General features: G+C 72.4%; 37 protein-coding genes. 23 read left to right on the forward strand and 14 right to left on the reverse strand.

All coding sequences use genetic code 11. From position 1 onward, the window contains the following. The first annotated feature begins 656 nt into the window (after positions 1 to 656). Positions 657 to 1301 carry an MFS transporter gene (locus tag ABZ793_RS30020; protein ID WP_357463274.1) on the forward strand — a complete coding sequence of 215 codons (645 nt, stop codon included), beginning with the start codon at positions 657 to 659 and terminating at the stop codon, positions 1299 to 1301. A 260-nt stretch (positions 1302 to 1561) separates the two neighbouring features. Then, complete coding sequence (locus ABZ793_RS30025) at positions 1562 to 2704, forward strand: hypothetical protein (RefSeq protein ID WP_357463174.1); 1143 nt, start codon at positions 1562 to 1564, stop codon at positions 2702 to 2704. Between the two features lie 7 nt (positions 2705 to 2711). On the opposite strand, the gene ABZ793_RS30030 is transcribed toward ABZ793_RS30025, so the two are convergent. Further along, positions 2712 to 3068 (reverse strand): hypothetical protein, encoded by a 357-nt coding sequence (locus ABZ793_RS30030; RefSeq protein WP_357463177.1) that lies wholly within the window; start codon positions 3066 to 3068, stop codon positions 2712 to 2714. A gap of 59 nt (positions 3069 to 3127) precedes the next feature. On the opposite strand from ABZ793_RS30030, the gene ABZ793_RS30035 reads away from it, so the two are divergent. The 4 genes from ABZ793_RS30035 (at position 3128) to ABZ793_RS30050 (ending at position 5823) form a co-directional block, all read left to right on the forward strand. Continuing rightward, a complete protein-coding gene (locus ABZ793_RS30035) occupies positions 3128 to 3628 on the forward strand; it encodes a hypothetical protein (RefSeq protein ID WP_357463180.1) in 501 nt (166 codons plus the stop codon). Beyond that, complete coding sequence (locus tag ABZ793_RS30040; protein ID WP_357463183.1) at positions 3625 to 3858, forward strand: hypothetical protein; 234 nt, start codon at positions 3625 to 3627, stop codon at positions 3856 to 3858. The genes ABZ793_RS30035 and ABZ793_RS30040 overlap by 4 nt, the downstream gene beginning before the upstream one ends. Before the next feature lie 153 nt (positions 3859 to 4011). After that, positions 4012 to 4482: a UPF0158 family protein gene (locus ABZ793_RS30045; RefSeq protein ID WP_357463186.1), complete on the forward strand. Its 471-nt coding sequence runs from the start codon at positions 4012 to 4014 to the stop codon at positions 4480 to 4482. Between the two features lie 264 nt (positions 4483 to 4746). After that, positions 4747 to 5823 carry a prenyltransferase gene (locus ABZ793_RS30050; RefSeq protein ID WP_357463189.1) on the forward strand — a complete coding sequence of 359 codons (1077 nt, stop codon included), beginning with the start codon at positions 4747 to 4749 and terminating at the stop codon, positions 5821 to 5823. Here ABZ793_RS30050 and ABZ793_RS30055 read toward each other — a convergent pair. Further along, the gene (locus ABZ793_RS30055) at positions 5811 to 7208 is read right to left on the reverse strand and encodes a cation:proton antiporter (protein WP_357463192.1); all 1398 of its coding nucleotides are present in this window, start codon (positions 7206 to 7208) and stop codon (positions 5811 to 5813) included. The two genes, ABZ793_RS30050 and ABZ793_RS30055, sit on opposite strands and share 13 nt — an antisense overlap. 1381 nt (positions 7209 to 8589) lie before the next feature. Here ABZ793_RS30055 and ABZ793_RS30060 point away from each other — a divergent pair. Next, complete coding sequence (locus ABZ793_RS30060) at positions 8590 to 9135, forward strand: sigma-70 family RNA polymerase sigma factor (RefSeq protein WP_357463195.1); 546 nt, start codon at positions 8590 to 8592, stop codon at positions 9133 to 9135. Further along, on the forward strand, positions 9128 to 10399 hold the full coding sequence (locus ABZ793_RS30065; RefSeq protein WP_357463198.1) for a sialidase family protein: 1272 nt from the start codon (positions 9128 to 9130) through the stop codon (positions 10397 to 10399). The genes ABZ793_RS30060 and ABZ793_RS30065 overlap by 8 nt, the downstream gene beginning before the upstream one ends. A 283-nt stretch (positions 10400 to 10682) precedes the next feature. Here the strand turns inward: ABZ793_RS30065 and ABZ793_RS30070 are convergent, their stop codons facing one another. Beyond that, positions 10683 to 11306: a TetR family transcriptional regulator gene (locus ABZ793_RS30070; protein WP_357463201.1), complete on the reverse strand. Its 624-nt coding sequence runs from the start codon at positions 11304 to 11306 to the stop codon at positions 10683 to 10685. A 97-nt stretch (positions 11307 to 11403) separates the two neighbouring features. Between ABZ793_RS30070 and ABZ793_RS30075 the strand changes: the two genes are divergently transcribed. Further along, a complete protein-coding gene (locus tag ABZ793_RS30075; RefSeq protein ID WP_357463204.1) occupies positions 11404 to 11883 on the forward strand; it encodes a MarR family transcriptional regulator in 480 nt (159 codons plus the stop codon). Then, complete coding sequence (locus tag ABZ793_RS30080; protein WP_357463207.1) at positions 11880 to 13517, forward strand: MDR family MFS transporter; 1638 nt, start codon at positions 11880 to 11882, stop codon at positions 13515 to 13517. Before ABZ793_RS30075 ends, ABZ793_RS30080 begins: the two co-directional genes overlap by 4 nt. 214 nt (positions 13518 to 13731) lie before the next feature. On the opposite strand, the gene ABZ793_RS30085 is transcribed toward ABZ793_RS30080, so the two are convergent. After that, positions 13732 to 14583: a hypothetical protein gene (locus tag ABZ793_RS30085; protein ID WP_357463210.1), complete on the reverse strand. Its 852-nt coding sequence runs from the start codon at positions 14581 to 14583 to the stop codon at positions 13732 to 13734. A gap of 645 nt (positions 14584 to 15228) precedes the next feature. Between ABZ793_RS30085 and ABZ793_RS30090 the strand changes: the two genes are divergently transcribed. Beyond that, entirely contained in the window at positions 15229 to 16467 is a 1239-nt protein-coding gene (locus ABZ793_RS30090; protein WP_357463213.1) for a S8 family peptidase, read from the forward strand. 176 nt (positions 16468 to 16643) lie between these two features. Then, the gene (locus ABZ793_RS30095; RefSeq protein WP_357463216.1) at positions 16644 to 17444 is read left to right on the forward strand and encodes an ABC transporter permease; all 801 of its coding nucleotides are present in this window, start codon (positions 16644 to 16646) and stop codon (positions 17442 to 17444) included. Positions 17445 to 17473: 29 nt separating this feature from the next. Here the strand turns inward: ABZ793_RS30095 and ABZ793_RS30100 are convergent, their stop codons facing one another. Then, complete coding sequence (locus ABZ793_RS30100; RefSeq protein ID WP_357463218.1) at positions 17474 to 18034, reverse strand: GNAT family N-acetyltransferase; 561 nt, start codon at positions 18032 to 18034, stop codon at positions 17474 to 17476. Then, positions 18031 to 20097, reverse strand: a complete 2067-nt coding sequence (locus ABZ793_RS30105) for a penicillin acylase family protein (protein ID WP_357463221.1) — start codon at positions 20095 to 20097, stop codon at positions 18031 to 18033. Before ABZ793_RS30105 ends, ABZ793_RS30100 begins: the two co-directional genes overlap by 4 nt. Positions 20098 to 20195: 98 nt before the next feature. Between ABZ793_RS30105 and ABZ793_RS30110 the strand changes: the two genes are divergently transcribed. The 7 genes from ABZ793_RS30110 to ABZ793_RS30140 all read left to right on the forward strand — a co-directional run bounded on the left by ABZ793_RS30110 (position 20196) and on the right by ABZ793_RS30140 (position 29087). Next, positions 20196 to 20906: a siderophore-interacting protein gene (locus ABZ793_RS30110; protein WP_357463224.1), complete on the forward strand. Its 711-nt coding sequence runs from the start codon at positions 20196 to 20198 to the stop codon at positions 20904 to 20906. Beyond that, positions 20903 to 22141, forward strand: coding sequence for an MFS transporter (locus tag ABZ793_RS30115; protein WP_357463227.1), 1239 nt, complete (start codon positions 20903 to 20905; stop codon positions 22139 to 22141). The genes ABZ793_RS30110 and ABZ793_RS30115 overlap by 4 nt, the downstream gene beginning before the upstream one ends. 143 nt (positions 22142 to 22284) lie before the next feature. Continuing rightward, complete coding sequence (locus tag ABZ793_RS30120; protein ID WP_357463230.1) at positions 22285 to 23841, forward strand: aspartate aminotransferase family protein; 1557 nt, start codon at positions 22285 to 22287, stop codon at positions 23839 to 23841. Between the two features lie 26 nt (positions 23842 to 23867). Next, entirely contained in the window at positions 23868 to 25166 is a 1299-nt protein-coding gene (locus tag ABZ793_RS30125; protein ID WP_357463232.1) for a lysine N(6)-hydroxylase/L-ornithine N(5)-oxygenase family protein, read from the forward strand. After that, a complete protein-coding gene (locus tag ABZ793_RS30130; protein ID WP_357463235.1) occupies positions 25163 to 25774 on the forward strand; it encodes a GNAT family N-acetyltransferase in 612 nt (203 codons plus the stop codon). The genes ABZ793_RS30125 and ABZ793_RS30130 overlap by 4 nt, the downstream gene beginning before the upstream one ends. Beyond that, positions 25771 to 27582, forward strand: a complete 1812-nt coding sequence (locus ABZ793_RS30135; RefSeq protein ID WP_357463238.1) for an IucA/IucC family siderophore biosynthesis protein — start codon at positions 25771 to 25773, stop codon at positions 27580 to 27582. The genes ABZ793_RS30130 and ABZ793_RS30135 overlap by 4 nt, the downstream gene beginning before the upstream one ends. Next, complete coding sequence (locus tag ABZ793_RS30140; RefSeq protein WP_357463241.1) at positions 27579 to 29087, forward strand: MFS transporter; 1509 nt, start codon at positions 27579 to 27581, stop codon at positions 29085 to 29087. The genes ABZ793_RS30135 and ABZ793_RS30140 overlap by 4 nt, the downstream gene beginning before the upstream one ends. A 170-nt stretch (positions 29088 to 29257) precedes the next feature. On the opposite strand, the gene ABZ793_RS30145 is transcribed toward ABZ793_RS30140, so the two are convergent. The 4 genes from ABZ793_RS30145 to ABZ793_RS30160 form a co-directional block, all read right to left on the reverse strand. After that, a complete protein-coding gene (locus tag ABZ793_RS30145; RefSeq protein WP_357463244.1) occupies positions 29258 to 29818 on the reverse strand; it encodes an NAD(P)H-dependent oxidoreductase in 561 nt (186 codons plus the stop codon). A 12-nt stretch (positions 29819 to 29830) separates the two neighbouring features. Beyond that, on the reverse strand, positions 29831 to 30766 hold the full coding sequence (locus ABZ793_RS30150; protein WP_357463277.1) for an ROK family protein: 936 nt from the start codon (positions 30764 to 30766) through the stop codon (positions 29831 to 29833). A gap of 60 nt (positions 30767 to 30826) precedes the next feature. Beyond that, the gene (locus ABZ793_RS30155; protein ID WP_357463247.1) at positions 30827 to 31180 is read right to left on the reverse strand and encodes a DoxX family protein; all 354 of its coding nucleotides are present in this window, start codon (positions 31178 to 31180) and stop codon (positions 30827 to 30829) included. Positions 31181 to 31271: 91 nt separating this feature from the next. Next, on the reverse strand, positions 31272 to 31703 hold the full coding sequence (locus tag ABZ793_RS30160; RefSeq protein ID WP_357463250.1) for a type II 3-dehydroquinate dehydratase: 432 nt from the start codon (positions 31701 to 31703) through the stop codon (positions 31272 to 31274). A 336-nt stretch (positions 31704 to 32039) separates the two neighbouring features. Between ABZ793_RS30160 and ABZ793_RS30165 the strand changes: the two genes are divergently transcribed. Genes ABZ793_RS30165 through ABZ793_RS30175 form a run of 3 tightly spaced genes read left to right on the forward strand, consistent with a single transcriptional unit; the run spans position 32040 to position 35108 of the window. Then, positions 32040 to 33203: a DegT/DnrJ/EryC1/StrS family aminotransferase gene (locus tag ABZ793_RS30165; RefSeq protein ID WP_357463253.1), complete on the forward strand. Its 1164-nt coding sequence runs from the start codon at positions 32040 to 32042 to the stop codon at positions 33201 to 33203. After that, complete coding sequence (locus ABZ793_RS30170) at positions 33200 to 34333, forward strand: Gfo/Idh/MocA family oxidoreductase (RefSeq protein ID WP_357463256.1); 1134 nt, start codon at positions 33200 to 33202, stop codon at positions 34331 to 34333. Before ABZ793_RS30165 ends, ABZ793_RS30170 begins: the two co-directional genes overlap by 4 nt. A gap of 37 nt (positions 34334 to 34370) precedes the next feature. Beyond that, positions 34371 to 35108 (forward strand): HAD-IA family hydrolase, encoded by a 738-nt coding sequence (locus ABZ793_RS30175; protein ID WP_357463259.1) that lies wholly within the window; start codon positions 34371 to 34373, stop codon positions 35106 to 35108. Positions 35109 to 35297: 189 nt separating this feature from the next. On the opposite strand, the gene ABZ793_RS30180 is transcribed toward ABZ793_RS30175, so the two are convergent. Further along, positions 35298 to 36503 (reverse strand): MFS transporter, encoded by a 1206-nt coding sequence (locus tag ABZ793_RS30180; protein WP_357463262.1) that lies wholly within the window; start codon positions 36501 to 36503, stop codon positions 35298 to 35300. Positions 36504 to 36557: 54 nt separating this feature from the next. Here ABZ793_RS30180 and ABZ793_RS30185 point away from each other — a divergent pair, with 54 nt between their 5' ends. Beyond that, the gene (locus ABZ793_RS30185; protein WP_357463265.1) at positions 36558 to 37301 is read left to right on the forward strand and encodes a helix-turn-helix transcriptional regulator; all 744 of its coding nucleotides are present in this window, start codon (positions 36558 to 36560) and stop codon (positions 37299 to 37301) included. 119 nt (positions 37302 to 37420) lie between these two features. Here the strand turns inward: ABZ793_RS30185 and ABZ793_RS30190 are convergent, their stop codons facing one another. The 3 genes from ABZ793_RS30190 to ABZ793_RS30200 all read right to left on the reverse strand — a co-directional run. Further along, a complete protein-coding gene (locus ABZ793_RS30190; RefSeq protein ID WP_357463268.1) occupies positions 37421 to 38401 on the reverse strand; it encodes a helix-turn-helix domain-containing protein in 981 nt (326 codons plus the stop codon). A 137-nt stretch (positions 38402 to 38538) separates the two neighbouring features. Further along, complete coding sequence (locus ABZ793_RS30195) at positions 38539 to 42300, reverse strand: S8 family peptidase (RefSeq protein ID WP_357463280.1); 3762 nt, start codon at positions 42298 to 42300, stop codon at positions 38539 to 38541. Between the two features lie 238 nt (positions 42301 to 42538). Continuing rightward, the coding region (locus ABZ793_RS30200; RefSeq protein WP_357463271.1) for a condensation domain-containing protein at positions 42539 to 43471 on the reverse strand (933 nt) is incomplete at its 5' end.

Below are 43471 nucleotides of genomic sequence, written 5' to 3' on the forward strand. Positions count from 1 at the left end.
ATCCGCCGCTACATCATCTGGCGGAACAAGAACGCCACCGACAAGCGCCTACGTCAGGTAGTCAACAGGGCGAACGTTGCCTGACGCGGCACTAGCGGCTCTTAGTTCCGCTTCAGCGTCTGACCCCTATCCACGGTCACCCTTCTTGGGCCAGGTGGCCAACGCCGCTAGAGCGGCGCACGGAGCCAGACAACCCAGCAGACCGCAGAGCGACATGGCGACTGTCCAGAACAACCCCTCCACCACAAGGCTGGATGGTAGCCGTTGCTCGGAGCGGCCCGGAGTCGCTGAGTGACAAACTGGGTGACGACCACGGCGGGCACTCATTGGACGGGCCGGGACGCTGCCGGATCGGTTCAGTAGCTCAGCCGTCGCTTCAGGCCAGCTCTGAGGGCCGTGTCGGTTGCCTGGGGGTCAATGGAGTCGTCGGTTCGAATCCGGCCGTCCCGACTGGTATTTACCAATGGGCGCCGCCGCCAGCACAAGCGGCAGGTTTCCCAACCAGGCCGCCCGCTGAAGGGGGAGCAGGAGGCGCGTGCCGCCTACGGCGGAGCGGACCCCCGCCGGGTTCTGGGCGAGGTATTGGCGACCGAGGGTCAGGTCCATACACTCACCGCGTGAGCCCGCCCGGATACCCCGCACAGGCCCGACCATCGATGGTTCGCCCGCTCTGGTCGCTTGCTGGCCCAGCGCTTAGTGCGTTCCTGGCGGCCGGACTCCTCACCGCGCCCATCGGGCCGCTGGTCAGCGCGATCACGCGCGACCTCGGACTGTCCACTGCGGGCATGACAGCGACCGTGGTCGCACAGTACACGGTGGCAACGGTGGCCCTGGTCGCGCCCGGCTACCTGCTCGGCCGGCGGTGGCCCACCGCAATCGCGTTGCCTGCGCTGGCACTCCTGATCATCGGCAGCGTCGTGAGCGCGTTCACGCCGGGGGCGGCACTGTTGGCGGTCGGGCGGGTGCTCGTCGGGCTGGGTGCTGGAACCGTGGCCGGCGCCGCCCTCGCCCTGTCCAGTCAACTGGTCCGCTGGCGCTCCCGGGCCCGGCTGGCGCTCGGCCTCGCGCTCGGCGCCGCTCTCCTGATCGGACCCGTCGCGAGCGGCATGCTGGCGCAGGCGCTGAGTTGGCGGACGGTGTTCCTGGCCGACGTGATGGTGGCCACGGTCGCGCTGCTCAGCACCATAGCAAGCGGCATCGCCATGTGGGTCCTGCGTCCGTCCCGGCCTAGCCCGCCGGCTACCCCTGCTGCCACAACGCCGCGCCCCGGCGCAACCTGGATCGGTGGCCCAGGGCGCTGACAATCCGCGGCGCTGGAGAACACCGGCAGTACGTGGCGGCCTCGCGATCGATGTCGGCGGAGGAACACCTCTTCGCGGCGTACGGCCCGGACGAACATGTGATCCCCGAGCCCCGAGCCCCGAGGGTTCGCGGTGCGGGCCCGGTGGCTCGGCAATCCTTCGTCTCTCGTCAGGGCGTCGGCTGGCGCCGCATCGTGGTCTCGGTGAGCTGATGGGTCGGGTTGGATCTCGCGACTGCCGCGTCGTGGTAGGAACAGGGCGTGACGATCGCCGTTGATGATGAGCTGTTCGACCGTGCGGGTGAGCTGAAGCAGCAGCTGGTGGCGTTCTCGCAGCAGCGGCGTTATGACCGGGCGTTCGATGACGTGCTGGCGGACCAGCGCGACGGGCGCGTACCACTCGACGAGCACGCTCTGATGGTCCTGTGGGACTACTTCGTCCTGGAACATCGGCTACGTAACGGTCGGACGGTGGTGGAGCAGTTCGTCGCCGCGCATCCGGAGTTGCCCGAGCCGGAGCGGCGGATGCTGCTCGGGTGGCGGGACGTGGTGCAGGGGCCGTTCGAGGTGCAGGGTCGCGACGGTGCGGCGCTGGTGGTGGTCAACCTCGTGGATGAGTTGACCTACCGGGTGCGTTCCAACATGGGTCCCTCCGTGTTCCGGCGTACGCCGCGTCGGTCGTTTCTGATCGCTCGGCTGGTGGCGGTGGGCGAGGAGTGGATGATCAGCGGCCCGATGAGTGTGTGGCGGGCGCAGGAGTGTGACGTCGCGTACGAGATGGCGTTGGAGATGTCGCTGCGTGCGCCGGAGGCGGTGTACCGGAACCCGGAGAAGCTGGCCCAGGCGTGGGAGCTGCAACGTCAGGACCGGGATCGGTTCGTACGGTTCTTCGGCAGCGACCTGGTGGTGGTGGCCGGCGACCAGGTGGTCGACCGGATTTCCGAATACCGCGCGTTCTGCCTTGCGGAGGTGACTGGCACGTCGTCGGTCGTGGCCGGTGACGAGCCCACGCGGTTCGAGTTGCCACCGGATGTCGTGGAGGCGGAGACGGTGGCGATGATCTACGACGAGGTCGACGGGTTGGGTTTCTACGCCGAGTTCGCTCTGGTGGAGGCGGCGTTCGCGGATCCGGACCTGCTGCGGCGCCGCCGTTACCGGGAACACACGCTGGCGTACCTGAACGATGACAGCGTCGGCCCGCTGGTGCTGCGTCGGCTGGCCGCCCGTGACCCCGAGCGGGCCACTGTGGTGTTCCGCCGGCTGTTGAGGAAGCCGCGTTTCGACTGGGCCCGCGATGGCGAGGAACTTCTCCGCGCGTACAAGCCGGAGCACTTCCGACGAGTGCCGCGACCGCGGGTCAGCCCGGTCAGCGAGCGGCTGGCCGCGTACGCCCGCCGTCGCTGAGGCGCCGTCAGGTGCTGGGCCAGGTCCACTCGGGCCTGGGCCGGGCCGGGAACGGCGTGAGGCCGAGATAACGCCGGTAGGCGGCGTGGATCCAGGCGGTGACCGTGGGCGGCGGGAACGCCAGGTCGGCGAGAGTGACCTCGCCCGCGCCATCCGGGCCTTGGCAGGTGGCGACGATGCCGCGTGCCTCGTTCGTGTAGTCGATCGAGGTGACGGTGACCGGGTTGCCCAGCAGGGTGGCCGCGGTGGGCAGGATTGTTTCGTCCTCGATCACGGCGAGGAACGCGTTGTGTTGCTCGTCGGCACCGTAGGCGTCGACGATGATCGTCTCGATCGCGTTGTCCAGATCCTGGTCGTTCGGCACGCCCCACACGATAGGGCGGCGCGTCCCGAGGGCCGGTCGCGGTCTGCTGAGCTGGACAGATGACCGGTGGCGAGCTGACGGTGCTGGTGGACCGGCTGCGTTGGGATCGCCGGCGGGACCCCTACCGGGGTCGACGTGAGTACTCGCAGACTGCCCGCCAGGTGGCCGAGGAGTGTGATCGGTTGGTCGCCGAGGGCCGGGCGGATCTCGCGGTGCCGGTGTTGCGCGAGGCCGTCGGCCGCATCACCCGGGCCCTGATGTACCTGGATGACTCTTCCGGAATCATCGGAGACGACCTGCAGGAGTTCGTACGGCATCCCACCGCTGTCGGGTATCGATCCCTGATCGACACCGTGGAAGCGGCCGGCGGCGACGGCCCGACGGCGTGGGCTCTGGGGGTGCTGCGCGGCCGGATCACCCAGCAACCGGCGTACGCCTCCGCGCTGGTCGACGTGCTGCTGGCGGTGGGCCGTGACGACCAGGCCTGGCAGGAGGCCCTGCACCACGGCGGTGGCTCGGCGGGCCGCAGTGGCAGACCCTGCTGTAGGGGCGGGCGGTGACGCATCCGGAGGAGGTGATCCAGCCGTACCGGGACCTCGTCGAGCAGGCGATTCTCGACTCGGCCGACAAGTGGCGCTACCGGCGGGCCGTCGCGTTGCTCCCGGCCCTGCGGGCGGCGTACGAGGCGGTAGGAGAACCCGGGGCGTTCGGGCAGTACCTCGCGGAGCTGCGCATCGCGCACAAGCGCCGGCCGACGTTCCTCAAGACGCTCGACGCCGCTGGGCTGTAGCCGACCGGTCTTACGACTTCAGGTTGCCGAAGCAGTCGTCACCTCACGGCCTCGGTCCCCGCGTTGATGATCGGTCGGGCCGGCAGTCTCGCGGCCGAGAGGGAAGCGGACCTACCGTGGTTGCCGACGACCACGGCAATGGGGGTGGACACCATGCTCGACGTACGCCACCTCGATCTCGAAGGGATCGCCACTGCGCTGCAGGACCAGGGCACGTACGAGTACCGCTGGCTCATCGATCCGGCCAGCGGGGAGGTCATGATGTGGACGGCCGACGGCGGTATCGACGGGAAGACGTCGGTGGACCTCGACGAACTCGACCTGGTCCCGATCGAGGCGCTAGCGCCCTCCGTCTGGCACCGCGACATGGCCGACTTCGCCGAGCGCGTCAGCGACGAGCAGGCGGGACGCAGGCTCCAGCGAGCCATCCAGGGCAGGGGCGCCTTCCGCCGGTTCAAGGACGAACTGCACGAGGAGTATCCGCACCTACTGACAGCCTGGCACGCCTTCCAGCATGCCCGGGCAACCCGCCGCGCCATCGACTGGCTTCTCGACAACTCCCTCATCGACGACGCCGCCGCAAGCCGCTGTCGGGCCGAGCATCCCGACCCGGACGTGTCGTGAGACGACCCGCCCGGTGGACGGAGGCCTCAGGGCAGCCCGGCCATCTGCCCACACGGCACGCCGGTCGCCTGCCACCACAGCGAATGAGCCGGTCGGACGTCGTGCCGCAGTGGCGATGGACGCTTACCCGACAGATCGTGGCGATTGTCGTTTGCGGAGACGAAGGTTGTGGTCGCGGTCTGAGCACGGGGGAGGCGCTACACGATGGACGCGTCGTCGGGATCTCGGTCGTTGGCAGGACCTCGCCGGCCTGCCGTCGGGCCGGTGGACGGGCGGGGCGAAGCTCCGTGGCGGGGTCTCGTCCGACTGGCCCGGCTCCGCTTCCTGCTGTACAACCTCCTGCCGGTGGGTCTCGCCGTGGCGGTGTCGGTACACCAGGGCTATCCGCTCGATCCCACGTGGTACGCCGTCGCGCAACTCTTCGCGTGGACGGTCCACGTCATGACGCACTACTGCAACGAGTATTTCGACCTGGCGGCCGACCGGGCGAACGTCTACTTCACGCCGTGGACGGGCGGCAGCCGGGCCCTCGTCGACGGGGTGGTCGCACCCGTGGTGTCGCTCCGCGCCGGAGTCGTCCTGTTCGGCGTGTCGGCGTTGATGGTGGCTGTCATGCCGTCCTGGCAGGCACGCGCGCTCGCCGCCGCGGCCGTGGTGCTGGCCTGGTTCTACACGGCGCCACCGTTGCGGCTGAACTACCTGGGCGCGGGGGAGATGACGGTCGCCGCGATACTCAACGGCCTGTGGCCGGCCGTCGCGGTGGTGCTCCAGACCGGCACCGTACCGATGCTGCTGTTGGCCGTGCTGGCGCCCACCGCGGTGCTGCAGGTCGCGCGGATGATGGTGATGAACCTGGGCGACCGCCGATCGGACGCGATGGTCGGCAAGCGCACGCTGCCCGTCATCATCGGGTACCGGCCGGCGGTGCGGGTGATCGTCGGGGCGCAGCTGGTCGGGTACGCGACGCTCACCGTCTTCGCGTTGCTCGGCTGGGTGCCGTGGCTGGTCTGGGCGGCGATGGCCGCCACCGCGCCGCTGTCGGCCTGGCTCGTCCGGCAGCTCCGGGACGGCGCGATGCGCGACCTCGACCCCCGGCGCATGACACCCGTGGTGTTCTGGGCCTCGAACCACGTGTCCCTGATCGTCGCGGCGGCGATGCTGGGCGTGATCCTGGACGCGGTGCGCCGCTCCGCGGACGGTGGTGCGCTGGCCGTGCTGGGCGCGGTTCTCGCCGGCTACGGGATGCTGTTCGCCCACCGTCTGTGGTTGGCGCGCCGACACTCCGAGCGCGGGCAGGATCTCGCCCAGCGTGCGCGTCCTGAGCCGGCTCAACGAGGTTGAGCGGACGGCTCCCGCGGCGTCCCGGTCGCGTGACCGACTTCCGTCTCCGCCACGACGTCGCCGGCGGAGACCGGTGGGGCCGGTGATCCCGACCGGCGTTGGATGAAGTGGTACAGCGGTGTGGCCGCCAGCGTGGTGATGACGGTCATCAGGGCCAGGACGGTGTACAGCGCCGGCGTCACCAGTCCCTTCTCCAGGCCGATGTTCAGCAGGACGAGTTCCATCAGTCCGCGCGCGTTCATCAGGGCGCCGACCGAGGCCGCGGAGCCCCACGGCAGGCCGGCCGTGCGGGCACCGATGGTGCACGCCACGCCCTTGCTCAGGAAAGCCACCAGGACCACGATCACCAGGACCAGCAGCACACCGGGATCCGTCAACACGCTGAACTGCGTGGCCAGTCCGGAGTAGACGAAGAACGTCGGTAGCAGCAGCCGGACCGTGACGGGCTCGATGCACGTCCGCAGGGCCTCGGTGAAGCGGCCACGGGGTATGGCGACGCCGAACAGGAAGGCCCCCACCACCGCGTAGATCCCGACCGCCTCGGTGTACGCGGCACAGAGCAGCAGAATGATCATCGTGGTGATGAGCCCGGCGGGACGCAGCCCGTCGTCGTCCATGGCCCAGCGGGCGAGCCTGGCGGACAGGGTGCGGCCCAGGGTCAGGACCACGAGGACGTAGACCAGGCCACCGCCGAGGGCCAGCAGCGCGACCGACGCGTCGCCCTGGGCCGAGGAGACCACCACGGCCAGCAGGACCCAGGCGACGGTGTCGTCGACGGCGGCGCACGCCAGGGCCACCGTCCCGGTGGGGCTGCCGCCGAGATTGTTCTCGTGGATGATGCGCGCCAGCATCGGAAAGGCGGTGATCGCCATCGCCGTGCCGACGAAGAGGGCCGCCTGCCATGCGGCCACCTTCTCGTCGAAGAACGTCTGGTTGCTGGCCAGCACCCAGCCCAGCACCGCGCCGGTGGCGATCGGTGCGATGACGCCGGCGACGGACGACCCGAGCGCCGAACGGAGATGTCCCGTGAGGACGTCGGTGCGGAACGACATCCCGACGACGAACATGTACAGGACCAGGCCGAGCTGGCCGGCCACGTAGAGCACGATCAGCGAAGGGTGGGCGATGCGGCTACCGGCGTCGCCGGCGTCCAGATGCAGCGTGGTCGGGAACAGCCAGCCTTGCAGGGCGGGCAGCAGGAGACCGAGCAGCGTCGGCCCCAGCAGGAAACCCGCGACCATGTCGGCGACGACCTGTGGCTGACCCAGTCGGCGGAGGAGGAGTCCGACCGACCAGCAGGTGAACAGCACCACCGCGAGTTGGAGGAAGAAGTGCAGGGACAGGGCGAGATTCGACGGCATCATCACCTCGGCGGTCGCAGGCATTCTGGTGCGGGCAGGAAGAACTGACACATGCCGTACCGCGGTGGCCGACGCCGGCACCGGCGGGGAGCCGCGCAGTTCGCCGATGACCACGAGGTGATCGCCGGCCGGGAGGGTGGGGCACCACATCGAGGTCCGCGGTGGCGCGCGCGCCGTCGGTCGGCCAGGACAGCCGCCGCACGGCGAGGTTCGCGACCGTACGCGCGAGAACTGGTGCTGCCATGATGTGGGCGCGCGCGTCGCGCCGTCGCGCGGCAGGTCGGGCGAGGAATTCGCGTAGCCGGGCGCGGCTCCGGACGTCGTGTCGGCCGTTCGCGCGGGGCCGAGAAGTGGCGGCGGCAGGCATGCATTTCCACTGACGAGCAGGTCGTTGTCCGTGGCCGACCAGCGCGATCCGCCGGGGCGAGAATGGCAACCCCGGGAGAGTTTACGCATCAGGTCGCGGAAGTCCTCTGGCTTCATCTGTCGTCCTTTCGGGGCGACGGTTCGCCGACGACGCGACTGCGTCAGATAATCGTGTTGCGCAAGCGGGTACGTCAATGATTTATCGCCTGGTTCAGCAATCGTGGAGAGTGTCTGGCCGCTGGCGACGTGGACCGTGGGTCGGAGACGGGCGAGGCGCGGCGGGGCTGGCCGGTGTGCCGAGAGCCGTGTAGTTCCTGGTGGCTGCCACTGGTCGGGTGGCTGCGGATCGGCCTCGAAGCGCTGGTGGGTTCTCAACCGGCCAGCCGGTGCGGCGCCGGCTCGCGTTGGTGCGTGCTGCCGGACGAGTTTCCCGTGGGCGTTCGGCGGGGCGTGTGACGAAGATGCGGTAATGAGATTTGGGTCCGGAGGAAATCCCACGTCTCGGGTGGCCCGTCGGGGTATCGGCTTCGCAGGAATTGATCACCGCTGGGTCGGAGCCGAGATCACGGAAGTGCCTGTGTGGGTTGGCGTGTGCGGCATGGCGACCCTTGACCCGATTATCTTCCCTGTGCCACTCTCGGTCGTCGGGATTCTTCCCCCCGTATTCAGGGTCTGACTCTGTCCTCCGATTGTTGTGCGGCCAAATTTTCCCGACCCGTCTATTGCTGCTGACGTCGGTTCAGCGCCAGGAGCGGCATCATGCCGCATATCCCTTGGCCCGCCCACCCTCGGCGAATGGTCGGCGGCACCGACGATCCTCCTGCCCTGTCGGACACGGCCGGAGAGCATCAGCACCGCTGGCGCGGCGGGCAGGGCCACTGCCCCGACTTCCGTGATCCAGACTCCTGGACGGTGACCCGTCGCTGCCCCGCGACGCTTCGCCGGTCGTGAGCGAGCGGCGATTCGCCGAGCGGAGGTGTCACCGGGGCGGCTGCTGGTTGGTCTCAAGGGGTGCAGAGGCTGAGCAGGAGGAGACGATGTGTCGGACATCCAGGAGCAGATCCGGGAGTTGTACGCCGCCGCGGCGTCGCGTCTGGTGTCGCAGTTGTTCGCGATCACCGGTGACTACGCGGAGGCTCAGGACGTAGTACAGGACGCCTTCGTGCGGGCGCTGGCCCGGCCGGGTCGGTTCGGCCAGGTGGAGCATCCGGAGGCGTGGCTGCGTACGGTGGCCCTCAACATCGCCCGGAGCCGGCACCGGCGCCGGATGGTCTTCGCCCGGCTGGCGCGCTCCGGCCAACTCGACGGTGGGCAGCGGGGGGCCGCGGGCATGTCGCCCGACCACGTCGCCCTCGTCACCGCACTCCAGCGGTTGCCGCGCCCGGCCCGTGAGGCCGTCGTGCTGTACCACATCGCGGACATGACGGTGGCCGACGTGGCGGAGACCTTGGGCTGCTCCGTGGAGGCGGTCAAGACCCGCCTCGTCCGGGCCCGTCGTGCCCTCGCCGTCGGCCTCGACGACACCGCTGACATCACCACCGTTCGACCAGGGATTGTGAACAAGAGAGGTTCTCTCCATGCCTGACCTGGACTTTGCCGGGCTCGACCGGGCCGCCCAGGCGGCCTTCAGACCGGACTTCACCGAGGTGCGGCGCCGGGCGGCACGCCGTCGACGGCAGACCCGCGTGGCCGCGGCCTCGCTGACCACGCTCGCGCTGGTCGCTGTCGCCGGGGTCGCCTCCGCCAGTCTGCACCGCGCGGACCCCCAGGTGTCCGTTCCCGGCCTCGGCGGGACCACGACGCCCGGCTTCATCCCGACGCCAGCGCCTTCCACCAGCCCTGTCCCGGGTGAGGCCCGGACCCCTCGTCCGGGCCCGGTGGTCGCGGGAGACCTCGACCACTTCTACTTCCGCTGGAAGAACTGCCGGGAGGACGACTGCGTGCTGATGGTGTCGGGCACCGCCGACCGTGGGGCGACCTGGCGCAGCCGCGAGCTTCCACTGTCCGGCAACGCGCTGGTCGCCCTCGCCGCGGCCGGGCAGCGCACGCTGATCGCGTCGTACCAGGTCGCCGTCGGGGCCGGAGACCGGCAGGGCTGGCTCGCGAGCGTCGACGGCGGGGAACGGTGGCGGGAGGTGACGGCGGACACGGCCGTCCAAGTGCCCGACGGATGGCGCGTGCTCAACCACATGCTCGGCCCGCGCGCCGACCGGATCGTGGCGGCGGACCCGGCCACGGGTGACGTCGTGCAGGTGGCGCAGACCACGGGGCTGGAGTTGCCCGCGCTCGCGGAAGACGTGCCGCCCGAGGCGGGCATCTGGGGCAGCGGCTACGCGGCCGTGGACACGATCGACGGCCGGCTCGTCGGCCGGGGCAGCGCGATCACGGTGAGCCGTGACGGAGGCCGTACCTGGCAGCGACACGTCTTCGCCGGGCCGCTCACCGCCGGCGACGACGTCGCGCTCGACGTGGCCACGTGGGACGGCCGCACCGTCTACGCCGTCGGCAGCATCGACGGCACACTGGTCGTCCATCGCAGTGGTGACGGCGGCCGGACCTGGCGACGCACCGCCGGCAGCGCGGTCGTCGGTGACCGGCAGCTTCGTGCCTCCGTCCGGTCCGACGGAACGCTGGTCATCCAGGCCGGTCTCGTCGCCGACGACAGGCCGCTGATGTTCAGCAGCGGCGACGGGGGGCAGCGCCTGTCCCCGATGGAGCCCGCGCCCGGCGCGGCGGCCGTACCGGTACCTGGCGGATACGCGCAGCGCGGTTGGCCGCACACCCCGGGCACGTGGTGGTCCGCCGACGGGAACACCTGGTCCTTCCTGGGCGCGCCCGACCTGCCCTGACGCCTCGCTCCCGCCGGGCCGGCACCGCCCGGCGGGAGCGAGGCGGGACTGGGGCAGCGGTGGTGTGGCGAGATCCACGGATGCGTGCGCACCGTCCGCTGCCGACCGCGGCGGCTCAGTCGGGAGTCGCCGCGTCGAGGAAGTCGATGATGAGGGTGGCGAGTTCCCGGGACCGCGCCGGCGGACAGGAACGGCGAGCCGACGCGGGCCGGCGGCGGGTGATGAGTCGATACGCCGGACGCCGGACGCGGCGGCGGTCGGGGCGTGGGCGGTCGCTGCGGGCTCAGGTGGTGCCAGGTGGGGGAGCGGCAGCCTCGACGGCCGGTGTGGGGGCCGCCTCCGCGAGCGCGACCCGGAGGGTGTCGCGTAGCGGCCCGTCGGGGTGCTCGATCCAGTGCTGGACGGCGACGCGCAGGGTGGCCAGGAAGGTCGCCGCCAGGACCCGGGCCCGCAGCTCCGGGTCGGGGCCGGCCAGCCGGTGGACGAACTCGTCGGCGAGCTCGCGCTCGATGGTGGTGTACGCCGCGATCTGCTGGGCGACGAGTCCCGGGTGCCCCCGCAGTTGGCGGCGGCGGACCAGCCACGAGGGGGGCGTGTTGCCGTACACCTCCTCGGCGAGCTGTTCGGCGGCCTGGCTCAGCGCGCGCCACGGCGGCGCGTCGGGTGGTTGCTGGCGGACCAGCTCCAGCAGTCGGCGCAGTCGTACGGCGTCGCCGTGGAAGATCGCCTCCTCCTTGCTGGAGAAGTAGTTGGAGAACGTCCGGCGGGACACGTTCGCGGCGTCGGCGATCGCCTCGACGGTGACGCGGTCGAGCCCGTGCTCGGAGGCCAGGCGCAGGGCCGCCTCGTGCAGGGCGAGGCGGGTTGCCGCCTTCTTGCGCTCCCGTAGCCCGGTGGCCTCGTCCATGCCGTCAGCCTAGTGCCGACGTGACTCGTTTCTCATTGCGCAAACTTGCCCATCGGGCAAGATCGGCAGATGCTTGTATGCGGCAACCATCTGCGATGTGGGGGAAACGGTGGACGGCACCGCTCGTCAACTCGGCACCAGGCTGCACGAACTGGTCCGGACCGTACGGCTGATCCGGCGGCGCCGGGCCGACGTGCGGCCGCTCGTGCCGCTCGGCCTGGTCGGCATGCTCATGCAGATCGACCGGCTTCCCGCCGGCTGCCACGCGCGGGAACTCGCCGTCCGCACCGGGCTGGACCCGTCGACCGTGAGCCGCGCGATCGCCTCGCTCGTCGGGCTCGGCCTGGTCGAGCGGGGCGCCGATCCGACCGACATGCGAGCCAGGGTCCTGGCCGTCACCCCTGACGGCCGGGCCGCCCTGACCGAGATCTTCGACTGGTACGGCGGGGTGCTCGACCGGGCGCTCGCCGACTGGACGCCCGACGAGATCGCGGCGCTGAGCGGGGCGCTCGGCCGGTTCACCCGCGACATCGAGACCGCCCTCGGACACCACGACAACCTGGAGGCCGCGCGATGAGCGCACCCACCACGACGACCGGCGACACGCCGATGACGCATCGGCAGACGCTGGAGGCGCTCAGCGGCCTGCTGCTGGTGCTCTTCGTCGCCATGCTCAGCGGCACCGTCGTCTCGACGGCGCTGCCGAAGATCATCGGCGCGCTGAACGGGTCGCAGACCCAGTACACGTGGGTGGTCACCGCCACCCTGCTCACCGCGACCGCGACGACCCCCGTCTGGGGCAAGCTCGCCGACCTGTTCAACAAGAAGCTCCTGGTGCAGGTCGCCATCGTCGTCTTCCTGGTCGGCTCGGTGGTCGCCGGCCTCGCCCAGACCGCCGGCCAGCTCATCGCCGCGCGTGCGTTCCAGGGCATCGGCGTCGGCGGCCTCCAGGCGCTCGTCCAGGTCGCCATCGCGGCGATGATCCCGCCGCGGGAGCGCGGCCGGTACAACGGCTACCTCGGCGGCGTCATGGCCGTGGCGACGGTCGGCGGCCCGCTGCTGGGTGGGCTCATCGTCGACACGTCCTGGCTCGGCTGGCGCTGGTGCTTCTTCGTCGGGGTCCCCGTTGCCGTGCTCGCGCTGATCCTCCTCCAGGTCACCCTGCGCCTGCCCACGGTCCGCCGCGACAACGTGAAGATCGACTACCTGGGCGCCAGCCTGATCGCCGCCGGGGTCAGCGTGCTGCTCATCTGGATCTCCTTCGTCGACGACTCGTTCGCCTGGGTCTCCTGGCAGAGCGCGGCGATGGTGGGCGGCTCGGTCCTGCTGCTGGCCCTGGCCGTCCGGGTGGAGGCGCGGGCTGACGAGCCGGTGGTCCCGCTCGACCTGGTCCGTCAGCGCACCACCGCCCTGGCCATCCTCGGCAGCCTCGCGGTCGGCATGGCCATGTTCGGCGGCGCCGTCTTCCTCGGCCAGTACTTCCAGATCGGCCGCGGCTACAGCCCGACGGAGGCCGGGCTGCTCACCATCCCGATGATGGCCGGCGTCCTCGGCTCGTCGATCGTCGCCGGTCGCCTGATCACCAGGACCGGGAAGATCAAGCCCTACATCCTCGTCGGGGCGGTCGTGCTCGTCGCCGGTTTCGCCCTGCTCGGCACCATCGACCACGAGACGTCGCTGGTGCTGGTCGGCGCGGCCATGTTCATCGTGGGCGTCGGGGTCGGCATGACCATGCAGAACCTCGTCCTCGCCGTGCAGAACACCGTCTCCCTCAGGGATATCGGCGCGGCCAGCTCCACCGTGGCGTTCTTCCGCTCCCTCGGCGGCACCATCGGGGTGTCGGTGCTCGGCGCGGTCCTCGCCCGCCGGGTCACCGAGCAGATCACCACGGACCTCGCCGCCGCGGGCATCCCCACCTCCGGCGGGGGGACCGGCAGCCTCAACATCGACGCCATGCCGGCCGCGGTCCAGCAGATCGTCCGGGCCGCGTACGGCGACGCCACCGGACACATCTTCCTGATCTCCGCGGCCATCGCCGTCGTCGGCGTCCTCGCGGCGGCCCTGCTCAAGCCGGTCACCCTGCGCACCAGCCTGGACCTGCCGGACGCCGCCACCTCGGCGGCCGTCGCCGCCGACGCCGTCGACGGCGCTCCCGCCTTCGACCAGGTGGACGTGGACGCCGTGGCGAAGGAGACGTCCGCCCGCCGCTGAGGTCCGCCCCACGCCCGCCGGGGCCGCCGCCGTAGGAAGACGGCGGCGGCCCCGTTCGTCGGCGGGAAGGCGGAGCCTGCGTCGGGCCCGCGCACCCTGCACGACGGTCGCGTGGTCGAGGGCGACGCAGCCTTTCCACCACGGGTGCGGCGGACGCGGGAAACACGTCGGGGAGGGACGGTGACCGTCCCTCCCCGACGTCGAACGGGCCGCCTCAGGACAGGAACTTGTCCAGGGCCGCCTCGATGGTGCCGGAGTCCGGCGCCGCGTACGACTTCATGGTGTTCTTGTTGTACGAGATGAAGCTCGGGCACCGGTTCGCCGGGGCGCTCACGGTGCCGCCGTCGCCGATCTTCTCGCCGGTCTTCGCCGCGTAGAAGGTCAGCTCGTAGCGCGACGAGATGTAGTCGATGGTGACCTGCTTGTCGGAGCTGTCCTTGTACTGGCACTTGCGGGGCGTGCCCTCGCTGCCCTCCACGAACTTCAGGCAGCCGACCACCGAGACCGACTCGAAGTCGGCGCTCTTGGCGTAGTACGGCTTGTTCGAGGCGATCGACTTCGACGACCAGAACGTCAGCCGGTCGGGGTTGTTCGAGAAGACGTACGCCTTGGCGCCGGACGCGCCGTTGTAGGGCGCCGCGTTGAGGATCTGGCTGCCCTCGCAGACGTCGCCCAGGTCGCTGGAGTAGCGGGCGGTCACCGCGTTGTTGCTGTTGCCCGGGTCCTGCGACTCGGACTGCCCCGGGGTGGGGGTGGCGTCGGTGCCGGGCTCGCTGGACCCGCTCGGGGTGGCGGACGCGACCGGGGTGGGGTCGTCGTCGTCGTTGACGAGGACGAACCCGACGCCGGCGCCGCAGAGCACGAGAAGGACCACCACGGCGGCGGCGGACAGGCCGATGATCAGGCCCTTGTTCGACTTCTGCGGCGGCGGGACCGGGGCCCCGAACTGCGGTGGCTGCCCTGGCTGGCCGTATCCGGGGTACCCGCCCTGCGGGGCCGGGGGCCCGCTCCACGGGTTGACGTTCGGATCCGGCTGCCCTCCGTACGGAGGGTGACTGTCGGTCATCTGAAGCCCTTATCGCTGTCGATGTGTGCCCAGGCACGGGGATCATGCAACAGGGTAGTGAGCGCTCCAAATCTCGACAGTTGCCGGCGATCTGGTCGAGGCCCGGGTCATAGCCGCCAGGAACCGGCGATCACTGTCCGTGTAGGGGGCGGCTGCCCTGAGTCGACGGGGGTCGGCGGCGGCCCGGCGGCGTCGGAAAGGCGGATCCGGGCCGTGCGGCGGGATTCGGCGCCCCGCACCGCTCAGGTGTGGACGCCGCGTCGGGCGCGCCTCCTCCGTGACGAGGATCACTCATGCTGCCGGTCCGCGATGTGGGCGGCGCCGGCGCGGCCGGGCGCCTCGGTCGGCCCGCCGTGTCGTCCCCGCCGGGCGCGGGGTGTCGCCGCCGTCGCCGCCGCGGCCCTCGCGGCCGCCGCCGTGGTGGTCGCTCGGTCCGCGGCCCGGGCGACCGTAGATGTCGACGTATCTCAATTGAATCTTGTTCGCGCAAGTCTTTCACGTGCGGTTCTTCAACATCGTCCTCACATCGTGAACACCAAGGAAATATACGTAGATGAATATGATGGCTAAGGTTTCCTCATCGTCCACCGCCTGCCGGGTGCGCCACGAGCCACCCGAAGGCCACGACAGTAGGAGGACCGGGAGATGACGCTCCCTCGCACTCGACGGCGTACCCTCGCCGGCGCGGTCGGCGTGTTCGCCAGCGCCGCCATGGTCACCACCATGATCGGCGCCCCGGCGACAGCCGCCCCCGGAACCGGCGAGATCCGCAGCGCCGGCGGCGCGACGGCCGTGGCCGACAGCTACATCGTGGTGCTCAAGGACAGCAGCGTCGGCGGTCGCGCCGGCACCCGGCAGGCCGAGGTGCGCAGCAGCGCCGGCTCGCTGGCCGCGCGCTTCGGCGGGACGGTCGGGCACGTCTACGGCGACGCGCTCAACGGCTTCGAGGTGCGGCTGTCGGAGCGGGCCGCCAAGCGCCTCGCCGCGCACCCCGCCGTCGACTACGTCGAGCAGAACCACACCGTGACGACGACCGCTACCCAGTCCAACCCGCCGTGGGGCCTGGACCGCATCGACCAGCGGGCCCTGCCGCTCAGCCGCACGTACACCTACAACAGCAGCGGCACCGGCGTCACCGCGTACATCATCGACACCGGCATCCGGACCACCCACGTCGACTTCGCCGGCCAGGCCGTCGACGGCTACGACGCGATCGACAACGCGCTGCCGGCCGCCGACTGCAACGGCCACGGCACGCACGTCGCGGGCACCGTCGGCGGCAACACCTACGGCGTCGCCAAGAACGTCCGGCTGGTGGCCGTGCGGGTGCTGAACTGCCAGGGCAGCGGCACCTGGGCGCAGGTCATCGCCGGCATCAACTGGGTGACGTCGAACCACCAGGCGGGCCAGGCCGCGGTGGCGAACATGAGCCTCGGCGGCTCCTACAACAGCTCCCTGAACACCGCCGTGGCGAACTCCATCGCCGACGGCATCACCTACGCCGTGGCCTCCGGCAACTCGAACGCCAACGCCTGCAACTACTCGCCGGCCTCGGTCCCGACGGCGCTCACCGTCAACGCCTCGCAGAGCAACGACGCGCGGGCCTCGTTCTCCAACTGGGGCACCTGCACCGACATGTTCGCCCCCGGCGTGGGCGTCCTGTCGGCCTGGTCCACCAGCGACACCGCCACCTCGTCCATCAGCGGCACCTCGATGGCCTCGCCGCACGTCGCGGGCGCGGCCGCCCGGGTGCTCAGCGTCAACCCCGGCTGGACGCCCGCCCAGGTCCACTCGTACCTGGTCAGCCAGGCCACGACCAACGTGATCACCAACCCGGGCAGCGGCTCGCCGAACCGCCTGCTCTACCTCGCTCCGACCTTCTGACCCTCCGACGCCGGTGGCCTGACGGCTCCGGCGGGAACGGTCGCACCGGCCCCGAGGCGTCCCGCCCCGGGGCCGGCCCGCGTCCGGGCCGCTCTTCGCCGCCGGCGGAATCTGCCGGCCAGGTCCGGGCGCCGGCCGGTGCGAGGCCGCCGTCCGCGCGCCGGCAGACTGGCCGGATGTCATCGACGATGCTGGTGGTCGGCCCGGAGTTGGCCGCCGCCCTGGTCGCCCTGGCCGTGGTGGCGGCCGTCGTGGTCCGGGCCGGTGGGCTCGGGCACGGCCGGCAGGTGCTGGTCGCCGCGGCCCGCGCCGCGATCCAGTTGGCAGCGGTGTCGCTGCTGATCACCGCGATCGTGGTGTCGCTGTGGGCGACGGCGGCCTTCGTCGTCCTGATGTGCGCGGTGGCGGCGGTCACCTCCGGCCGGCGGATCACCGGCCGGTGGGACTGGTGGGCGGGCGTGCCGATCGCGGCGGGGAGCATGGCCGTGGTGGCGGGGCTGCTGTCGGCGGGGCTCGTGCCGATGCGGGGGATCGCCGTCATCCCGGTGGCCGGAATCCTCATCGGCGGGGCGATGACCGCGACGTCGCTGGCGGGCCGGCGGGTGCTGGACGAACTGACCGCCCGTGGGGGAGAGGTGGAGGCCGCCCTGGCGTTGGGGCTGCCGGCACGCGACGCCGTCCTGCTCGTGTGCCGTCCGGTGGCCGGGCAGGCGCTGGTGCCGGCGCTGGACCAGACCCGCACGGTGGGCCTGGTGACGCTGCCGGGCGCGTTCGTCGGCGTGCTGCTGGGCGGCGCCAGTCCGCTCACGGCCGGGATCACGCAGTTGGTCGTGCTGGTCGGGCTCCTCGCGGTGGAGGCGGTCGCGGTCGTCCTCACCGTCGAACTCGTGGCCCGCGGCCGGTTGCGTCCGGCCCGGGCGGAGCTGCTCCCGTTCGACCTGCGGGCGGCCGGTGGCGGCCGGCGGGCCCGGACCTGACGCCGAAGGCGGTCCGGACCCGCCGGCCGTCAGACCGGTACGGGGTGATCCGACTCGAACCGGGCCCGGGTCAGGAACGCCAGCTGCGCCCGCTTGTCGGGCATGTCGACCTCGTCGCCGAAGGTGAAGCCCTCCCGCTCCAGCCGGTCCAGCGCGCGCTGGTTGCGCACGTCGGGCTCGACCACGATCCGCTGCCGGGTGGGGTCGCTGAACAGGTAGCGGGCGAGGGCGGGACCGACGGCGGTGGTGAGGCCGCGCGGCGGTCGGTTGCCGGGCGCGAGCAGCAGGTGCATCCCGACGTCGCCGGGCCGGACGGCGTAGCGCTCGCCGACCGGGTCCGCCTCCGGCTGGTAGGTCTGGAACAGGCCGATCGGCGTGTCGTCGAGCATGATCAGGTACGCGTGGTGGGTGGCGAGCCCGTCGACGAACTCGTAGATCTCCCGCACGTCGTCCACCGAGTACGAACCCATGCCCCAGAACGACGCCCGCGGCTCGGTCACCCAGCCGTGCACCAGTTCCGCGTGGCGCTTCGGGTCCAGCACGACGAGCGACAGCTCGCCGAATCCGGGGATCTTCTCCTGATAGGTCACGGTGTCTCTGCTCCTGGTTCCGGGGTGAGTTCTCGCCAGTCGGTGACCACCGGGACCAGCTCGCCGCCGGCCCACAGTGGGAGTTGGTCGTCGAAGTGCGGGTCACCGGGCCGTCCGGAGGCGCCGAACGGCACGACCCAGCGGCTGCGCGCGCGGTCGGTCAGGTCCCACACGTAGCGGGCCACCGGGCCGCGCCAGCACGCGTCGGACACGCCCGGGACGCTGGAGGTGGACAGCACGCAGTCGGTGTCGCCGGCCAGCGCGACCCGTTCCCGCATCGCGCGTACGGCCGCGTCGACCGCCGGCGCCACGCCGAGGTGGACCGGGTGCAGCACGTGCCGCCGGCCCCAGGGCCCGGGCGGGTCGCCCGCCGCGACGTCCGCCAGCGCTCCGGCCGCCACCGGGCCGACGTCCCCGCCGAGGCGGTGCAGCCCGGCGACCACCCCGTCGAGGGCGTGGCCGATGCGCGCCAGCGGGTCGGTCCACGGCGTGAACAGCGGGTCGAACGCGCTCGGGGCGCGCAGCGGGCGCAGGGTCGGGTGGTCGTGCAGCCGGCGGACCAGGGCCGCGCGCCAGGCGGCGAAGGCGCCGGCGTCCGTGCTGTCGGCCCCCATCCGCCCGTCCCAGGCGAGCAGCCGGTCCCGCAGGCGCCGCGCCGGCTCGCCGAGGCCGTCGGGGTCCAGCCGGTCGAGCACGCCGCGCAGGGTCGCGGCCTCCAGCCGGGTGTCCATGTGCACGGCCGCCGGGCCGGCACCGCCGGCCAGCAGGGCGCGGATGCGGCGGGCGCGGTGCGGCGGGGCGAAGTCGGCGCCGAGGTCGGCGGTGTCGGGGCGCCGGTCGTTGGCGCAGACCGCCACCCCGTTGACGGCGGTGCGGCGTGGTGGCGCGTAGCCGCCGTGCCACCGGTACCGCGGATCCCAGCCGGGCACCGGCTCCCGCCGGCACCGGTCGTCGCGGATCGGGACGAGCCCCGCGACCAGGTGGACCACCGCCCCGTGCCGGTCCGCGACGAGGACGCTGTTGACCGGCTCGACCCAGTCCCGCAGCGCGTCGGCGACGTCGTCGGCGCTTGTCGCCCGCAGCAGCGGCAGCAGCGCGTCGAAGCCGAGGCGCCCCTCGACCCGGCTGGGGGTGCGCAGGCTGATCGCCTCGCCGGTGTCCCGGTCGTGGTCGACAACCGGCCCCCGGGGCGTCTCGATCACCTCGACGGACTCCGGCTCGCCGCCGCGCACCTCGATCCGCTCGACGTGGCGGTGCGCCGGCGCCCAGCCGTCCGCCTCGCGGACCAGCACCCGGTCGCCGTCGCGGCGCACCTGTTCCCGGTAGAGGTCCTGGTAGTCGGCCATCGCGTTGGTGACCGCCCAGGCCACCTCGCCCGCGTGCCCGAAGTGGGGCAGGCCCGGGACGCCGGGGAACGCGAAGCCGAGCACGTCGAACTCGGGGCAGGCGAGGCGCACCTGCTGGTAGATGCCGGGCAGTTCGAGGATGCGGTGGGGGTCGCCGGCGACGACCGGCGCCCGGCCGGTGACCGGGTCGCCGGGCACCGCCCAGGCGTTGCTGCCCGAGCCGCCGGGTCCCTCGACGGCGAACAGGCCGGTCGCCGCCGGGCCGAGGGTGCTGGCGACGTGGGCGTGCCACAGCTTGTTGGGGAAGGTGGAGAAGAGCACGTGCTGGACGAGGAAGACGCCGAGCGGTGACCACGGTCGCCACGGGCCCGGCGCGCAGCCGACCGCCGCGAACTCGGGCGCCGCCGCGGCGCCCTCGGCGAGCCCCTCGTTGACCCCGTCCACATAGGCGGTGACCCACCGCCTGGTGGTGGGGGCGAGCCGGTCGAAGCAGCGCCGCGCGGTGTCGTCGAGGCGGGCGCGGCGGGCGAACCTGTCCCAGCCCAGCTCCGCGGGGCCGACGTGCTCGGCGAGGCGACCCTCCGAACGCCACCGTTCGACCTCGATCTGCCAGGCCCGGTCGACGGCGGCCACCCGCCCCTGGAGGCGGGCGAGGTCGTCGACGGTGTCGGCGCGCAGGTGCGGGACGCCCCACCGGTCGCGATAGACGCCGGTCATCGCGGTGCGGGTCGGATGGGCGGCCGTGCCGCCTGCCACAAGAACGTCAACTTAGGTTACCCTCCCCTAACTGAGGCAGACCTTACCTGGAGGGGTGCGTGAAGCGAAACTGGGAAGCCCTGGTGCTGAAGGCGATGGGCGGCCGTGACTTCCGGCTGACCGTGCTCGGCGCCGAGTCGGTGGGCGGGAACTACCGCCGCCTGCACATGGACGGCGGCGGGCTGCTGGAGGCGTGCGGCGTGCACCCCACCATGTGGGTCCGGCTGTGGTTCGACAACGACGGCCGGCCGCACCAGCGCGCGTACACCCTCGTCGACCCGGACCCGGCGACGGGCCGGTTCGACCTGGAGTTCGCCATCCACGACGGGTGCGCCGCCCGCTGGGCCGCGAACGCGAAGCCCGGCGACACCATCGACGCCATCATGCAGGGTAGCGCGTTCAGCCTGCCGGATCCCGCCCCGCGACACCTGTACCTGGTCGGCGACGCCGCCTCGCTCCCGGCGGTGAACAGCCTGCTCGACGCGGCCCCCGACGTCCCGGCCACGGTCTGGCTGGAGTACGCCGACGACGGCGAGAAGGCCCTGGCGCCGCGCGCCCGGGCGGGACACGAGGTCACGTGGGTGCCGCGCCGCGACGACGGGCGGCACCTGGTCGACACGGTCTGTGCCGCGCTGCCCGCCGCCGACGACGCGCACTACTGGGTGGCCTGCGAGGCGGCCAGCACGCGCGGCATCACCAGGCACCTGCGGCGGACGCTGGGCGTCGGCAAGCACCAGGTCACCTCGCTGGGCTACTGGAGCGCCCGGTGAAGGGTCGGCTCGGCACCCTCACCGCGCTCTACGTCACCCAGTACCTCGGCATCGGCTTCATCACCGTCGGGCTGACCGCCATCCTGCGCGACGGCGGCACCTCCCTCGACACGCTGGCGCTGCTGCAGTTCGTCGGCCTGGTCTGGCCGGTCAAGTTCCTCTGGGCGCCGATCCTCGACCGGTACGGCTCCCGCCGCCGCGGCCACTACCGGTCCTGGCTGCTGGTGCTCCAGGGCGGCCTGGTGCTGGCCCTGCTGGCGCTGCTGCCGTTCGGCCGCCCGGCCGAGCAGCTCGGCCCGGTCGTCGCGATCTGCGTCGCGTACGTGTTCCTCTCCGCGACGCAGGACATCGCCGTCGACGCGGTCGCCGTCCGGCTGCTGTCGGAGCGGTCGCGGGGCACCGGCAACGGGATCCAGGTCGCCGCGAGCTACGTCGGCAACCTGCTCGGCGGCGGCGCCTGCGTGATCGTCTACGACCGGTTCGGCTGGGTGCCCGCGATCCTGCTGCTGGCCGTGCTGACCGCCGTCGGCCTGCTGGTGGTGTGGCGGTTCCGGGAGCCCGCCCGCGCCGACCGCGTCCGCACCGGCCAGGCGTACCGGGCGCTGCTGTCCGTGTTCGGCCAGCCCGGCTGCCGGTGGTGGACCTTCGGCGTGGTGCCCCTGGTCTACACCGGAGCCGGCGCGGCGTACGCCCTTGTCACGCCGGCCCTGGTCGACGCGGACTGGTCGCTGGAGCGCATCGGTGTGGTGACCGGCGTGGTGACCAGCGTGCCGGCCGTCGTGGCCGGGCTGATCGCCGGGGTCGGGATCGGCCGGTTCGGGCGCGCCGGCGTGCTCGTCGCCGGGGGAGTGGCGCTGGCGGCGTCCACGGCGATGCTGCTGCCGCTGATGAACGGCCGCGCCCCGCTCGGCGGGACGGTCGCCGCGCTGTGCTGCTTCATGGCCGCGTACACGGTCGCCAACGTCGTGCTCTACACGGTCAACATGGACTACTCCCGCCCCGGCACGGGCGGCACGGACTTCACCGTGCTGTCGTCGTTCGGGCTGGTCTGCTCGTTCGTGGCCGCCTCCGTCGCGTTGGCCGCGGCCGGTCAGGTCGGTTATCCCGCGGTCGCGGTGGCCGCCATCGTCCTGGTGGGACTCGGCGTCGCGGTGGGCGTGGCGCACCAGCGGCGGTTCCGGCGCCCCGCCGGGGTGGCGTCCGGGGAGCGGGTGTTGGCGACGGTGCCGAACTGAGCGAAATCGATGCGACGCGGCAACATCTTTGACACGAACTTAGGTTAGGGTAACCTAAGTTCGCTCGATCATTGGATCGCGGGCGGAAGGGCGACGTCCACGTCCCCTGCCACCGTGTCCACTCCCGACCGCTGAGGACCCGCATGAGCCTGCCCGGATCCACCGTCCAGGCGCCGTCGACCGGGGTGAACCCCGGGACGAACGGCGCCCGCGCCCACCTGTTCACCGCCGGTTCGGTCGAGGACTACCGGCGCGTGCTGGCCGCCGGCATCGACCGGGTGGCGACCCGGGTGGCCGGCGCGGACCGGCCGTTCACGGGCGTGACACCGGACGAGCTGGCACCCCGGATCGCCGGCATCGACCTGGACCGGCCGCTCGGCGACACCGGCGCCGCGCTCGACGAGCTCCAGGACGTCTACCTGCGCGACGCCGTCTTCTTCCACCACCCCCGCTACCTGGCGCACCTCAACTGCCCGGTGGTGATCCCCGCGCTGCTCGCCGAGGCCGTGCTCAGCGCCGTCAACTCCTCCCTGGACACCTGGGACCAGAGCGCCGGGGGCACCCTGATCGAGCGCCGGCTGGTCGACTGGACGGCCGAGCGGATCGGCCTGGGGCCGGCCGCCGACGGCGTCTTCACCAGCGGCGGCACGCAGTCCAACCTCCAGGCGATGCTGCTGGCCCGCGAGGAGGCCTGCGCCAGGGTGACCGGCCGGGCGACCGGGCAGCCGTCCCGCCCGGAGCTGCTGTCCCGACTGCGCGTCGTCACCTCGGCGGCCGGCCACTTCAGCGTGCAGAAGGCGGCCAAGCTGCTCGGCCTCGGCGCGGACGCCGTGGTCACCGTGCCCACCGACACCGACCGGCGGATGCGCACGGACGAGCTGGCCCGCGAGATCGACCGCTGCCGAGGCGAGGGGCTGGTGGTGATGGCGGTGGTGGCCACCGCCGGCACCACCGACTTCGGCACCATCGACCCGCTGCCGCAGATCGCCGACGTCTGCGCGGCGGCCGGCGTCTGGCTGCACGTCGACGCCGCGTACGGCTGCGGGCTGCTGGTGTCGCCGACCCGGCGGCACCTGCTCGACGGCATCGAACGGGCCGACTCGGTCACCGTCGACTACCACAAGTCGTTCTTCCAGCCGGTCAGCTCCAGCGCCCTGCTGGTGCGCGACCGGCGGGTGCTGCGGCACGCCACCTGGCACGCCGACTACCTCAATCCCGCCCGGATGGTCGAGCAGCGCATCCCCAACCAGGTCGACAAGAGCATCCAGACCACCCGCCGCTTCGACGCGCTGAAGCTCTGGCTGACCCTGCGGATCATGGGGCCGGACGCCATCGGCGCGCTCTTCGACGAGGTGGTGGACCGGGCCGCCGACGCCTGGCAACTGCTCACCGAGGACCCCCGCTTCGAGGTGGTCACGCGGTCGCAGCTCAGCACCGTGGTCTTCCGCTACCTGCCGACCGGCCCCGGCCGCGACCTCGTCGACGACGCCAACCTGTACGCCCGCGAGGCGCTGGCGGCCTCCGGCGCCGGGCTGGTCGCCGGGACCAGGGTCGACGGCGCGCACCACCTCAAGTTCACCCTGCTCAACCCCGAGACCACGCTGGACGACATCGCCCACGTCCTCGACCTCGTCGCCGACCACGCCGGCTGGTACGCGCACACCAGGGCGACCGCCGAGCTGACCTGCCCCGTCGGCTGACGACCCGTCCCCGCTGGAGAGAACGCATGTCGACGCACGACTTCATCGCCGTCGGGCTGGGCCCGTACAACCTGGGCCTGGCCTGCCTGACCGAACCGATCGAGGACCTCGACGGCCTCTTCCTGGAGGCGCGGGACACCTTCAGCTGGCATCCCGGGATGCTGCTGGAGTCGACCCGCCTCCAGACGCCGTTCATCGCCGACCTGGTCACACTCGCCGACCCCACCTCCCCGTACTCCTTCCTGGCCTATTTGAAGGAGTCGGGGCGGCTCTACCCGTTCTACATCCGGGAGAGCTTCTTCCCGCTGCGCAGCGAGTACGACGACTACTGCCGCTGGGCCGCCGGCAGGCTCCGCGGCGTCCGCTTCGGACAGCGGGTCACGTCCGTCGAGTTCGACCCGGCCGACGAGCACTACGTCGTGCGGGCCACCGTGACCGCCACGGGGGAGCAGGTCACCCACCGCGCCCGGCACCTCGTGCTCGGCACCGGCACCCCGCCGCACGTGCCCGACGCCTGCCGGGGGCTCGGCGGCGACGCGATCCACAACTCGCAGTACCTGGAGCACCGGGCGGCGCTGCGCGCCAAGCGCAGCATCACCGTCGTCGGCAGCGGGCAGAGCGCGGCCGAGATCTACCACGACCTGCTCGGCGACATCGACGCCTGCGGCTACCAGCTGAACTGGGTCACCCGGTCGCCCCGGTTCTTCCCGCTCGAATACACCAAGCTGACCCTGGAGATGACGTCGCCGGACTACGTGGACTACTTCCACGCCCTGCCGGAGGCGACCCGCTACCGGCTGGAGTCCGCGCAGAAGGGGCTGTTCAAGGGCATCAACGCCGACCTCATCAACGACATCTACGACCTGCTCTACGCCAAGAGCATCGGCGGCCCGGTACGCACCCGGCTGCTGACCAACACCGCGCTGACCGACGCCGCGTACGACGAGCCGAGCGGGACGTACGCGCTGGGGCTGCGCAACGTCGAGCAGGACCGCGAATTCACCCTGGACACCGAGGGTCTCGTGCTCGCCACCGGCTACCACTACCGGGTCCCGGAGTTCCTGGAGCCGGTGCGCGACCGCATCCGCTGGGACGGCCACGGCCGCTTCGACGTGGCCCGCAACTACAGCATCGACCACACCGGCCGGGGCATCTTCCTGCAGAACGCCGGCACCCACACGCACAGCATCACCTCACCCGACCTGGGCATGGGCCCGTACCGCAACTCGTGCATCATCCGCGAGCTGCTCGGCCGCGAGCACTACCCGGTCGAGAAGAGCATCGCCTTCCAGGAGTTCGGCGCGCCGGCCGGGGCCGCGTCGTGACCGAGGTCGTCCACCGTCGCGTTGACGACCGGCTCGGCGAGTTCGCGCTGCGTACGCTCGACCCGGACGCCGACGCCGCGCTGCTGCACCGTTGGGTGACCCACCCGAAGGCGGCGTTCTGGCTGATGCAGGACGCCGACGTGGCCCTGGTCGCGCAGGAGTACCGGCGGATCGCCGCGCACCCGCACCACGACGCGTTCCTCGGCCTGCACGACGGGCGACCCGCCTTCCTCGCCGAGCGGTACGACCCCGCCCGCGTCGAACTCGTCGGCCTGCACGACGCGGCCGACGGCGACGTCGGCATGCACTTCCTCTGCGCGCCCACCGACGCGCCCGTGCACGGCTTCACCCGCGCGGTGATCACCACCGTGCTGGCGTGGCTGTTCGCCGACCCGGCCACCCGGCGGGTCGTCGTCGAGCCCGACGTGCGCAACACGGCGGTGCACGCGCTCAACGCGGCCGTCGGCTTCACCGTCGTCGGCCGGATCGCCAAGCCGGAGAAGGACGCGCTGCTCAGCGTCTGCACCCGCGCCCAGTTCGAGGCCGCGACCGGCGCCGGCGCGACCGACACCCACCCCGCCGCAACCCGAGGAGACCTGCCCGCGTGAACCCCTCCGCATCCGTGGCCCACCTGACGCCGGAGAGCTGGGCCCGCGCCAACCGGCTGTTGGTCCGCAAGGCCCTGGCCGAGTTCGCCCACGAACGGCTGCTCGCACCCGAGCCGGTCCCCGCCGACGCGGACGGCCCGGCGGCGGGGGAGCGCCGCTACGAGGTGCGCGGCGACGACGGCGACGTGGTCTACCGGTTCACCGCGAGTCTGCTGGCCCTGGACCACTGGCGGATCGACGCCGACAGCGTCACCCGCCACCGCGGCGACACGGAGCTGCCGTTGGACGCCCTCGAGTTCTGCCTCGACCTGCGCGGCGCGCTGGGCCTCAGCGACGAGATCCTCCCCGTCTATCTGGAGGAGATCAGCTCCACCCTCGCCAGCACCGCGTACAAGCTCGACAAGCCGGCGGTGCGCGCCGCCGACCTCGCCCGGGCGGACTTCCAGACCATCGAGACCGAGATGACCGAGGGCCACCCCGGCTTCGTCGCGAACAACGGCCGGATCGGCTTCGGCATCGACGAATACCGCGCGTACGCGCCGGAGGCCGCCCGCCCGGTCCGGCTGATCTGGCTGGCCGCGCACCGGGACCGGACCACCTTCACCTGCGCCGCCGACCTCGACTACGACACGCTGCTCCGCGACGAACTCGGCGACGACACCCTCGCCGCCTTCGCGGGCACCCTGACCGGGCTCGGCCTCGACCCGGCCGACTACCTGCTCATCCCCGTGCATCCGTGGCAGTGGTGGAACCGAATCTCCGTCACGTTCGCCGCCGAGGTGGCGCAGCGCCGGCTGGTGTGCCTCGGCCCCGGCCCGGACGAGTACCTCGCTCAGCAGTCCATCCGCACCTTCTTCAACGTCACCGACCCGACCCGGCACTACGTCAAGACGGCGCTGTCCGTGCTGAACATGGGCTTCCTGCGGGGACTGTCCGCCGCGTACATGGAGGCCACCCCGGCGATCAACGACTGGCTCGCCGACCTGATCGACGGCGACGAGATCCTCAAGCGCACCGGGCTGACGATCATCCGCGAGCGGGCCGCCATCGGGTACCGGCACCTGGAGTACGAGGCGGCGACCGACCGGTACTCCCCGTACCGGAAGATGCTGGCCGCGCTGTGGCGGGAGAGCCCGGTGCCCGGCCTGGAACCGGGCCGGCGACTGGCCACCATGGCGTCCCTGCTGCACACCGACCGCGACGGCCGGTCGTTCGCCGCCGCGCTGATCGCGCAGTCCGGGCTGGCGCCGCAGGTGTGGCTACGCCGCTACCTCGACGCCTACCTCACCCCGCTGCTGCACAGCTTCTACGCCCACGACCTGGCCTTCATGCCGCACGGCGAGAACGTCATCCTCGTCCTGGACGGCGGGACGGTCGAGCGGGCCATCTTCAAGGACATCGCCGAGGAGATCGTGGTGATGGACCCGGACACCGACCTGCCCCCGCAGGTGGGGCGGGTGCGCGCCGACGTGCCCGAGGACATGAAGCTGCTGTCGATCTTCACCGACGTCTTCGACTGCTTCCTGCGCTACCTCAACGCGATCCTGGTCACCGAGGGCGTGCTGGACGAGGACGCTTTCTGGCGCACCGTCGCCCGGTGCGCGGCCGACTACGCCGACAGCGTCCCGCACCTGGCCGAGCGGCTGCGGCGCTACGACCTCTTCGCCCCGGAGTTCGCGCTGTCCTGCCTCAACCGGCTCCAACTGCGCAACAACCGGCAGATGGTCGACCTCGCCGACCCGTCGGCCGCGCTGCAACTGGTCGGCACCCTGGCCAACCCCATCGCCCGCTTCGCGCCGACCCGATGACCGCCACGACTGTCGCGCCCGCCGGCGGGACAGCAGTCGGCGGCGCGGGCGGCCGGGTGCGGGGCCGGTGGCTGATCCTCGGCGTGCTCTGCCTCGCCCAGGTCACCGTGGTGCTCGACAACACGGTGCTGACCGTGGCCATCCCGGTGCTCACGACCGAGCTGTCCGCCAGCACCGCCGACGTCCAGTGGATGATCAACGCGTACGCCCTGGTCCAGTGCGGCCTGCTGCTCACCGCGGGCAGCGCCGCCGACCGGTACGGCCGCCGCCGGATGCTGCTGGCCGGTCTCGTGCTGTTCGGGCTCGGGTCCCTGGCGGCCGGGCTCGCGCAGTCCGGCGGCCAGCTGATCGCCGCCCGGGCCGGGATGGGGATCGGCGGCGCGCTCCTGGTCACCGCCACCCTCGCGGTGGCGATGCAGGTCTTCGACGACGCCGAGCGGTCCCGTGCGATCGGGCTCTGGGCCGCGGCGAGCGCGCTGGGGTTCGCGGCCGGGCCGCCGTTCGGCGGGCTCGTTCTCGCCCACCTGCCCTGGGGGGCGATCTTCCTGGTCAACGTCCCGATCGTGCTGGTCTGCCTGGTGGCGGCGTGGGCGCTGGTGCCGGAGTCGCGCCGCCCGACCGGCGGCCGCCTCGACCTGGGCGGGGTGCTGCTCTCCACGGCGGGCCTGACCGCGGTGGTCTACGCGATCATCGCGGGGCCGGAGCGGGGCTGGACGGCCGCCCCGGTGCTGGGCGCGGCCGGCGCGGGGATGCTCCTCCTCGCCGCCTTCGTGGCCTGGGAGCGGCGGGTCGCCGACCCGATGCTGGACATGCACTTCTTCCGCAGCCGACGCTTCGTGGGCGCGGTCTCCGGGGTCGTCCTGATCACCTTCGGCGCCACCGGCGCGCTGTTCCTGCTGACCCAGCACCTGCAGTTCGTGCGCGGCTACCCGGCCTGGGAGGCGGGGCTGCGGATGGTGCCGTTCGCGCTCTCCATCGTCCTGCTCAACGTGGCCGGCGTCGCCGCCCGGGTGATCCGCCGGCTCGGGCTGCCCCGGTCGATCGCGTTCGGGATGACGCTGCTCGCCGGCGGACTCGCCCTCATCACCCACGCCCCGACGGACGGCTACGGGGTGCTGCTGCCGGGGCTGCTCGTGATGGGCGCCGGCTGTGCCGTGGCGAACCCGGCCATCGTCGAGGCGGTGATGAGCGCGATCCCGCCGGAGAAGGCGGGGGCCGGGGCGGGGGTGGACGGCACCATGACGGAGGTCGGCAGCAGCCTCGGCGTCGCCGTGCTCGGCGCGATCCTGAACGCCCGGTTCGCCGCCCTGCTGCCCGCCGCGCTGGCCGGCGCCGGGTCGTTCCCCGCCGCCCTGGCGGCCGCCGGGACGGAAGCGGAACGCGAGCTCGTCGCCGCCGCGTTCCGCTCCGCGCTGGAGACCGGCCAGACGGTGGGCGCGGTGGCCGTCTTCGCCGGCGGCTGCGTCGCCGCCGCGCTGCTGCGCCGGGCCGAGCGGGCCGGCTGAGGCCAGTCGCGCCTGAGCCGGTGGACGCCGCATCGCACGGCATGACACTGCTGGTACCGCTTGCGGGCCGAAGGCGGGTGGCCGGCCGCCCTTCGAACCGAGTTCGCGCCTGTTGTCGTCTGCCGGCTCCTGACGGCCGACTACGGTGAGGGGGCGACTTGGCGGGCGCGTCAGCTCCGGCGAAGCGTCCGCAGCGCGCCGGCCCAGGCAACCACCTCGTCGAGCATGGTGCCGAGGGCCTGCTCGTGGTGGGCCGCCGGCCGGAAGTCGCGGAAGTTCACGAAGTCGGTCGTCAGGGAGAGCGCGACCTGCGACCGGACGTCGGCCACCCCGAGCTGCCCGAGCACCAGCCGCAGGTGCTCGGCCGCGCGGGTGCCGCCGTGCACGCCGTAGCTGACGAGACCGGCGGACGTGTGCTGCCACTCCTGGAAGAGGAAGTCGACGGCGTCCTTCAGCGCGCCCGGGATCGAGTGGTTGTACTCCGGGGTGACGAAGACGAACCCGTCGAACCCGGCCACCGTTGCCGCCCACCGGCGCACGGCCGGACGCGTCGACGGCGCCATCGACGGCGGCAGCACCTCGTCGAAGTGCGGCAGGCGGTAGTCGGCGATGTCGACCAGTTCGACGGTGAGGTCGGCCCGCTTGGCGGCGAGGTCCCGCACCCAGCGCGCCACGACGTCGGCCTTGCGTCCGGGCCGCGTACTGCCGACGACGACACCGATCCTGACCATGGTTGATCTCCTCTACGGGGTGGGGACGGGGCTGGCGGGGGCCGGCGCGGCGCTCAGGCTCCGGGCCAGCTCCACCGCGCCGTGCAGGGACGACAGGCCGCCGAGGGCGGCGGGGAGCACCGGCGGCGCCGGACGGCCGGGGCGGCCCGCCGACAGGGCGTGCTCGGCGACGAGCGGGACGAGGCCGGGCAGCCCGGCGGCGAACCCGCCGCCGACGATCGCCGCCGCCGGGTCCAGCAGTTCGCCGAGGCTGACCACGGCCGCCGCCAGGGCGCGGCAGCTCGTGTCGACCGCGTCGACCGCCCATTCGCGGCCCTCACGCAGCCCGTCGCGCAGATCGTCGAAGCTCACCTCGGCTCCCCGAGCGGCGGCTGCCCGGCGCAGGGTGGCCGGACCGGACGCGACCGACTGGAGGCAGCCGCGCCGGCCGCAGTCGCAGCGCGGACCGTCGAGGGCGACGACCATGTGCCCGATCTCCGCCGAGGACCGGCCCGGCAGGGGCCGTCCCGCCAGCACCACGCCGCCGCCGACGCCGGTGCCGACGCCCAGGTAGACCACGTCGTCGCGGCCGGCGTGCCGGGCCTCCGCCAGCGCCGCGAGGTCACCGTCGTCGGCGACGGCCGTCGCCGCGCCGGGGAAGAGCCGATTCAGGGCGTCGGTGAGGTCCAGGCCGGCCCAGCTCGGCCGGCCGGGCCACGTCGTGACGGCGCCCGCCGCGTCCGTGGTCGCCGGCATCGCCACCCCGACCGCGCCGACCGGCCCCCACACGTCGCGCAGCCGGGTCACCTCGGCGGCCAACGCGGCCAGGTCCGCGGTTGCGTCGGCGCCGTGCGGCCAGCGGAAGGTCCGGTCGTACGCCGGCCGGCCGGCCGCCTCGGCGCGCAGTGCCACCTTGGTGCCGCCGACGTCGACGCCCAGCACCCCGACGGGGCCCCGCCGGTCGGGCACGGCGGCGGAACGCTGCGGGTCGGGCTCGGCGGCGGGACGCTGCGGGTCGGGCACGGCGACTCAGCCCTTGAGCACGTGGAGGACCGCCAGCGCCACCGCGGCGACGGCGAAGACCGCCGGCGTCAGGGTCTCGGCGGCCGGGTCCTTCACGCGGACGTGGTAGACCACCGCGCCGACCATCTGCAGGGCGATGCCGACGGCCGCCGCGATACCCAGCGGCGCCCAGATCAGCCCGAGCAGCAGCCCGGCGATCGCGGCGACCTCCAGCACCCCGAGCACGCGGGTCATGCCGGGGGAGACGCCCAGGCGGTCCATCCGCTGGCGCATCTGCGCCTTCCCGGCCAGCTTCGGCACTGAGGTGCTGACGAAGACCGCGGCGAGGATGACGGTCAGGGCGATGACAGGAATGTGCATGTGGGGTCCTTCGGGTGAGGTGGGAGGACGCGGACGACCGTACCGGTGCCGGATGGGCGCGGCCGGCGGCGGAGGCCGGCGCGCCTGGTCCTCACCGGACGGTCGCGACGAGGGCGCGGGCGGCCAGCCGGTAGCCCAACGACCCGAGCCCGACGATGACGCCGCTGGCCAGCGGGGCGATGACGGAGTCGTGCCGGAAGCTCTCCCGGGCCCAGACGTTGGACAGGTGCACCTCGATGAAGGGCCGCGGGTAGTTGGCCAGCGCGTCGCGCAGGCTCCAGCCGGCGATCATCAGCGCGCCCGGGTTGACGATGGCGCCGACGGTGTCGTACCGGCTCTGGATCGCGCGGATCAGGGCGCCCTCGCAGTCGTGCTGCTCGGCCACCACCCGCCAGCCTCGCGCGGCGACCTCCTCGCCGACGGCCCGTTCGATGTCGTCGAGGGTGTCGGTGCCGTAGATCTCCGGCTCCCGCCTGCCGAGGATGCCCAGGTTCGGGCCGTTGAGCAGCAGCACGTCCGACACGCTTCACCTCGCGGGGGCGCGGGTCCTGTCCCGGCAGGGCCCGATGAGTGGTCCTCCGCAGTCTTACTGCGCGGCCGGCGGGGGGCGACCCGGCGACGGCCCGCGCGCGGGTGGAGTAAGGGGTGCGTAGGGGCTGTTAGGGGCGGTGACCCGGCGCCCGGTTCGGTTACCGTCCTCCCTGCTGAAGCGACGCCGCCGGCTCCACGGGGGCGTCACCTACCTCGAACCGGCCATCCAACGCCCCGGTGCGCCCGGACCGCGTACCGGCGGTCCCGGGTCGTCGCGCCCGATGTCCGGCGAAGCCCCTGGTCTGTCCGAGTTGGGAAGTGGGAAGTCATGAGTGGTCAGCCCTCGATGGTGTCGGAGCTCCCCGAGTGGCCGCAGTTCGGTGACGAGGAGCGCGCCGGTCTGATCCGCGCCCTCGAGCAGGGCCAGTGGTGGCGAATGGGCGGTAGTGAGGTCGACTCCTTCGAGCAGGAGTTCGGCGCCTACCACGGCACGCCGCACGCGCTCGCCGTCACCAACGGCACCCACGCCCTCGAGGTCGCCCTGGAGGTGCTCGGCGTCGGCCCCGGCACCGAGGTGATCGTCCCGGCCTTCACGTTCATCTCGTCGTCGCTGGCCGCGCAGCGCCTGGGCGCCGTCGCCGTGCCGGTCGACGTCAACCTGGACACCTACAACATGGACCCGGCCGCGGTCGAGGCCGCCATCACGCCGCGTACCAAGGTCATCATGCCGGTGCACATGGCCGGTCAGTTCGCCGACATGGACGCGCTGAGCAAGCTCGCCGCCGACGCCGGGGTGGCGCTGCTCCAGGACGCCGCGCACGCCCAGGGCGCGCAGTGGCAGGGCAAGCGGGCCGGGGAGCTCGGCTCGGTGGCCGCGTTCAGCTTCCAGAACGGCAAGCTGATGACCGCCGGCGAGGGCGGCGCGATCCTCTTCCCCGACGAGGAGCTGCGCGAGCGGGCGTTCCTCGTGCACAGCTGCGGCCGGCCCCGCACCGACCGGGACTACCTGCACAGCACCACCGGCTCGAACTACCGGATGGGTGAGTTCACCGCCGCCGTGCTGCGCGCCCAGTTGGGCCGGCTGGACGAGCAGATCGCGGTGCGCGAGCAGCGCTGGCCGCTGCTGGCGAGCCTGCTCGCCGAGATCCCGGGCGTGGTGCCGCAGGGTCGCGACGAGCGCGGCGACCGCAACCCGCACTACATGGCCATGTTCCGGGTCCCCGGGATCACCATGGAGCGCCGCCGCGCCGTGGTGGACGCGCTGATCGCGCGGGGCGTCCCCGCGTTCGTGGCGTTCCGGGCCATCTACCGGTGCGAGGGCTTCTGGAAGGCCGGCGCCCCCGACGAGTCGGTCGAGGCGATCGCGGCCCGCTGCCCCAACGTCGAGCAGATCCACGCCGATTGCATCTGGCTGCACCACCGCACCCTGCTCGGCACCGAGCAGCAGATGCACGAGATCGCGGCTGTGCTCGCCGACGTCCTCGCCGGATGACCGGCCTGCCCTCGGCTGCCGCGACCGACCGTCCGGTGCGGGTCGTGGTGGCCGGCCTCGGGTGGGCCGGGCGGGAGATCTGGCTGCCCCGGCTCGCCGCGCACCCGGGTTTCACGGTGACCGCCGTGGTCGACCCGGAGCCCGGCGTCCGCGACCGGGCCCGCGACAGCTACCACGTCCCCGCCGCGTACGCCGACGTCGACGAGCTGCCGGTCGGCGCCGCCGACCTGGTGGTGGTCGCCGTGCCGAACCACCTGCACGCCGCCGTCGCCGCCCGGCTGCTGCGCCGGGGCGTACCGGTGTTCCTGGAGAAGCCGGTCTGCCTGACCTCCGCCGAGTCGACCCTGCTCGCGGAGTCGGAGCGCGACGGCGGCGCGGTGCTGCTCGCCGGCAGCGCTGCCCGCTACCGGGCCGACGTCCGGGCGCTGGCCGACGCGGCCGGCGAGCTGGGGCCGATCCGGCACGTCGACGTGGCCTGGGTTCGCGCCCGGGGCGTGCCCGACGCCGGCGGCTGGTTCACCCGGCGCGACCTCTCCGGCGGCGGCGCGCTGGTGGACCTCGGCTGGCACCTGCTCGACACGGTGCTGCCGATGCTCGGCCCGACCCGGATCACCCATGCCGTCGGCAGCGTCTCCGACGACTTCGTCAACGACAGCGCGGCCCACGCCGCCTGGCGTAGCGACGCCGACACCGCCGGCCGCGCCGCTGGCGACGTCGAGGACACCGCCCGGGGTTTCCTGCTCACCGACACCGGCGCGTCCGTCACCCTGCACGCGTGCTGGGCCTCGCACGAGGCGCTGGACCGTACGACGATCACGGTGCACGGCGCGGCCGGCTCGGCGACGCTGCGCTGCACGTTCGGCTTCAGCCCGAACCGGGATCCGGAGCCGGTGCTGACCCGCACCCGCGACGGCGAGACCGTCCGGCTGCCGCTGCCCGCCGAGCCGATCGGCACCGAGTACGCCCGCCAGCTCGACGCCCTCCCCGGCCTGCTCGCCGACCCCGCCAGCCGGGGCGCGGCCGTCGCCGAGGCGGGGCGCACCATCGACATCATCGAACGCATCTACCACTGCGCCCGGCCCACCCGGCCGGAGCGGCAGCACGCGCTGGCGGGCCATCGCGACCGGTGAGAACCACCGTCGACCCCACTCGCTTCCGGGAGCAGCAATGAGCCACCCACCATCCACCGTGGACGCGACACCGGCCACCTCCGACGCGGCCTCGGCCGTGGTCGACGTGGCCGGCCCGGCGTCGGCCCGGGGGCCGATCCGGGCGGTCGTGTTCGACCTCGACGGCGTCGTGGTCGACAGCTCGGCCGTGATGCGTGAGGCGTTCAGCATCGCGTACGCCGAGGTGGTGGGGGACGGGCCGGCCCCGTTCGAGGAGTACAACCGGCACATGGGTCGGTACTTCCCGGACATCATGCGGCTCATGGGGCTGCCGCTGGAGATGGAGGAGCCCTTCGTCCGGGAGAGCTACCGGATGGCGCACCTCGTGCCGCTGTTCCCCGGCGTACGGGAGACGCTGGAGACCCTGCACGAGCGGGGGATCCGGATGGCCATCGCCACCGGCAAGAGTGGGCCGCGGGCGCGCTCGCTGCTCGACACGCTCGGGGTGCTGGGGCTGTTCGACCATGTGATCGGGTCCGACGAGGTGGCCCGCCCGAAGCCGGCACCGGACATCGTGCTCCAGGCGCTGGGGCTGATGGACGTGCCGGCGAACCAGGCCATGATGGTCGGGGACGCGGTGATCGACCTGATGAGCGGGCGCGAGGCGGGGGCGACGACCGTGGCCACGACGTGGCACGGCGGGGATGTCAGTGCGCTGCTGGCCGCCGGGCCGGATCTGGTCGCGCACGCGCCGGGGGACCTGCTCGAGCACTGTCCGGCGGCCCTGGTTCCCTGACCTGGCACTGGACGCCGCACGAACCGGTCAGCGACATGCGCCATCGCCTCGTCCAGGATGACCCGGTCGAGACTACGCGCTGGCACGCGGCCACCGCACGATCTTCGGTTTCCTCACCACCATTGATGATCAACGCGGTGGCCGTTCTCATGCCCGTGCCACGCCCGACGCCGAAGCCACGTGGGAATCTCAGTCAACGGAAGTCGGGGAGGGCAGGACCGGCTGGTTCTGTTCCGCGCGTCCCTCGAGATCGGGCTTCGGCACTTCCGGGTCAGTTAGGGTTCGGAACAACAGCCAGCTGAGCATCGGCATGAGGATGAGCGGCGTCAGTGCGGTTCGCAGCGACGTCGCATCGGCCACAGCGCCGATGACAGGGCTGGCGAGGCCGCCGATGCTGACGGTCAGGCCGAGGGTGATGCCGCTGGCGGTGCCGACCCTCGTGGGCAGGTAGTCCTGCCCGAGGGTGACCTGGAGCGAGAAGGGCACATAGAGGCCGGCCGAGGTCAGGGCCACGAACAGATAGGTGGCCGGTCCAGGCACCCACACCACGCCCGCGATCGCGATGACGGTGATCGCGTAGGACCAGCGGGAGACTGCCACCCGGCCCCATCGGGCTGCCGCCGAACCGCCCAGCACCGAGCCGATCACACCCCCCAGGTAGAGCACGAACAGGGCGGCGGTGCCCGCCGCAGAGCTGCCGTTCGTGCGCTGCTGGGCGTACAGGGAGATGAACGTGCTCAGGCCGACGAAGGCGATCGACCGGAACACCACGGCCAGCGTCAGCCGCACGAACGAGGCGGTGTCGTCGCGCCCGACCGGCGCCGATGCTCCGCTTTCGGCGCTCCTGCGCTTGGCCAGAGCGCGCAGGACGGGCAAGGCCATCGCAGTGCCAGCGAGAGCCGGCACCACCATCAGCGGCGTCCAGCCCAGGCCACCGATGGCCGCGACGGCGGCGACCATCAGCGGCGCCAGCGCGAAGCCGACGTTGCCGCCGGTGGCGAAGTACGCCATGGCGGTGTGGCTGCCGTCACTGGCTTCGCGGGCGATGCGCGCGGATTCGGGGTGGTAGGCGGCCACCCCGATGCCGGAGATCGCCACGAAGAAGAGAGTGAGTGCGTAGCTGCCGCTCAGTCCGCTCAGCGCGATGCCCACCCCGCCCAACATGGTGCCGACAGGCAGCAGCCAGGGCATTGCCCGGCGGTCGGTGAGCGCGCCGAACAGCGGCTGCGCGACCGACGACAGCAGCGAGGCAGCGAGCACGATGCCAGATGCCGTCGCGTAGGTGTACGCCCGTTCGGCGACGAACAACGGCACCAGCGCCGCGACGGTGCCCTGGTAGATGTCGACGCAGGCATGGCCGACGGAGAGCAGAGTGATTGAGGTTCTCCTTCGCACTCGGCGATGGTTCCAACTCACCACCCTGTCGGGCTTCCGATAAGCTGCCAACCAATGACGGAAATCCGCCACGATCCGGTGGCCCCCACACGTGCTCAGCAGCTCGCGTCCGGGGGCGAGATCGACGCGCACCGCCACGACGATCACCAGATCGTCTACGCCGCCCGCGGGGTCTTGGCCGTCACGACCAGCGGAGGATCCTGGGTCGCCCCCGGCACGCGCGCTATCTGGGTGCCGGCCGGCACGGTGCACGCCCACCGGGCCTACGGCGAGCTGGACCTGCACCTGGTCGGATTGCCGGCAACGGACAACCCGCTCGGCCTGGACACTCCGACCGTGCTCACCGTCGGCCCGCTGCTGCGCGAACTGATTGTCGCCTACACCCGCGACGGGAACGGAGACAGCCCCGAACGGGCCCGCCTGCGCGCCGTGCTGCTCGACCAGCTCCGGGCCTCTCCCCAGCAACCGCTGCACGTTCCGGCCCCCACCGAGCCCATGCTGCGGACCGTGTGCGCCATCCTGCAGGCCGACCCGGGCGACAACCGTACGCTCGCGGAACTCGGCCGTGAGGTGGGCGCCAGCGACCGCACCCTGTCCCGGATGTTTCGCCGCGACCTCAGCATGACCTTCCCGCAGTGGCGCACCCAGCTACGCCTGCACCACGCGCTGATCCTGCTGGCCGACAAGACGCCGGTCACCGTCGTGGCCCACCGCTGCGGCTGGTCGTCGGCGAGCGCCTTCATCGACGTGTTCCGCCGCACCCTCGGCCACACCCCAGGCACCTACCCGGCCGTCTAGCTCACGGCCGCGGACGCGCCGATGTCCCTGGCGCTGTACATGGGGGCGCAGTTCGTTCGTGCCGCCGAGGATCTCCCTGCGCCGCCGCTTCCTGGGCTGGCTGAGGTGAGCGCCGCCGCTTACGCCCAACCGTGGCGGGCGGCGTACCAGCCGAGCTGCATCCGGGTCTCCACCCCCGCCAGGTCCATCAGGTGGCGCAGGCGTCGTTGCAGGGTGCGCAGCGACAGGTCGAGCTGGGCGGCGACGACCTGGTCGGTGAGCCCGGCCAGCAGCAGCGCCAGGATCCTGCGGTCCAGTTCGGTCGGAGCGTCGGTGCCGGCTCCGGCGTCCTCGGTCAGGCTCGCCGAGGCGGTCAGTTCGAGCGGGTGGGCGTGCCGCCACACGACCTCGAAGAGTGCGTCCATCGCGGCCAGCAGCCCGGTGCGGTGCAGCAGCACCGCGCCGGGCTCGCCCCCTGGCGTGGCGGTCAACGGCACCAGGGCCAGTTCCGCGTCGGCCAGGATGAGCTTGATCGGCAACGACTCGACCACCCGCACCTGGACGCCGCTGCGCAGGGACTCGAGGGTCTGGGCGACTACCCCGGGCTCGGCGAGCGCCGGGCGGTCCACCACGACCCGGAACCGTACCCCCTGGTCCACCGCCACCGACTCCACCGCGTTGCTCCCTGGCGGTACGGCGATGAAGGGCAGCGTGACGAAGCTGCGCACCTCGGTACGGGCGGCCTGCTGCACCTGGGCGAACCGGTGGCGGACCGCGTCAACGCCGGTGACCACCTCGATCAGTTCGTCGATGGTGCGCCCCGCGACCGCCCCGCGGTAGTCCTCGGCGAGCGTGACGAGCGCCAGTTCGGCGCTGCGGAGCGCGTTGCGCCGCTCGCTGATGAGCGCGCCGAGCGCGACGGCGGGCGGCGCCACCGAGAACACGCCGTCCGATCCGCGCTTTACCAGGCCGCAGGCCAGCAGGTGGGACAGCGTCGCCTCGACCGCCGCGGTGGGCATCCGCAGGGCGTCGCCCAGCTCGTCCGGGCCGGCCTGCGCGCGCCGGACCAGCAAACTGTAGACCGCCTCGTCCTCGGGGCTCAGGCCCAACGCGGCCAGCATCGGTGGCTGCCTCCCTCCGCCCGTGACGACGCGGAGAGTATGGGCCATGCTCATGGATCTTGAACAGTCCCGGGCGCCGGTCGGGTGGCCGGGAGGGGCCCCGGGACGAGCTGAGTCCCGGAGCCCCGCCAACCACATCACCGCACGCCGTACGCCCGGATGATCGTCTGGCGTACGCCGTTGCCGCGCTCGTCGGTGAGGTCGACGCGCAGGGAGACGTTCTTCCCGGCGGCCGCCGACTGGTCCACGGTGGTAACGAATCCGGCCCCCTTTCGGGTGACGGTCACCTCCTGCCACGTCGTCCCGTCGTCGAAGGAGACCCACGCCTGCGCCGCCGTGATCCGCCCGGCGTCGTAGTCGCGCTGACCGGCGCCGCCGAAGCCGATCTCGAACCCGGCGGTCGCCGGGGTCAGGTTCCGCGTGTCGACGGCGAGTTCGTAGGACGGGACCAGGATCGGCAGGCCGTAGAGGCCGTTGTCGGACGGCCGCTGCGACCGGAACCGGAACTCCGTCTCGGTGCTGTAGAAGAGGCTCCAGTTCGGATGGTTGGGCGGCCCGGGGTTGAACCGCCCGGTCGTCACCCGCAGCCGGTAGGCCGCGTCGGCGTCCGGCACGTCCCAGATCGCCTGCGGCCAGGCGCTCCGCCCGAGGCTGACGTCGTTGGCGAACAGCTCCGCGTTGCCGACGTCGCCGAAGCCGCCGATGCCGTAATGGTCGGGGTCGGTGTCACCCCATACCAGCATCGCCGCGCCGATCAGGCCCTCCTGCCTTTCGGCGATGCGCTCCGGCGACAGGTCCGCCCGCCGGGTGCCGGTCGAGCGCATCGGGCCGCGATACCAGTCCTCCGACCGGGCGGACCCCGCTTCGGCGGTCCGCGGCGCGGCGAACATCGTCTCGTCCCGGACGCTCGCCCCGGCCATGAGGCGCTGGGTCTGCACACCGGCGGTCACGAACGAGGCCCGTTCGACCGGAACGGCGAAAGTGTCGGAGACGAGCGACACGGCGCTGGGGTAGTTCGCCGGGAAGAACTGGATTCCGTCGACAATGACCCGGTTGGTGCGGGTGGAATGGATCCGCTCGTCGACCCGGGCCAATTTCTCCTCTCTGACCTGCAGCGGCACGTCCGGCTGGGTCATCCGCTCGTCCGCGAACGCCACGTTGTAGACGTAGGGGCTCGTGACGACGGCGTCCCAGGCCAGGGTCACCGGTCCGGCGGCCAGCGCAGCCCGCAGGGCGGACTCCTCCGTGGCGGTGACCGTCAGACCCGGGATGGTCGACGCGGCGGTCGCGGACCAGCGGCCCGGCTCGTTCCGTCCGAACAGGACGGCCTTGACGTCTGCGGCCGCGGCGGCGGTGAGGACCTTCGCGACATCGGTCGAGTGCACCAGCGCGATCTTCCCGGTCGCCGCGGCCAGCTCCGCCTGGCTGCCTGCTCCGGCGTCGACCAGCTCGGCGGTGCCGGATCCGTCGAACCGGGTCGGCACGGCGGCCTGGAGCCGGCTCGGCCCGATGTAGACGGGGTTGAGAGCGATCCCGCCGGTAGTGCGCAGGGCCAGCTCGGGGGCGTACAGCCGGTAGTAGCTGCCCAGCTGGAAGCCGCCGTCGGTGACCGGCGTGGTCCGGCCGACGTAGACCTCGTCGACGGACTTCCCGCCGGTGTAGCCGCCGCTGATGTACGCGGTGTCCCACCAGCGGCCGTACTCCACCGCGACACTTTGCGCCTCGATCGGCCGCTCGGCGGTGACCTTTTGCCGGATCGCCGTCCGGGCGTCGTAGGTGATGGTCCGGTCGACGTCGTCGTTGTTGACCACCAACTCCGGGTCGCCCATGAACGTCACCGAGTGGACCAGGCCGTTCGCCCCGGTGGTGCCCGCGTCACGGCTGGCGATCACGGCGTTGATCGAGTAGCGGCCCTCGCGCAGCCGCAGCGTCGGCTCGGTCGTGAACGACGCGAACCGCAGGGCGGTCAGCCGGTCCGCGTCCACGACGTCCACGAACGACGGCGTGGCCGGCGCCTCGCCGCGGCGGTCGATCAGCTTCAGCTTCACGGTGACCGAGTGCGGCTCCAGGTATGCCGCGATCGCCGTGACGACGGTGCTGCCGTCGGCTGCGGTGGCAACGAGCCGGGCCCCGATCGCGCCGTACTCGGCGGCCCTCAGCTTGACGGCTGGGTCGAGGACGACGGGCACCTCGGCCGTGCCGTGCGCTGGGACGGTGACCGTGCCGATCCCGGCCGCGAACGTCCGCTTCGGCAGCGGCGCTCCGTTCTCGGCGGTCGCTCCGGCGATCGCGAGGTCGAACGCGACCGCCTTGTCACCGGTGTTGGTGAGTGTGACCGTCGTCGTGGTCTTCGACTGGTGCAGGTGCGGCCAGGCGTACGATCCCGCGTCGACGACACCGGGGCCGACGACCGCCGCGGTCAGCGGGCGCAGCGCGTCGACGACACCGGCGCCCACCTCGTGCACCCGGCCCGTGGTGCTGGGCGTCGCCGCCGAGATCAGCGCCGCCTTGCGCTGCTGCGCCGTCCAGCCGGGGTGCTTCTGCTTCAGCAACGCGGCAACCGCGGCGACGTGCGGGGTCGCCATCGACGTGCCCGACATCCGGGTGTACCCGCCGGTGCCGGACTCGGCCGCGAGGATCTCCACACCCGGCGCGGCGATCTCGGGCTTGACGGTGTGGGTGCCGGTGACCGGGCCGCGGCTGGTGAACCGTGCGGTTTGACCCGCGGAGTCCACCGCGCCCACGGTGAGAACGTCCTTCGCGCAGGCGGGCGCGCTGATCGTCTGGAGCGTGGGGCCCGCGTTGCCGGCGGCGACCACGAACAGCGAGGCGCTCTGCTGCGCGAGCGCCTGCGCGGCGACGCCGATCGGATCGGTGCAGTCGGTGCCGACGCTGCCGCCGAGGCTCATGCTGATCACGTCGGCCTTCTGGTCGACGGCCCATTGCATGCCGTTGATGATCCAGGATTCCTGGCCCCGGCCGTAACCGTCGAGCACCTTGCCGATGAGCAGCTTCGCGCCGGGCGCGACGCCCTTCTCGACACCGCCGGAGGCAGCGCCGGTGCCCGCGACCGTCGACGCGACATGGGTGCCGTGCCCGTTCAGGTCCACGTCGGCGCCACCGGAGTCGGTGGTGAAGTTTTTCGCGCCGGCCACCTGCCCGGCGAGATCCGGGTGCTTGCCGTCGTAGCCGGAGTCGAGGACGGCCACCGTGGTGCCCGTCCCGTCGAAGCCCGCCGCCCACGCCTGCGGGGCGTGGATCTGCGCGGCACTCTCGGCCATCGCCACGCTGACCCGCTCGTCCAGCCACAGCTTCGTGATGGCCGGCCCGTCACCGTCGATCAGGTCGCGCCAGAACTCCGCGGCGCGGTCCTTGTCCGCCGACAGGGCGACGGCGTCCGCGACCGGCAGGATCGCCTCGACGGTCGCGCCCTGCGGGGCCTGCGGCGCTTGGCGGGTACGCGTCACCGCGCCCCCGTACGTGGCGAGCAACGGCAGGGCTGCGGCCGACCGGTCGTCGTAGCCCTGGCGTACCAGCGCGCTGACGTTGAACAGCTGCTCGTCGAGGGTGCCCTCGGAGATCATCGGGACCGCGCGGGCCGGGACGACGTAGACGTCATCGCGGAAGACGCGGGTGATGTAGCCGTCCGGGTCGGCGTTCGGGCCCGGGACGAGCGACGCCGACGGGCGGCCCGCGGCGTCGACGGAGTACACGGCGAGGTCGCCGGTGATCAGTGTGACCGGTGTACCGGCCGGGGTCGCCGTGCCGGACGCCGAGCCGACGATCGGCCGCTGCGGCGGGGCCGCGGCGGCCGGCGCCGCGGCGGCAGCAACGCTCACCGTCAGGGCGACGACACCCACGGCCCGGCCGAACCGGACCCATCGGGGGTGGACAGACATGGGATTTCCTTCCGCGAAGGCGTGGTCTGCACGGATCGTGGCAGCGCATCGTCTCGCGGAATACGGATCACGGCTGGCGGTTCTGCGCCTTGGCGGTACCCCGCCACTGCCGGTGATGTCCAGCCGGACTTTGATCAGATGCCGGCAGGCTCCTTCGGTCACGCCGGTGGCGATCGGCCATCCGGGCGACAATGCCGGCTTCCCGCAGGTGAGATGTGCGAAGGTCGTGACGGCCCGCTCAGTGTGTCGGATCGTCGTCGACCTGGGGTCCGGCTTCGAGGAAGCGCAGCATCGACGCGGCCAGCACCTCGGCGACAGGAGGCGGGACCAGGTCGGTGCGGATGGTGACGCGCAGGAGGACGTCCTCTTCGCCGGGAAGCACCTCGACGAGGCAGGCGCCCGACCACTCCTGGGCATACGGGTCGACGACCTCCTCGGCGCGGCAGCCAGGCAGGTCCAGCGGAAGGACGACGTTGTCCTGGTAGGCGAAGGTGGGCAGGCTGTTGGCCACCTCCCGGGACACGCCGACGGCCGGGTCGGCGGTGCTTTCCAGGAAGGGGATGTCCTGCGCGGCCATCAGCTCGTCGATGGTCTGCTGGACCGCCCGCGCCAGGTCCTTCGCCGGCCCGTTGGAGCCGTCGAAGCGGACCCGGAGGCAGTTGGAGTTGATCCGGCTCGTGAAGGTGGAGTCGAGGATGCGGCTACCGCGTTGGGCGACGATCATCAGCATGCCGATGTCGGTCTGCCCATGGATGGCGCGCAGTGCGGTGGCGTAGGCGGCGGCGAAGTAGGCGGAGCGGCTGAACCGGTGTTCGCGGGCGACGCGGTCCCAGCGTGCCAACACGTTGCCGGTGACGGTGACCGTGTGCCCGGTCTTCGGGCCCCAGGCCGGGGTCTGCTCCAGGAGCGCCTGGGGCCGGCCTCCGCCCTGGCGGGAGAGTCCGCGTAGCTGCTCGCGCCAGTAGGCCCGCTGGGTCTCCAGGTCGGCGGCGTCGCGCAGCCGGGTGTACTCGTCGTGGAACTGACGCAGGGTGGGTGCGGACTGGTCCCAGACCGGGGTCTTTCCGGCGAGCCGGGCGGTGTAGGCGTGGCTGAGGTCGTGGACGAGGAGGGCGTGTGACCATCCGTCGAAGGCGATGTGGTGGATGCCGACGCCGAAGAGGATGCGGTT

The organism is Micromonospora sp. NPDC047465, from assembly GCF_040643125.1.
GTDB lineage: Bacteria > Actinomycetota > Actinomycetes > Mycobacteriales > Micromonosporaceae > Micromonospora.

What these genes read in the sequence shown, in the direction of transcription:
- ABZ793_RS30195 (WP_357463280.1), bottom strand. Translation starts at nt 42,300, where the DNA reads ATGTCTGTCCACCCCCGATGGGTCCGGTTCGGCCGGGCCGTGGGTGTC.
- ABZ793_RS30190 (WP_357463268.1), bottom strand. Translation starts at nt 38,401, where the DNA reads ATGCTGGCCGCGTTGGGCCTGAGCCCCGAGGACGAGGCGGTCTACAGT.
- ABZ793_RS30175 (WP_357463259.1), top strand. Translation starts at nt 34,371, where the DNA reads ATGAGCCACCCACCATCCACCGTGGACGCGACACCGGCCACCTCCGAC.
- ABZ793_RS30120 (WP_357463230.1), top strand. Translation starts at nt 22,285, where the DNA reads ATGAGCCTGCCCGGATCCACCGTCCAGGCGCCGTCGACCGGGGTGAAC.
- ABZ793_RS30105 (WP_357463221.1), bottom strand. Translation starts at nt 20,097, where the DNA reads ATGACCGGCGTCTATCGCGACCGGTGGGGCGTCCCGCACCTGCGCGCC.
- ABZ793_RS30065 (WP_357463198.1), top strand. Translation starts at nt 9,128, where the DNA reads ATGCCTGACCTGGACTTTGCCGGGCTCGACCGGGCCGCCCAGGCGGCC.
- ABZ793_RS30125 (WP_357463232.1), top strand. Translation starts at nt 23,868, where the DNA reads ATGTCGACGCACGACTTCATCGCCGTCGGGCTGGGCCCGTACAACCTG.
- ABZ793_RS30140 (WP_357463241.1), top strand. Translation starts at nt 27,579, where the DNA reads ATGACCGCCACGACTGTCGCGCCCGCCGGCGGGACAGCAGTCGGCGGC.
- ABZ793_RS30055 (WP_357463192.1), bottom strand. Translation starts at nt 7,208, where the DNA reads ATGCCTGCGACCGCCGAGGTGATGATGCCGTCGAATCTCGCCCTGTCC.
- ABZ793_RS30090 (WP_357463213.1), top strand. Translation starts at nt 15,229, where the DNA reads ATGACGCTCCCTCGCACTCGACGGCGTACCCTCGCCGGCGCGGTCGGC.
- ABZ793_RS30045 (WP_357463186.1), top strand. Translation starts at nt 4,012, where the DNA reads ATGCTCGACGTACGCCACCTCGATCTCGAAGGGATCGCCACTGCGCTG.
- ABZ793_RS30085 (WP_357463210.1), bottom strand. Translation starts at nt 14,583, where the DNA reads ATGACCGACAGTCACCCTCCGTACGGAGGGCAGCCGGATCCGAACGTC.
- ABZ793_RS30020 (WP_357463274.1), top strand. Translation starts at nt 657, where the DNA reads ATGGTTCGCCCGCTCTGGTCGCTTGCTGGCCCAGCGCTTAGTGCGTTC.
- ABZ793_RS30185 (WP_357463265.1), top strand. Translation starts at nt 36,558, where the DNA reads ATGACGGAAATCCGCCACGATCCGGTGGCCCCCACACGTGCTCAGCAG.
- ABZ793_RS30095 (WP_357463216.1), top strand. Translation starts at nt 16,644, where the DNA reads ATGTCATCGACGATGCTGGTGGTCGGCCCGGAGTTGGCCGCCGCCCTG.
- ABZ793_RS30070 (WP_357463201.1), bottom strand. Translation starts at nt 11,306, where the DNA reads ATGGACGAGGCCACCGGGCTACGGGAGCGCAAGAAGGCGGCAACCCGC.
- ABZ793_RS30155 (WP_357463247.1), bottom strand. Translation starts at nt 31,180, where the DNA reads ATGCACATTCCTGTCATCGCCCTGACCGTCATCCTCGCCGCGGTCTTC.
- ABZ793_RS30080 (WP_357463207.1), top strand. Translation starts at nt 11,880, where the DNA reads ATGAGCGCACCCACCACGACGACCGGCGACACGCCGATGACGCATCGG.
- ABZ793_RS30170 (WP_357463256.1), top strand. Translation starts at nt 33,200, where the DNA reads ATGACCGGCCTGCCCTCGGCTGCCGCGACCGACCGTCCGGTGCGGGTC.
- ABZ793_RS30035 (WP_357463180.1), top strand. Translation starts at nt 3,128, where the DNA reads ATGACCGGTGGCGAGCTGACGGTGCTGGTGGACCGGCTGCGTTGGGAT.
- ABZ793_RS30165 (WP_357463253.1), top strand. Translation starts at nt 32,040, where the DNA reads ATGAGTGGTCAGCCCTCGATGGTGTCGGAGCTCCCCGAGTGGCCGCAG.
- ABZ793_RS30145 (WP_357463244.1), bottom strand. Translation starts at nt 29,818, where the DNA reads ATGGTCAGGATCGGTGTCGTCGTCGGCAGTACGCGGCCCGGACGCAAG.